Genomic DNA, 52,612 nt, shown 5'->3' on the forward strand with positions numbered 1-52,612 from the left:
ACTTCCCCATGCGCCGGTGACGGCGTGGGGACCGGTCGTGCGGTCAGTGGGGGCGGGGCTCGCCGTACGTCCGGAGGGTCAACAGAGCTTCCAAGGTCACCATGGGACGGGCCTCCAGCCGGACGGTCGGAGACCATGCGGCCCAGCGGACGGGCCGGCCGCCGTCCTCCTGCCGCTCGGCCACCAGGGCGCGCAGGCCGCGTCGCATCTCGCCGTCGGTGAACCAGGCGCGGGCGGGGCTGTCCGGGCGGGGGGGAGTCGTGGGGGTAGTGGTACTCCCCCGGCGCGTAGCCGGGTGCGATGCGGGCGTCTTCGGGGCGGTCCGGGTCGAGCAGCACGAGACGCCGGTCGCGCACGAGTCGTCCCGGCCGGTCGGCCTGGCTCCGGGCCCAGGCGCGGTCGGGCGTTCCCGCGATACAGGCCAGTGCGGCGTGGACCTCGTAGGGGTGGGTCGGCCCGTCAAGCCGCTCGACCGCCGTCCGGGTGCGACACGGACCGCGGTACGGCGTTGGGCGGCCGGCGTACCGTCTGGTGTCGCGCGCTCATCCTTGCGCCTTCTTCCGCTCGCTCTTGCTGATGACAACCACCAGATGGAAGAAGCACGCCCGTTCGTGACATGGGTGCGATGTGACGCCCGCCACCACCGGGAAGCGTTCCGCCGGCCTCGGCAGAGCCAGGGGGAAGGACCCCGCCCGCCGCGTGCGGCCGCGCCGGGGCACGCGGGTGAGGGACCTACTGGTGCAGGTGGACCGTGAGGTGCGCGGACAGGGCGCGGAGGAAGTCGGGCGCGTCGAAGACGGCACCGGCGGAGACGACTCCGACCGTCCGGGTCCGTCCCGTGAGGACGCGGTGCACCGCCTCCACGGCGAGGGGCGCGCTCACGGCGTAGATGTCCCGGCCGCTCGCCACCGCGCGCCGTTCCGCGCCGCGGGAGCGCACGACCACGTCGACGAGGAAGGTCTGCTCGGACCGACCGCGGTCGTCGACCGCGGTGGGCGTCGGGGAGTCGGCCGCCACCACGTCCCTGGCCGCTTCGGTCGTCATGTAGGTGCGCACTTCGGGGACGGAAAGGTGGCTGGGAACGGTGACGACGTCGGCCATGGTGAATTCCCCTATGACCGACCTGGTCCCCATCGGCTCGGGAAAGGTCCACGTCGTGGCCTCCGGGGCGTCGTCGACGTACTCCAGCCGCCCGTTGCTGTAGCGCACCCGCCGGCCGTCCCTGCGCTCGCGGGAGACGGCGCCGGCGGAGCGGGTTCCGGCCGTGGGGTGCCAGTGGTTCAGCCCGTAGGCGACGTGCACCTCGTCGGCCGTTGCCCAGTCGCCCATCGCCGCCGTGACCAGCAGGTCGCCGAGTCCGCCGTAGAACGCCATCGCGGGAACCACCACGGTGCCGGCGGCGCGGGCGCGCTCCGCGAAGTGGGTGAACGTGTCGTCGAGGGCCTCGATCTCGGCCGCCACGTCGACGTACGGGATCCCCGCGCGCATGGCCGCCTCGATCACCGGAGCGGCCGTCGTGGCGAAGGGCCCGGCGCAGTTGATCACGGCGGCGGTGCCGGCCAGCGCGCTGTCGAGGGAGGCCGGGTCGTCGACGGAGGCCGTACGGTACTCCGTCCCCGGACGGGACTCCGCCAGTGCCCTCAGCTTGTCCGTGTCACGTCCGGACAGCAGGGGGACGAACCCGCGGTCCATCAGCTCCGCCACCACGAAGCGTCCGGTGTGCCCGTACGCGCCGAAGACCGCCACCGTCTGACCCGTGCCCATGTGTGTTCCCACCTCTTGTCGAATGATCCACCGCGCACATCCTGGCGAGAAGGGACCGCCGGCCACGAGTGTCCGGAACGACAAGGCACGTACAGTTCCGGACATGAGTACTGTCGCGCTGGCCGTCACCGACGGCATGCTGCACTTCGAGCTGTCCGTGGCGTACGAGGTCTTCGGCTCCGACCTGTCCGGCGTGGCCGCCCCTTGGTACGACCTCGCCGTGTGCGGGCCGGGGTCCGTACGCGTCGGCCGGTTCCGGCTGGAGCCCGACGCCGGACTCGACCGGCTCCCGCACGCCGACACGGTGATCGTCCCCGGGTGGGCTGACGTCGACGAGGCCCCGCCCGCCGACCTGGTCGACGCGGTCCGCGCGGCCCACGAGGCGGGCGCACGGGTGGCCTCGCTGTGCACCGGCGCGTTCGTGCTGGCCGCCGCCGGCCTGCTGGACGGCCGGCGCGCCACCACGCACTGGGCCCACACCCGGGCGCTGGCGACCCGGTACCCCGACGTGGAGGTCGATCCGGACGTCCTCTACGTCGACGACGGCAGCGTGCTCACCTCGGCCGGTAAGGCCGCCGCGATGGATCTGTGCCTGCATCTCGTCCGACTCGACCACGGCTCGGCGGTCGCCAACACGGTCGCCCGCCGCCTGGTGGTGCCACCGCACCGGGCGGGCGGCCAGGCCCAGTTCGTCACCGCCCCGGTACCGGCCAGGGACGACCATCCGCTCGCCGCGCTGTTCCCCTGGGTCGTCGCACGGCTCGACCATCCGCTGACGGTGGAGGACCTGGCCCGCCGGGCGAACATGAGCTCGCGCAACCTGGGCCGCCACTTCAGGTCCGCGACCGGCACCACCCCACTGCAGTGGCTGCTGATCCAGCGGATCCGGCGCGCCCAGGAGTTGCTGGAGACCAGTGGCGACAGCATCGACACGATCGCGGCGGCCACCGGCATGGGCACCGCCGCGACACTGCGCAGGCACTTCAACCGCACCATCGGCGTACCCCCGGACACCTACCGCCGCACGTTCCGCAGCACACGCCCCGCCACGTCCTGACCTGCCGCCGGAGCCCGCTGATCCGCGACACGACGCGCGTGGCGGGGGTGTTCCCGGACGCCTCAGCAGGCCCCGGCCGAGCCCGGGCGAGGCAGGTGGCCGGGTGGCCTTCACGCCATGGAAGCAAATGCGCACGGCGCGGGACTGCTGTCCCCCTCACCGGGGAACAGAGGGGTCCGGGCGGGCGTCCCCGCCCGTACCACCCCGCCGAACACCGCGAAGCACAGGAGGTGCGATGCACGCCAGCGTGGGAGATCGTCTCGTCGTCCATGGCCGGGTCGTCGGTAAGCACGACAGGATCGTGGAGATCGTCGAGGTCCTCGGCCCGGACGGCACACCGCCCTACCGTGTCCGGGCCGAGAACGGACACGAAACGATCATGACTCCGGGGCCCGACTCCGTCGTCGATCACCGCAAAGCGGCAGGTTGACGGAGTCCCGGGGGATGAGATGCCCGACGGCGCCGCCTCTCCGGTGACAGGCCGGGCCGGTACGTGCCCACGTACCGGCCCACCCGGCCGGGAAGCCGCACCTCTGTTCCACCGGGCGCCGTGGGCCACCGTCCTGCGGGCGCGGCTTGCACGGCGGCGGGCGCTGTCCCATAGTCCGAGGTATGGACGCGCGCGAGGCGGCGCTCCGACAGGCATACGGCCATGCCGTGCGCTGGCTGGCCGACCTGTCCGATCGCCCGGTTCCCGCCCGCGCCTCGGTCGACGAGATCGTGCGCGCGCTCGGCGCCGAACTCCCCGACGGCCCGAGCAGGCCGGCAGACGTCGTGGATCTGCTGGCCACGGCCTGCGAGCCGGGGCTCACCGCGTTTCCCGGCGGCCGCTTCTACGGATTCGTGGTCGGCGGCACCGAACCGGCCGCCCTCGCCGCGGACTGGCTGGTCAGCGCCTGGGACCAGAACTGCGTGATGCGCGCCGTCTCACCCGCGTACACGGCGGCGGAGGACATTGCGAGCGCCTGGTTGCTCGATCTGCTCGGCCTGCCGAGCGGCAGCGCGGTCGGCTTCACCACGGGTGCCACCATGGCGAACTTCACCTGCCTCGCCGCGGCACGCGACGCGGTGCTGCGGCGCAGCGGCTGGGACGTCGACCGCGACGGACTCGCGGGGGGTCCGGCTGTGCGCGTCATCGCCGGGGAGGACCGCCACATGTCCATCGATCTGGCGCTGCGGTACCTGGGACTCGGCCGGCCCGGACTGGTGGCGGCGGACGGCCAGGGGCGTATGCGGCCCGAGGCGTTGCGGCACGCCCTGGCAGCCGCCGGCCAGGGCCCTGCCCTCGTGATCCTCCAGGCCGGGGACATCCACTCCGGGGCCTTCGATCCCTTCGTGGAGACGATCCGTGCCGCCCGTGACGCGGACGCATGGGTGCACGTCGACGGCGCCTTCGGTCTGTGGGCGGCCGCCTCCCGCGAGCACGCGCGTCTGACAGCGGGCTGCGGACACGCCGATTCCTGGGCGACGGACGCCCACAAGACGCTGAACGTCCCCTACGACTGCGGTCTCGCCATCGTGCGCGACCCGTTCGCGCTGCGGGCGGCGATGGGGCTGCACGGCGACTACCTCATCCAGCACGAACACGGCGACCCCGTCGACAAGGTGCCCGAACTCTCCCGGCGCGGCAGGGCGTTCCCCGTGTGGGCGGCCCTCAGATCGCTCGGCCGGTCGGGGGTGGCCGACCTCGTCGACCGTCTGTGCCGGCACGCCTCCGCGTTCGCCGCCGGCATCGACGCGATCGACGGCGCGACGGTCCTCAACGACGTGGTGTTCACCCAGGTCTGCGCCGAGTTCGGCAGCGAGGCACGCACGGAACGGGTCCTCGGCAGGCTGCTCGACGACGGCACGACCTGGATCAGCGGCTCCACCTGGCACGGACGCCGGGTGATGCGGATCTCGGTGAGCAACTGGTCGACGACCGACGACGACGTCACGCGCGCGCTCGCGGCGATCCGCCGCGCCTCCCTCGGCGTCTGACGCGGGGCGACGTGTCCGATCGTCGCACCGCCGTGCTACGGCCGGAAGGGTGCTGACCGGTCCGTCGGGCAACTCGAACCGATCGGACGAGTGCCGTCCGCCCCTGAACGTCGTTGTCCGGGTCGGGACAGCTCATCGTCGACCAACTACAAGGAGCCGTAATGCGCCTGCTTCGCATCGGAGTCGCCACCTTCGGGACACTGCTGCTCTCCGCCTCACTCACCACCGGTTCCGCCGTGGCCGCGGAGGGCCACTTCGTCTGGGAAGGACCCGGAGGAAAGCTGTACTCCGTGGAGAACCCGCCGGACGGCAAGTGTCTCGACATGGCGCAGGAGGCCAAGGCCCCCCGCAACAGGACGCAGAGCACGCTCGTGGTGTACTCCGGCAAGAAGTGCAAGGGCACCGCGACGCGCCTGGCGCCGGGCAAGGACGGCGGCCAGAACCAGAAGTTCGCCAGCTTGGTCTTCAACCCCAGCTGACGCGCCCGGCGGTCGCGGCGCGGACCGTCGAACAGGAGCGGGCAGGACCCGAGGCTCACCGGCGAGCGGACGCCGCGACGCGCCGCGGGACAGAGGGTGGCACGGAGTCGTGGCTGGCGTGGGAGCCCTCCGCCGCATCCGGAGCAAGCAGGGGTCCGCGCATCGCCGACGGGACCGGTGGCTCAGTGCGTGCTGTGCCACCGGTCCCGTCCGCACGTCACGCACCGCGATGCCGTCGAGGCAGGGGCGTGGCTCAGCGGTTGACGAAGGTGAGGCTGGTCGTGTCGTAGCGGGTGCCCGCGATCTGCTCGGGCGGCGCGGCGGCCTCGATGGCGGCGAGGTCCTCGGGGGACAGTTCGACGGCGAGGGCCGCGATGTTCTCCTCCAGGTACCGCTGTCGGCGGGTGCCGGGGATCGGCACCACGTCGTCGCCGCGGTGCTGCACCCAGGCCAGGGCGAGCTGACCCGCGGTGACGCCCTTCGCCTCGGCGAGTTCGTTGAGCTTGGTGACGATCGCCAGGTTGTTCTCGAGGTTGCCGTCGGCGAATCGCGGCTGGGTGCGCCGGATGTCGGTCTCCGCCATGCTGTCGACCGAGTGGTACCGGCCGGTCAGGAACCCGCGCCCGAGCGGGGAGAAGGGCACCAGTCCGATGCCAAGTTCACGGCAGAGGGGGGCGATCTCCGCCTCCAGGTCGCGGGTCCACAGCGACCACTCGCTCTGCAGCGCGGCGATGGGGTGCACCGCGTGGGCCCGCCGGACGGTCTGCGCGCCGGCCTCGGACAGCCCGAGGTGGCGGACCTTTCCGGCCCGCACCAGTTCGGCCATGGCACCGACGGTCTCCTCGATCGGCACGTCCGGGTCGACCCGGTGCTGGTAGTACAGGTCGATGTGGTCCACACCGAGCCGGCGCAGCGACGCGTCGCACGCCTGGCGGACGTAGGCCGCGTCACCGCGGATCAGGGTGGGCTCGCCCAGGCGGTTGGCAAGCCCGAACTTCGTGGCCAGTACCACCTCGTCGCGGCGGCCGGCGACGGCCCGTCCGATCAGCTCCTCGTTGTGCCCGGAGCCGTAGAAGTCGGAGGTGTCCAGGAAGGTCACCCCGAGGTCGAGGGCATGGCGCAGGGTCGCGATCGACTGCTCGTCGTCCGTCGTGCCGTAGCCGTGGCTCATGCCCATGCATCCGAGGCCCTGGGCGGAGACCGCCAGTTCGCCGAGGTACCGGGTGGGGACGTTGGTCATGGTGCTGCCTCCTGGGCTGGTAACCGTGTGCCACGACGCTATGTATTGGAGTGCACTCCAAGTCAATCGAGCCCGAAACACATCACCGGTGGTCGGGCAGGAGGACCCGTGGAGGTGGCGGCCGGGCCCCTCGTGGTCAGGGAGTGTCGCCCTCCCAGTCGAACCGCTTGGGATCGCCGTTCCTCGGCCCGTAGAGCGCCCGGCCCCCGGCGCCGTAGCGGCCGAGCTCGGTCAGCAGGGCCGCACCTTCGTGCAGTTGCCGGGCCGTCCAGCCGGTGACGTCCAGAAGCAGGCCGTCGAGCGGGCCACCGACCAGCTCGACGTAGGTGCGCCCGGGCCGCGGTCCGGGGTCGGGGTCGTCGTGGTCGGCGCCGTAGACCCGTCCTCGCATGATCTGTTCGTCCATCCCGCCAGCGTCGCATCCACCACTGACACAGCCGCGGCAGGGGACGGATCGGCCCTGGTCGCCGGCCTCTGTGCCGCAAGGCCCATCCGGGGGCGCGAACGCCGGTCAGGGCGGTGCGGTCGACGCACCGGCCTCGCCGGCGCCCGCGCCCCCGCAGCAGGCGCCGCGCGGCGGGAGTCCGGGAGCACGGCCCTGGCGTCCAGGCCATGGCCGCCAGGGGCACGCCGGGCCGGCGGTGGCGTCGGCGGTCCGGACGGACGGTGGCAACCGTGGGACGCGGCCCCTCCTCGGGCTGCCGCTGCCGGCCGGCCCGGTTTCCTCACGCCACCGGGTACCCGCCGCCCGACGGGGTGGCACCGGGCGCACCCGCTTGCGGAATACGCCCGGGGGTACCCCTGCTGCGCACCGCCCCGGCCGACGAAGATCACGGCAGCGCGACGGTACGGCCCGCGGCAGCCGCCGGGACCGGAGCCGGCCTGGGAGCCCTGACCGGGCTGCTCGGCATCGGCGGAGGCTTCCTCGCCGTCCCCGCCCTGGTCACGGTCCTCGCCTTCTCGTCGGCGTCGGCGTCGGCGTCGGCGTGAAGATGTCGGATCCGGTGCGCGGCACCAGAATGGGCGCTGAGCACTGGTTCCGCCGGATCGGAGACGGCCCATGACTGACCTCAAGATCGAGCAGAAGCGCTCGCTGTCCCGCATCGAGGCCGCCGACCAGCTCATGGCCCTCGCGGTGGCGCTGAGGGAAGGCGGGGACGCCGAACTGGAACTCGGTCCGGGGACTCTCAGCCTGCGTATCCCCGACGACCTGCGCACCGAGGTGGAGATCGAGGTCGACGACGGGGAGATCGAGCTGGAGATCGAGCTGAAGTGGCCGCTGCCGCTCACCCGAACGGCGGCATCGGAACCGGTGAGCGCAACAGAGGCGCCGCGGAAGCGGAAGAGTGCGTCCGCCAAGCCCAAGCGGGCCGGCACCGGCAGAAGCACGGCATCAAAGCGGTCGACCTCCGGGTAGGACGCACCCGGCAGCGCCTGCCGAGCCGGACTCCCGCCCGGCCCGACCGGGCGCGGCACCTCATTGCCGGCCTTCTCCGTCATGGGATCACGTGAGTACGACCTGGAGTTCCGCGACCGGGCATCCCGAGTGCGGGCCTGGGACATCGGCCTCCTGGCCCTGGCGGCGCTCGTGTGGACCTGGTGGGCCTTGCTCCTGCTCACCTCGTACGAGGTCGGCGAGGCACCCGGCGACCGCTCCCCCGAGCACTGCGCCTCGCGGCTGTTCACCGACCGGGGTACCGCCAACGAGGGCGTGTGTCGCGGTGACTGGTGCGCCGACGAGCGGGACTGGCCCGAGGCGCTGGCGGTTGCCGGACTGTCCGTGCCGGTGTCGATCGCCGGGGCGATGCTCTTCACCACCGGCGGTGTGAGCCGCCGTATGAGCGCCCACAGCGAGGCGATGCGATGCGAAGGCCGGACGAACTCGCGGACCGCCAGTGAAAGGCGGTGCGTGAGCATCCTGCTCAGTGCGGCCGCCCAGGTGCAGTCACAACTGCCACAGGACTTGAGTGAGCTGCTCGAGGCACCGCGGTTCGCCGGTCGGCGCGAGGCGGCGGCCGACGACAACGCGGCAGCCGCGCGTCCCGGGGCCCGCGAGCCCGGCGAGCGTCCTGAAGAAACGCCTCAGCTCAGAGCCGCGGCGAGAGCCCGTAGTCTTTCCACGGCGAGCGCCGGTGGGACGACCAGCCGGAACCCTTCCGCGGACTCCTCGACCGCGCCGACGAAGCCGGAGGACAACAGCTTCAGGGACTGGTCGATGGTCTCGTCCGAGGCTTTGAGGTCGCGGAGGTCCCTGCGCAAGTCCCGGATCATCAGCCACCCCTCGGTGTACTCGTCACCGAGTTCCTTCTCCAGTTGTGTCAGGACCGCGCGGAGAACGGCGATGCCGCCCATCCGCTCGCCATGGACCCGGGACAGCGCGTCCTGCCGTTCCGTCGCCGTGAGGAGCGGGTCCACAAGAAGCAGCAGGTCCTGGGCGGAGAAGGGGTACTGCGCGTGCAGGAGGACCGCTTCGGCCAGCGTGTCGGAGTGGAGCACCGCCAGGTGGCGGTCCTTGGCCGCGGCCGAGTGCACCCTGCGGTGGAACTCCGGACCGATCACGACGGTCCCGACGGCCCCCACCTTTTCCCTGTGCTCGCGCAAGCCCTCCGTACTCACCTCGTGGTCGGAGACGGCACCGACGCCCGACGTCTTCGCCTCGACGGCGAAGACGCGGCTCTCGGTGGCGACGGGGATCGTCACGACGCCGTCCGTGCGGCTGGCGCCGCCGATGTGTTCGGCCGCCAGGCCGAGGAAGCGGAAGGCGTCGCGTACGGCGATTTCCATGCGCACGTGGTCACGGCTGTCGCGAGCGGCTTCCCGCAGTTCGTCGGCCAGTGCGGCCGAGTGACTCGTGCCGTCCGGGGACACCGGCGCGGAGGCGGTCGGCTTTTCCCTGTCGCCGGGGGACCCTGATGCCGGAACGGCGACCGGCAGGGAGTCGAGGAGGCCGCGGCCTGTCGCGGTGAGCCGGTACTCCTGCTGGGAGATCTTCTCGACCGTGCCACAGTCGCGCAGCAGGGCCAGACGGACCCGGACGGCGGCCACGGTGAGCGGCTCACGGCCGTAGAGCGCGCTGCGCCTGGCCACTTCGACGGCGGACAGGACCCCGCCTTCGCGCAGCTCCCGCAGGATCTCACCGACGAACCACAGGTGTGCGTGCGCGATCCGCACCAGGTCGAGCGGATCACCGCTGGTCAGCCAGGTGCGGGCGCAGGGCGCGGCCGACCAGGCCGAGGGGCCCGTGCGCCGGATCAGTCCCAGGTGTCTGAGCGAATTGCGGGCCTGCTGGGCGGACTTCTCCGACAGGGCGTAGCGGGTGCGGAGAATTGATTCGAGGGACTCCTCGGATATGGACGGCACTGCCTCGGCGACGAGGTCGTGTGCCACCTCGTCCACACCGATGCCGTCCGGACTGGGCAGGAACAGACTGCGGGCGGGCCGGGAGGCGTGCTGTGCCGCCGCCGCGCGGAGCAGGGCCGCGATCTCCTCGGACGGCGGCAGGATTTCGGCGGTCTCGTCGGTCCCGGTGGGGTCCGGGCAGCCCAGAGGCAGGGACTCCAGCATGATCCGTCCGGGGTTCGTGAGATGCACCCGGCGATCGAACATCTCGAGTGCGCCGGCTCCCCGCAGCCACGTGGTGCGCCTGCGGAGTTGGTCCAGCGACGTCCAGCCCATGTCGTACCGGGCGTTGGCCTGCTCGCGCAAGTCCTCGTGGCCGAGGGGGCCGGACCGCAGGAGGTCCAGCAGCTCGCCGACGAAGCGCACCCTGCGGTGCAGGAGTCGCACCAGTGCCGCCGCGTCCTGGGCCCCCCGCCATTCCAGGGCGTCCGCGGTGGGGACCAGTGCGCCGTTCTCGTTGCGCACGAAGGTGGAGCCCAGCATCTTCGACAGCTCCCGCACGGGAAGCGGCTCGGTGATGTCCGGCAGGTCGACGGTGCCGGCCATCGGCGGGCGGCGGTCCCTGAGCGCGTCGAGGACATGAGGCAGGAGTCGCACCCACCCTTCCACCGGCCCAGGCAGGGAGGGGGCGGTTTGCAGCCGCTCCCGCCAAGGAGGCGGAACAGGTGCCGAACCGGGGGAAGAAGGCGAGTGACTCACGACAGCATTCTAGGGAGGCGGGGGAAGCGCTGAAGCGAGAGCGTGAGTGATGAGGGGCATGACGCGGCCGCTACAGGTGCTGATGGGCGTTGCGTTCCGCCGCGGCATGCCACCACCCCGGGGGAGACGGGCCGATGACTGTGGCGGTGGGCTGGTCCGGATGCAGGCCGAGGCGTCGCAGAGCGTCGGCATGGACTGTGACGTCGAACCAGCCGTGCCAGTGCCCGTCCGGGCCGATGCCGCAGGCGAGTCCCCAGCGGATCTCATCGTGCCGGAACGGCATCCAGTCGATGCCGCGGTCGCGCAGTCAAGCGCGCGTGGCCGCGAGCGGCCGCGGGCGGCCGGGCAGGTTCTCGTAGGCCGTGACAGTGATCCAGTCGGTGCTCGGTGACTTCATGCCGTTCATGATGCCCGGTTGCTGTACCGGGTGGGCGGGGCGGCCTCACGCCGAGCGGGCCGCGACGACCTGGCGTGCGAGGAGCAGGAGGTCCGGGACGGCCGGGTGGCCTGCCCCGTCGCGCCAGGCGAGGACGACGGGAACGGTCGGTGCGTCCGTGAGCGGGCGGTAGACCAGTGAGGGGTGCGTGTGGTTGCTCGGGGTGGCCGATGTGGTGACGCCGACGGCGCGGCCCGCGGCGATGGCGACGAGCCACTCGTCGGTATTGGTCACCTCGACGGTCGTAACAGGGCGGGCCTCGTTCGGCCACAGGTCCAGGGTCGTGGTGCCCGACACGGTGTTGACGGCGAGTGGGTGGGCGGCGAGGTCGCCGAGCGTGATCCCGGTGAGGGCCGCCAGTGGGCTGTCCGCCGGCATGACCACCACGCGCTCCTCCGAGAACAGGAATTCCGTGCGGAGCCCGGGCGTGGTGATGGTCCCGCGCAGCAGCGCCGCGTCGACCTTTCCCCGAGTGAGGCCGGCGGTGGGGTCGTCGACGCGGAGCAGTTCCAGTCGGACGCCGGGGTGTGTCTCGTCCCAGCGGCGCAGCAGAGGGATGGTGCGGTCACCGAGCGCCGCCCAGGTGTGGCCCAGGCGCAGGGTCCGGCTTCTCAGCGCGGTGGGGTCGAGGGCGGTCTCGACCGCCGTGACGGCGACGAGGGCCTTGTCCCGGAAGACATGACCCTCGGCGGTCAGTTCGAGATGGTGCGTCGAGCGGTCGACGAGCCGTGCGCCCAGGTGGTCCTCGAGTTGGCGCAGGGTGCGCGAGAGCGCGGGCTGGCTCAGGTGGAGGCGTGTGGCCGCGCGGGTGACGTTGCCCTCCTCCGCTATGGCGAGGAACGCCCGCAGGTGCCGCAGCTCGATGGTCATGCTTCAGGAGCATAACCGTGGTGGACCAGGCATTTCACACGGAGTGGCCGGATTCCTAACGTGAAGGCATGACATCCACGGTGCACAACTCATCCGCAACGACGGCCGCACCACCGGTCGTTCGTCGTCACGCCGCGGGGCGCGGCGCCCTCGGCGGCGTCGGCCTGGTGCTGGCCGGAACGGTGTCCGTGCAGTTCGGGTCGGCCTTCGCGGCGCTGCTGTTCCCGCGGGCCGGGGCGCTCGGCACGGTCGCGCTCAGGGTGACGTTCGCCGCGTTGCTGCTGCTGGTCGTCACCCGTCCCCGGTTGCGGGGTCACTCACGGGCGGACTGGGCGGTGGCCACCGGGTTCGGCCTGGCTCTCGGCGGCATGAACATCCTCTTCTACCAGGCCATCGACCGGATCCCGCTGGGACCGGCCGTCACCCTGGAGGTACTCGGACCGCTGCTGTTGTCGGTGTTCGCCTCACGCCGCGCCGCCGGCCTCCTGTGGGCCGGTCTGGCGCTGGCGGGGGTCTGTCTGCTGGGCCGCGGCGGCTTCGGCCAGCTCAATGTCGCGGGCGTGGCCTTCGCGCTGGGTGCCGGGGCGATGTGGGCGGCGTACATCGTGCTCAACTCCCGTGCGGGCGCTCGCTTCCCGCGGCTGGACGGTCTGACGATCGCCATGGTCGTCGCCACGCTGGTCAGCCTGCCGCTGGGTCTGGAGTCGGCGGGGAGGACGCTGCTGGAGCCGGGGGTGCTGGGCCTTGGTGCTGCGATCGCGGTGATGAGCTCGGGCGTGCCCTACGCGCTGGAACTCCTCGCCCTGCGCCGGCTGCCCGCGGCGACGTTCGCGGTGCTGATGAGTCTGGCTCCGGCCGTCGCGGCGCTGGCGGGATTTCTCGTCCTGGACCAAGGGCTTTCGCTGCTGCAGTGCGCCGCGATCGCGATGGTGGTCACGGCGAGCGCCGGTGCGGTGCGTACCGGCATGCGGTGAGCGGGAGCTCCCGACCCCGACGGAAGGACGACCCGCCGGCCGGCGGCGGCCACCCCGGCTGCCGATGGCGGCAGGTGGCCGCCGGCCCGCGCCCCGCGCGGCACGGGCCGGTGGCGTCCCCGTCTCAGCCGGTCGGGCTGTGGTCCAGATGCCCCAGTACGCTCCGTACCGCGCGGTCCACGGCCTTGCGGGTCTCTTCCGTGTGGTCGATCGTCTCGAACCCGTGGTGGCCGTCGGGTACGTCGATGACTTCGACCCGAGCCCCGCAGCTCTCCGCGGCGGTGAGGAACTCCGCGACCGTGGCGGCGAGCTCGGGCATCTCCAGCCCGACCCGGGTCAGGACGATCGGCAGCTCCCCGGACGTGCGTACGGCCGCCGTGGGGCGGAACCGGGAGTCCGGGAATCCCCAGTTCGGCAGCGGCGCGAGGACCGGATACGTCGCCGCCAGGCAGCGCAGCCACGGCGGAGGCGTCGCCAGCCAGTCCGCCGAGAGCAGTCCGCCGCCGGAGAAGAACCACAACGCGACGCGATCCGCGTCGACCCTGGGGTCCGCGCGGACGATTTCGATCGCCTCGGCGATGTCCTCGGCGGCACGCCCGTAGTCGGCGAGGTCGTGCAACCGGTGTTCGACGGTCACGCCGACCGCCCCCAGGCTCGCCACGTACCGGGCGTATCCCAGGTAGCCCGGCCAGTCCCGCGGTGTCGGTCGGGCGTCGGCGGGCACCGGGCCACCATGGAGGAGGACCACCGCGGGCCGGGGACCGTCGGCCTCGGGGAGGTGGAGGTCGACGCGCCCGGTCCGTTCGCGGCGCGCCTCGGGCACGTCCAGGAGGAACGGCCGCAGGTGCGGGGGCCGTTCGCCGTCCGTGGCGGTGATGCGGTGGCCTTCGCCCGCGGCGGCCCGGAGCAGGACGTCGGCCAGTTCGTCCGGGCAGGACAGCATCGGCCAGTGACCGGTGTCGAGGTCGAAGAACGACACCTGGGGATCGGTGAGGGCCTGGAGCCGCGGGTCGCCGAGTCCGACGAGGGTCTCGACCATGGCGATGCTCGACCCGTTGGCGGTGCACAGCACGCCGGTCGTGGGGAGCGCGTGGACGGCACCGGACAGCCGGAGCGGCTGGGTGAGCGTGCCTACCGGCTGCGGTGCGGCGAGGCGGGCGAGGCGGGCCAGGACGTCGTCGGGGACGCCTTCGGTGCTGCCCCAGCGCTGCCATGCCTCGGCAGGGGGCGGGGCGATCCGCCAGGCATCCGCCTCCGGGGCCCGCCGGGTCTCCGGAGCCTCCGCGTCCCGCGAGCCCCGCGATCCCTTCGAGTCTTGCGAGTCCCGCGAGTCCGGGTTCCCGACCGCACGGCTCGCCAGCCGCTCACGCAGGGCCTGGTCGGGGACGAGGTTCAGGGGCGGGTCCCCGTCCTGTGGTACCCCCGTGTCCACGTGGACGATCCGCGTGATGCGGTCCGGGCGCCGGTCCGCGGCACCGTGGACCGGGTGGATTCCGTAGTCGTGCCCCACGAGCACGATCTCCGACTCCTCGTCCAGGTGGTCGATCACCTGCACCACGTCCTGGACGTGGGTTTCCAGATCCGTCCCGGGACTCGCGAGGTGCCGGCGCTCGCCCAGGCCGGTGAGTGTCACCGGGTACGCCTCGGCCCCCGCTGCCCGCAGTCGCTCGGCCACCTCCCGCCATGTCCAGCCGCCGGTGAAGGTGCCCGGTACCAGGATGAACGCCGTCATCAACAACTCCTCGTACGCCTCGGTCCGCGGACCCTGCCCCACTGGCCGTCCGCGCTCGCCGGTACGGTAGGAACTCCCCCTGAGGGAGGTTCAAGACGTGTCACCCGTCGACGGGATGTGGAGCATCGGCGAACTCGCCGAGCACGCCGGCGTCACGGTCAAGACCGTGCGCTTCTACTCCGACCGCGGACTGCTCCCGGAGGCGTCGCGGAGTGCGGGCGGCCACCGCCGGTACGGTCCCGAGGCGCTCGACAGGCTTCGCCTGATCCGCTCGCTGCGCGCCCTCGACCTGCCCGTCCCGGAGGTGAGCCGGATCCTGGCCGAGGAGGACGGCGGTTCCGGCGACGGCCTGGGACCCGTCCTGGAGGACGCCATCACGGGGCATCTGGCCGGCCTCGGCGCACAGATGACCGCCCTGCGCTGGCGCGAAGCCGCTCTCCGCCTGGTCCAGGAGTGCGCACCCGAGGAGCGCGCCGACCGGCTGCGCCTGATCGGCACCGTGAGCTCCCCGCCCAGCACGGCCGCGCTCGCGCGCTTCTGGAGGGGCTGGCTTCCGCCGCGGCTGCCGGCCAAGGTGATCTCCGTGTTCCTGGAGTACGCGGTTCCGCAGCCGCCCGCCGACCCCACTCCCGCGCAGGTGCTGGCCTTCGCGCGGCTGCACGGCTTCGTCTCGCGCCCGTGCCCCGGCGGCACGGACAGCATCGCGGTCGCCCGCAGCCGGCCCGCCGTGCACCGGCCCTCCGAGGGCTACCGCCCGGCCGTCCTGTACGAGGGCCTCGCGGAGGCGTACGAACTGGCCTACGCGCAGATGCGGAAGGACCGCGTGCCGCAGGCGGGCGAGGCCCTCGACTGCTTCGTCTCGGCCTACGCCCGGTCGCTCGGCTCCCACGGCACACGTGACACCGTGGACTTCCGTCGCCGATTGCGGGCCCAGCTCGCCGCGGACCCACGCATCGACTACTACTGGCAGCTCGCCGCCGAGCTGATCAGCCCGCCGTCCGGTCCCCCCGCCCCGACTCCCGGCTCCGCGCACGACTGGCTCCTCACGGCCCTGGTCGCCGACATCGAGCGGCGAGCGGCCTGACGGGCCCGTGGCCGCGCCATGACGCCCTCACGGGGCCTGCCGCGACCAGCGCTGTGACGCCTCCCCCGCGCACGTCCGCGTCACCAGTCCGCTGCTCATGCCCAGGTCGAGACAACCGCCGCCGTAGTCGCTGCGGAGGCTGCCGCCCGCACCCGTACGCCAGAGCCGCCCGGCGTCCTGGGCGCAGTCACCCACGAAGACGGCCTGGCCGAGACCGTTGGAGTAGAGGCACTGGCCGGTCTGCTGATTGACGAGCTTGAAGCTGCCGTCCGGCCTGCTCCGCATGGTCCACCGCGCGGTGGGGTCCGAGCAGTTCTGGTGGTCCGCGGCGCCGTAGACCTGGGTGACGCACCTGCCGTTGTCACCGTTGCGGTAGCGGTACGTGCCGGAGGTGGGGGGCGGGGTGGCCGTGGGCGTCCCACCACCGGAGGTCCCGGTCGTCCCGGAGCCGCCCGAACCGCTGGAACCGCCCGAGGCGGTCGAACCACCGCCGCTCACGCCGGTGCTGACGCTTCCGCCGGTGCCGTCTTGGGCGCCGTTCGCCGCGTCGGCTGTGGCGCCGGCCGCGGCGGCGCCCCGGGACCCGCCGGTGGCACCTGTGCCGCCCTGCCCCCTGGCGTCGCCGCCGGTGGCTCCTTGGTCCGCGGCCGGTGAGTGGCCGGTGACGCTGCCGCGCCCGAAGGGCTTCCGCCGGTCGCGGAGGGCGGTGTGGGACCGGCCGGCGCTGGGGTGGAGGCGGAAGGGGTGATCTGCGCCTCGGCCTTGGGCGGGGAACTGTGCGGCAGGTTCTGGATGACGAGTGTCGTGCCGCCCGCCACCACGATGGGGACCACTGCGAGGAGGACACGGGTACGGCGGCGGTCGGCCCGCTCGGCGCGTTGTGGAGGGGAGTTCGCCCCGGCCCTCGGCTCGGGGCCCTCTGCCGTGTCCGGGTCCGGGTCCGGGGCGGGGGCCGGGTCCGGGGCGGGGGCCGGGTCCGGGGCGGGGGCCGGGTCCGGGGCGGGGGCCGGGTCCGGGGCGGGGGCCGGTTTCGCCTCCGGTTCCGGGCCCGCACCGGTGAGCGGGACCGTCGGGACGTCGAGCTCCTGCACGTTCGCGGCGAAGGCGGCGCGCGCGGAGAGGCGTTCGGTGATGGCCGCCGGCCACAGCGGGGCGGTGAACGGCCCTTGTTGCGAGGCGCGCTCGAAGAGTTCGGCGGCGGTCGGGCGCCCTAGGGGGTCCTTGGCGAGACAGGCCGCGACGACCTCGGCCAGGTCCGGCTCCCGTTCCCTCAGCGGCTCCAGGTCGGGCTCTTCATGGACGATGCGGTACAGCACCCCGTGCCCGGATTCGTCGCCGAAAGGCGGTCGGCCGCACGCGGCGTACGCCAGTACGGAGCCCAGGGCGAACACATCGGTGGCGCCGCTCAGCCGCCGTGAGCCGGACGCCTGCTCGGGCGCCATGTAGGCGGGCGTGCCGACGACCATGCCGGTCCTGGTCAGCTGGCTCTGTTCGGCCGCCCGGGCGACGCCGAAGTCGATGAGGGTCAGCCCGTCGAGGGTCAGCATGACGTTGGACGGCTTGAGGTCGCGGTGCACCATGTCCAGCGCGTGCACGGCCGCCAGGGCTTCCGCCGCCTGCCGCAGCAGCAGCCACAGCGCTCGGGCGGGGAGAGGGCCACCGTTGAGGTCGACGGCTTCCCTCAGGGTGAGCCCGGGCACATAGGCGGTGGCGAACCACGGGGGCCGCGCGGTGCGGTCGCCGGCGAGCAGCGGCGTGGTGGCCTCGGCGGGGAGCCGGGAGAGGTTGTCCAGCTCGTGCCCGAAACGGCGCAGGAAGTCCCGGTCCTCGCCGACGACGGACGCCAGCAACTGCTTGACGGCGACGTAACGGCCCTCGTGGACTCCGAGGTACACCCGCCCCATCCCGCCGGCTCCGAGCCGGCCCGCCAGCGGAATCGGCCCGATCCGGCGCGGATCGTCCGCCTCCAGCGGCTCGGCCCCGCTTCCCGTCAGCTCTAACACGTCAGCCCCGTTGGAATTGGAATCAGTTTCTAGAATCCACTGTAGGAGAAGAGAGCGGTTCCGGTGATCCCAAATCGACAACGCGCTTGGCACGATGGAGATTTGACGGCGTCCTGCGCGAGAACGAGGACCGCTGACGCTCCGGCAGGGACGGTTTGCCGAACCGGAGGCGGGTGCGGCGCTGTTCGTGGCGCTGGACGGCGACGAGGGTCACATCGCGCGCTTCGCGTACCTCGTTCCGCGTTCTGATGGGCGCATCCTGCTGGACAACTCGCGCGCCCGTCCGGGCCGGACCGGTGCCGGCATCGGAGGCCGGCTGCTGCGCCACGCTCCCCCATGGGCGGCGGAGCATCCGGGCCGGGCCGTCCGCTCGTCGCCGCGCCGACGGTGGGCCCCCGGGCGCACAGGAGAGAGCCGATGCCGGGGACTCCCCCGATGAGTAACCGCTCCCGCTCAGGACCGGCGAAAGCACGAGGGCTCTCCGGCTCCCCTCCGACCCGGACAGCCCTCGTGCGCTGTATGAGCCCTGCGGCTACGGCTTCTGGAAACCGGCGTCCTGGAGGATCTTCTGGGCCTCGGGGCCGGACAGCCAGGCCACGAACGCGGCCGCGGCCTCGGTGTTCCGGGAGTCCTTGAGCGCGGCGGCCGGGTACTGGGCGATGGCGTTCTGCGCGTCGGGGATGTCGATGGCGTCCACCTTGGCGGGGGCGCTGTTCGCGTCGGTCTTGTACACCAGTCCGGCGTCGGCCTCACCCAGCTCGACCTTGCTGAGGACGGCACGGACGTTCGGCTCATGCGAGACCGGCTTCACGGTGATCTTCTGGGCGTCCAGGATCTTCCTGCTGTACTTTCCGGCCGGCACCTCGGGCGCGGCCAGGACGACCTTCAGCTCCGGGTCGGCGAGGTCCTTCAGTTCGTCGATGTTCTTGGGGTTGCCTTCGACGGTGGCGATGACGAGGCGGTTCCTGGCGATGACGGTCGAGGTGGCGGTCTCGCCCTCGACGCTGTCCATGCTCTTGCTGTCGGCGGTGACCAGCACATCGGCCGGGGCGCCCTGCCTGACCTGGGCGGTCAGCTCCTGGGAGCCCGCGAAGGAGAAGGTGATCCTCGTGCCGGGGTGACTGTTCTCGTAGGCGGCGCCGGCCTTCTTGAAGACATCGGTGAGCGAGGCGGCCGCCAGCACCGTCAGGTCGGCCCTCGGCACCGAGGAGGCCGAGCCGTTTCCGGTCGCGGTGCCGGAGCCCCTGGCTGCGCCGTCGTCGCCGCAGGCCGTCATCGGTACGAGCAGCCCGGTCACCGCGACGGCGGCTGCGGCGCGGCGGCGGGTGAGGGCATGGAACACGAGTCGACTCCTGGGGTCGGGTGCGCGCGGGCGGGCGATGCCGTGGGCCCGTGCGCCGGTGAAGGTCGCGCCGGTGCCACGGGGACGGCGGACGGACGCGGGGTGATCAGGTGCGGTCGATGTGGGGACTGGTCGTTCCCCCTCGGGCGGTGGCCCGCGCGCCGGCTGCCGGGAACCGGCCCCTCGACCGCGGCGGGCCGTGGTGCGGGAGGAGTCGTCGACCTCACCGCGTGCCCTGGGCGGCCTCGATGGAGAACGTGACCAGGGCACGGCCCTCGGTGCGGCGGTGTGCTTCGTCGCGATGGGTCGCGAGCCGGCCGATGTCCGCCCGGCGGGGTGAGGCGCCGGGAGCGGCACCCCGGCAGCCGTGCCGCCAGATCGATTGTGCAGGACTGCATGTGCGTCACGCTAGGCCCGATCACCTCTCATCTGCAATTCTCTGAGCGATTCTCCATGGCATGTGCGGATCGCAATGGAGGAACCTCCAACGATGCTGCAGTAGGGGCCCGCACGTGATCTCCGAGGCCCGGCCACCCGCCCCGTCGAGGATCCGGCCCCGGGTACGCACAGCCGGGGTCAGTGGCGCCATCGCGGGCACCGCCCCGCCGGATCACGGTCAGGGCGGGTCTGCGAGAGTGTGCCGGTGCTTGTGAGTCCTGAGAAAACCCTGTTCGTGCGTGGCACCACCCCCGCGCTCCTGGTGGCCGACGCGCCGGTCCACGATGTTCTGCCGGTGCTGACCGTGACCGACGGGGAGGTGCCCTGGTGCGAGGGCTGGAGCATCCTCCCCCGGCTCACCATGTGCGTCGTGGACGGCCCCGGTGAGGCCGGGATGATCGTGCCCGCCCTCGTCGCGCCCGTGAGCGACACGTCCGGCGGGAGCGACATGCGCGGTGACATGGCCGACTGGTGCGCGGATGCCGAACGGGCCGGTGGCGCGGTTGTCCTGTCCCTCGACGAACTGCCCGAGGCGCTGGACTGGGCCCACCTGCTCCGCTCGGGCACGTCCCGGGGCGGTTTCGTGTCCTGCTCGAGCTGAACCGTGGCGGCGGCGGTCGACAGCCCGGTCCTCGTGCGCGGCGGTGGTGGCAGGGCGCTCGCGCGGGGAGGAGAACGGCTGTCACCGCGACCGCCACGGATGTGGAGCCGTGCACCCGGAAGGGTCCCCACGCGCCCCGGCGACCCGGCGCGTGACAACCACCGGGAATAGCCCGCACCCAAGCCCGACTTGATCCTCACATGACCACAACGTCCTTCGACCCGCGGACACTGCTCCTGGAGAGCCGACTCGGTGTCCTGGCCACCATCAAGTCGGACGGCCGGCCCCAGCTCTCCCCCGTCATGCCCTTCTACGACCGGGAGGCCGACGTCATCCACGTCTCGATGACCGAGGGGCGGGCCAAGACCGTGAACCTGCGGCGCGACCCCCGAGCCACACTGGAGGTCACCAGCCCGGACGGCTTCGCCTGGGCCACCGCCGAAGGCACGGCGACGCTCACCGGGCCGGGAACCGACCCCCACGGCCCCGAGGTCGAGGCGCTCGTCGACTACTACCGTCGAGCAGCCGGCGAGCACCCCGACTGGGAGGAGTACCGATCGGTCATGGTGTCCGACCGCAGGGTCCTGATGACGATGACGGTGGATCACGTCTACGGCGAGAGAATCCGCTGACGGGGACCCCGCCGTTCAGGGGCCGCGACGCCTCAGTGGGCGGCGGTGTCCAGCAGTTCGGGCAGCTTGCGCATGTCGTCGAAGACGACGGTACCGGGCCCCTCCAGCCGCGCGGCGGGGGTGAGGCCGCCGCAGTAGCCGAAGGCCCGCATTCCGGCGGCACGGGCCGCCCGGATCCCGTAGGCGCTGTCCTCGATCACCGCGCACCGCTCGGGGTCCACCCCCATGGAGCGGGCGGCGTGGAGGAAGAGGTCGGGTGCGGGTTTGCCTCGGGCCACGTCGAGGGCGCTGAAGACGCGTCCCTCGAAACGCCGGAACAGCGCGGTGATCTCCAGGCTTCGCCGGATGCCGTGGTGGTCGCCGTTCGATGCCACGCAAAAGGGAGCCGTGATGCCGTCCAGAGCTTCCAGGATGCCGTCGACGGGCGTCAGTTCGGCCGTGAAGGCCTCGTCGTAGAGGTGCTCGTACCGCTGTTGCCACCCCTTCTCCAGCGGTCGCCCGAGACGCTCTTCGACCGCTGCCGTGTAGACCTCGGTGGACGATCCCACGAAGCGCTCGACGATCTCGGCCTCGGTGAAATCGCACCCCAGGTCGGCCATGATCATCGCGTCCACCTTCACGCACAGCCGTTCGCTGTCCACCAGCACGCCGTCACAATCGAAGATCACCAGCGCCACAGGGTTCCGTATCATGATCGGCCCCCTAGACGCCCGACGATCGGGACGGGCGGCATCGGCCGCTTACTTGCGGCCGATGCGCAGTTGACGCATCAGTTCGGCGAGGGCGAGGAGACTGACCACGGGTGCCACGGTGGCGAACAGCATCCGCGCCGTGTTCGCTCCCTCGCTGTCCGCCGCCCACAGACTCCACGCGAGTGCGGCCGCCACGCCCACCATGACCACCCACCACGAGGACGACTCGGGGCGACCGTCGACGATCGCCGCCGTCGTGCTCAGTCCGCCTCCGACGATCAGGCCCATCACCAGGACCGCCGACACCCACTCGGGCACGCCGGAGTCCGGGAAGGGAGGCGCCACGTCGAGCTGCCCGAACGTCGCCCAGATGCTGCCGATGTACACGCCGGTCAACGTGGTCAGACTCAACGCCCGGATCAACCGCCCCAGCACTCCGCGCTGTTCGTCGGCCATCGACTTCCCCCAGGTCCCCCGACGCGGCTGAAACGCCTTTCAGGATGCCCGGCTCGCCTTTGTTCCGGCAGAGGTACGCATAAATTGGGGCAGGTGTGAACCGTGTTGCGCGGCTGTGACGTCCGCGCGACCGCGCGGCGTACAGCACGCCGGTTGTGGTTCTTCCCCATGTGTTCGCGCGTGCACGTGCACGAGGGGAGGGGCTGAGGTCTCACGGTGTCCGTTCTTGGGCGGCTCGTGGGCCCGGCCGGCCGCTGGGAATTCACCTTCAAGGGCCGGGTACGGGAGTTCCGTGCGGTCGAGCTGGCCTTCGCAAATGACGACGGAACCCAGTACGTGATCTATCTGTCCGCGCCCGGCGCGCAGTGGAAGGAGCACCGGCCGGTCTTCGACACCGCGGTCAACGGGATCCACGCGACCGGACAGCAACGCTCCCTCAGGGATGCATCCTGGCGCCCTTGAGTACCTTGTCGACCGCGTTGCGCGGTCCGTACACAGCCAGACCCACCAGGTCCAGCTGGTCCTTCGGCACGGCGCGCACCGCCGCCCGGTTGTCGCGGTCGTTCCCGGTCGTGAACAGGTCGGAGGTGAAAACGGACCGGGGAAGCGAGCGGGACACGGCGCGTCCGTGCGCGGCGGTCAGGGTCTCCTTCGAGCCCTCGAAGACAAGAACGGGCTGGCGGAACATGGGTAGGTACGGAGTGCCGTCGGCGTCTGCGTACGGTTCGCCGATCACCTCGGGAAGCCGCGATCCAAGGCCGCTGACCAGGAACGCGGTCGCGTTCAGCCGCTGCCAGGGCTCCAGGTCGTCGCGCAGCAGAACAGCGATCTTGGTGTCGAACCGTACGGGGGTGTTCTCGGTGGTCATACTCCGAGACTGCCAACCGTTCCGTCGCGGCTTCTTGTACGTTCTTTGCATGGTGGCGCGGCAGGAGGTCTCGGCGTGGCGCCCGAGGGTCCCGGGCGTCGTGGAGGTCTTCCACGCCCACTTCACGGAGCACTCGTACCCGATGCACGTGCACGACGTGTGGACCCTGCTGATCGTCGACGACGGTGCGGTCCGCTACGACCTCGACCGGCGGGAGCACGGCACCCCGCACGACACGGTGTCCCTGCTGCCCCCGCGGGTGCCGCACAACGGCTCCCCCGCCACGTCGCGGGGATTCCGCAAGCGGGTGCTCTACCTGGACCTGACGCAGCTGGACGAGCGGTTCATCGGGCCGGCGGTGGACGGACCCGACATGGCCGACCCGCTGCTGCGCCGTCGCGTCGGGCAACTGCACTCGGCCCTGGCCCACCCGGGCGACGAGTTGGAGGCGGAGAGCCGTCTCAGCCTGATCGGCGAACGGCTGCGGAGCCATCTGCTGCCCCGGCTCGTCGCCGTTGCGCCACCCGCCGGCCGCGGAGTGGCCCACACCCTGCGGGAGTTCCTCGACGAGCGGCTGCTCACCGGGGTGACCCTGGACGAAGCCGCGAAGGTGGTGCATGCCCATCCCGCGCATCTGGTGCGGGCGTTCACGGCCGCTTTCGGCATCGCCCCGCACCAGTACCTGATGTCCCGCCGGGTCGACCGCGCCCGACGGCTGCTCCTCGACGGCCGGCCGGCCGCGGAGGTGGCGTCCGCGGCCGGCTTCTACGACCAGTCGCACTTGACGCGGCACTTCAAACGGTTCGTGGGGACCACCCCCGGGCGCTACGCGGGCAGGGCCCCCGCGTCACACGGCGGAGCGCACCAGGGGTTCCGAGCGCACCGGTCGGACGGAGCGCCGGAAGGTCCATCGGCCCGGGCCCGGGCTCAGGCCCCGATGCCCAGCAAGGCCACCTCGACGGGAAGTGCGGGCCGGGAAGGCAGCGCGGGCGGGTCCTGACGGCGGCCCGTGTGCGTCGCCGGGACGGCCCGCAGAGCCTGGATGCCGTCGGCGGCCCACGGCGCCTCGGTCCGCGGCAGTGAGAGTGTCATACGCCGGCCGTCGGCCAAGGTGGTCTCGAGCGTGGTCGGGTCGTTCGTCTGCATGGCAACTCACTTCCGTGGACACAACGTACGCACCATGAACATCCGGTCTCGCCCGGAAGGACGGTTGCGCGCCGAAAATGGTTCCCGCGGCGGTGAGTTGTCAGAGTGTGAGCACGGGCCTGGTGGAGAACTCCTCGCACATGCCCTCGCCGTCCGGGCCGTGGACGAACTCCGCCATGCCGGGGTTGCGGTTGGCGGTGGCCAGGGGCAGCCATCCCAGCAGGTTGCCGTAGCCGCCGCACACCGATTCGCCGCCGTCTCCACCGTGGACGGCGGTGACGTCGCTCGACAACTCCGCGCGGTAGGTGTCGTAGGCGATCCGCAGCCCGAAGGCGCTCGGCCGATGCTGTGGTCCGGTGCCGCTTCCGTAGGGGATGCCGTCGAGGGGGCAGGTGTCGCCCCAGCGGAACAGGGTGGCGGCGCCGGCTCCACAGGCGTGTTCCCACTCGTCGGGGCTCGGCAGGCGGAGGCCCCGCGCCGCGAGGGCCGCCGGGGTGTCGGCGGGCGTCTCGGTGAGGTCCTCGTCCTCGACGGCCATCAGTACGGTCGCGAGGGTGGCGGTGCGGCGCGGGCTGAGGATCTGCGCGAGGTGGGAGCGCAGATCGGGACCGAGGCCGAAGCCCTCGTCCAGGCTCCGGGCGTAGTCGGCGCTCTGCTCGGGTGTCGGCCGCCAGGTGTCGAGGTCGAACCCGAGGGTCACCTCCCCACCCGGTATCAGCGCGAATTCCTGACCGTTCCGCTCGACGAGGACGCGGTGCAGCGGGGCGTCGAGGTGCTCGACGGTGTCGACTCCCGCGACACGTCCGTCCACGCGGTCCGCCACCTCCTGTGCGAAGCGGTGTGCGGCGGACAGGTCGAGCGACCGCCATCGGCTGAGAGTGAGGTCGGCGAGAGACATGTGCGGCAGTGTGGCACAGGGCTCTGACACCGCCGCCCGGTGCGCGGCGGCGACCCGCGTCACGCCGCGAGCGCCGCGGCTTCGCCGAGGTGCGCGGCCGCGGTGCGCCAAGCGGCGGTCACGGCCGCGTGGGCCTGCCTCGTCCGGACGAGATGGCCGCCGGTCAGCTCGACCGGCGCGCCCACGTGGACGTGCAGGCCGGGACGGCGCAGGGGTGCGGTGGCCAGGCCCGCGATCTGCTTCACGGTGCTGCCCGACACGACGCGGCGCGCGCCTGCCTGGCCCACCGGTACGACGGGCGCGCCGGTGCGCAGGGCGAGCCGGGAGAGGCCGCTGCGGAAGGCCCCGGGGGCCGCTTCGGCCGCGTCCTTCCGGGCCGGCAGGCCTCCCTCGGCGTAGATGAGCACCAGCCGTCCGTGGTGCAGGGCCTCCGCGGCGAGGTCGAGGGCATCGGCGGCTCGCCGGGACGCGCGGAACACCGGTATGTGCCCTCCGCGTGCGAGCGCACGGCCCAGGACGGGGATCCGCCACAGGCCGGCGGCCGCCATCACGACCGGCTCGACCCCGAGGCGGTGCAGTGCGGCCAGCACGATGGCCGGGTCGGCGAGCGAGGTGTGGTTGGCGGCCAGGATGCTGCCCGGCGCGAATGCGGCGCGGTCGTCTGCGGTCACCGAGAGGCGCCCCACGGCGGGCACCAGGGCGTCGGCGGTGCGGCTGAGCATGGTGGTTCTCCCCCGTCTCCACTGTGTTGATCGACATCGTGGACGGCACGGTGGAAGGGGGCGTGAGCCGGCGTACTCAGTTTGCTGTGCGCGCCGTACCCAGTTCGCGGCGGGTCGCCGTGAGTGGTACGGCGCTCAGAACGCCTGGACCATGCGGGCCAGCTCGGCGACGGCGGCCGCGAGGGGGGCGGCGGGCTGGGCGAAGAGCGTCAGGCGTTCCAGGGCGCGTCGTACCACGCCGGGCTCCGGTGCGCCCTCGTCGAGTTCTTCGCGGAGTCTTCGCAGCTCGGCGCGTGGGGCGTCCTGGTCGGGCAGTGCGGCACGGTGCTCCTCCAGGAGTCGCTCGATGAGCAGCAGCAGGGCGTCCACCTGCGCCCGCTGTTCGGCGTTCGGGGCGTGGATGTCGATCCGGCCGGCCACCGCTCGTGCGTGGGGGCCCACCGCCTGGTTGGCGACGTGGCTGTGACCGCCGTACTGCTGCACGCCGAAGTTGAGCACCTGGGACGGCTCGTCGGGGGACGGGTGGGCGTGGTCGGACATGGCTTCTCTCCTATCGCTGGGCTGTGGCGCCACCGGGCCGCGCCGGCGTCCCGGCCGCGGCCGTGGCCGACCCCGCGGTGGCCTGGGCGCCGGTGCCGACGGCCTGGTTCCCCACGACGCTCACCCCGCCCGTCTGCAGGACACCGTGGTTGAGGATGGTCTGGGTCTGGGTGCGGAAGTCGGTCGTGTCCACACCGTGTTCGTCGAGGAAGTCCCGGACGGCCGCCAGCGCGTGCCGGTCGAGGGCGTTCAGCGCACGCTGGGCGTCGGCGGACTGGAAGTGGTGGAAGTACTCCGGGCCTTGGGCCTCCTCACGGACGCTCACCCGCGCACCGCGGTCGAAGGCGGGGTCCTCGACGGCGGCCCGCGCCTCGTGGCGCAGGCGGCGGGGCCTGCGGTACTCGGCGAGGGCGTCGGCCAGGCACGACCACGGAGCTCCCCACAGCGCCGTCCCGGTGCGCCGCAGCGCCTTGAGCAGCAGCAACCGGCGGTGCCCGGGGGCGGCGGCCGGCGGAAGCAGGTCGACCTGGTGCAGCTCGCGCCGGGCCGGTCCGAGGACGAATCTCTCGCACCGCAGGTGCAGGGTCCTGCCCACCACCGCCACGTGCAGGAAGTGGCTGGGGACCACCTCGCCGCCCCACAGCGGTACGTGGGCGGCGAGGCAGTGCCGGGCCACGCCGTCCGGGTGGAGTGCGATCCGCCGCACTTCCGCGGCGGGCAGCCGGGTGGCGGGGGCGCGGAGCGGGTCGCGGAGCAGAGGGCCCCCTGCGGCGATTTCCCGGCCGCTGACGAAGACCCGGTCCTCGACCACCAGCCCGGTGAGACGCGGGGCGTCGTCGGAGTCGGAGCCGGCGCCGCCGGTGGCGTCCTGCTGCGGGACGCGGGGCTGTCCGGGGTCTCGACGCGCGTCGGCGCCGTGGTGGCGGGTGCCGGGATCGGTGACGGGCAGTTCGCCGGCCGCCTCGCGCAGCCGGCGGCGCAGCCGCTCCACGACGTCCCAGGCGTCGAATTCCGTGACGGTGTCCGGCGCGGCCGGTTCGCGGTCCTCACCGACGGCCGGCTCGGCGGGCAGCAGCGGCAGTGACAGGACCCAGTCCGATTCCCGGCGGCCGTAGCCGATGAACGGGGAGAAGCCGCTGTAGCAGGTGACGTTGCCGCGCTGGGCGGCGGCGACCGCCGCGATCCTGGCGGCCGCCCAGGGCTCAACGGCCCCCGGCCTCGGCAGTCCCGCAGGATCGAAGGCGTCACGGCGCAGTGCCCCCCGCAGGCGCGCGTCGACGTCCCTCTCCTCGTCGAGGAGCGTACGCACGGCGAACGCGGCGGCCACGACGACGGCGAGGAGCGGCGGGATGCCGAGAAGGTATCCGCCGAACAGCCACCGCAGCAGGCCCGGAAGCGGCAGCGCCGACAGCAGCCGGCCCACCAGCACGCCCAGGACGAGAAGGACGACGGCCGCGACGGCCGGCCGCCACGTGGCCGCGGACGTGGGCGGCAGTTCCCGTCCGCGCACGGCGCGCGTCCGTGCCCGGGGCACGGACGCGCCGGCCAGGACCCGTAACGCGAACTGGGCGAAGAGCAGCCACAGCGGGCCGAACACGGCGACGAGCCCGTACGCCGCGGCCAGTTTGCGGTCACGGCCGCGGCGGAGCCGGCGGGCCGTGAGGCTGTGCCGGGCCACCGGCACCAGGTCGACGCCGGGCGAGACCGCGATCGCGCCATGGGCGTCCCCCAGCACGTCGTCGACCACGCGGCGGGCAAAGGCGGGGTCGGTGTAGGCGGCGGCGCACAGGTAGCGGGTGATGTCACCGGGTGTGGTGCCGGTCGCGACGGCGGCGGTGGACGCGTCCGGTGAGGAGTCGGCCACGGCGGTACTCCTTGTACGGATACGGGATGCGGTCCGGGACGCGGCCCGGCCAATGGCCGGGGGTGCCGCGGCGGGTCCGGCGTACACGACGGCGACGAGCAGGCCCAGCAGTACACCGAAGACCAGGCCGTCGACGAGGAAGGTGACGAGGATGGCGGAGGCGTCCCGGCCGTAGGCTTCGAGCACTCCCGCTCCGGCGTTGACGATGACGATCCACGAGAGCACGGTGCTGAGGATCGACACGGCCATTCCGGCGCCGAGGGCGGCGGCCCACCGGACGCCGCCGGAGGCTGCCCGGCCCACCAGTCGGGGTACCAGCACGAAGACCCCGGCGAGCAGTCCCACGGTCCCCAGGTTGCCGAGCAGACCCACGTCGCGGGTGACGGGATCGGGTCCTGGGGACAGATCCCACTGCGGAACGAACAGTGCCCGGTGGATGAGCGCGAGCACCCCGTCGTCCGGCCACTGGTCGAGCAGTGCTTCACGCGCCCACGGTCCGCCGAGCACCACCAGAATCACGCACAGGAGGACGACTTTCCCCCTGCCACTCGCTCGTCCCATGGCACCCCCCGCCACATCAGAGACTCCGTACTTTAGGAAGCGGATGCCGGGGTGTCAGCCGAATGGACGAGACGGAGGAGCGCGTTCCGGCCGGGCGTACGGAACGGATCTGCCGTCGAGGGCGCCGAGGCCCTCGGCAGGAGGCGGCGCGGCCCCACCGCCGGCCCGCTCCACCGCCGGCCCGCTTCACCATCGGCGCGGCCCCACCGTCGGCGAGGGACCGTGGCGGCACCGCTCCATCCGGGCCGACTGCCCGACGGGATCGTGTGGCCTGGGCCATGCGTCGGCACGTTCGTGGCGGATGCCACGTCCGAGGTGGGCCCGGATGCCGGACTTGCCCTCTACTCTGGATCGCATGTCCGAGACCCTCTCCCCTCGCGGCCCCGACGAGCCGGGCGCCGACGCCCTGAACCGCGCGATCCGTGAACTGTGGGCGCGTGCGGGCGGACAGCTGTCGGCGGACGAGCAGCGGATCTACCAGGCACTGGTGCTCGCGTGGGCCGCGGCCGAGCAGGCCGAGCCGGACCTCGCGGCGTGAGATCCGGCGGCGAAGGCCGCGTTGTGTGACCGACCCCTCACGTCGAAGCGTGAGGGGTCTCCTGCTGAGAGTCACCGGGGGGTGCCGGCTTTGGACACGGGTGCCGGCTTCGCTTCGCGGAGGACGGGGTGCTCCGCCTCATGGACGCGCCGGCGGAACGCGGCGAGGTCGTCACCCTCTGCTCCGACAGGGACGAGCCGGCTTCCGCCGAGGAGCGGCGATGGACGTTCCACGTTCTGAGGCAGAACCTCATGGCCCGGAAAGTCAGAGTGGGCCAATGTGTCCGCGCCGTCCTGCCCAGCCTGCCCGAAGGGGCCGCCGCCGGTCCGGGCGCCGGCCTCGAGGGAACGGTTACTCGTCCTGGCTTGGCTGGTGGACCGGGGCGCGCGCGCCTTTCTCAGGGCGACGGGGACCGGGCGAGACCCGGCTGGACGTGCCTCGTCGATCTCGGACCGTCGACCCCGATGTTGCGTGCGGACAACCAGCGCGTCGAGAAGTGCTTCCACCGCATGTTGACCCGGCTTCGCGAGGAAGGCATCGTCGTGCCGGTCTGACCTCCGCCCCGTGGGGTGACGAGGGAAGGCGCGGGGCGCCGGGCGGAGGCCCGTCAGATGCGCCAGGCGCGGATGGCGTCGGCCGCCTGGTAGACGCTCGCCTTGCCGGCGTGGATGTCACGCACCAACTCGACCAGCGCCCCGTACGGCGGATCGATGCCTTCGCCGGAAGCATGCATGTACGCGACCGCGACCTGACAGGCGTACAGCGAGTTCCGGAACGGCAGTGGTTGGAGACGCACGAGGGCGTGCAGCAGCGCGGCGGCGCGCCAGGCCGCGTCGGGCTCCGCGGTCGAGGGGCGAGGGATCCGGGTCTTGTGGCGGGCGACGGCGGCGACCAGCGCGGAGTAGTCGGCGACCGAGACGTCCTCGGGAACGGCCTGCTCCTGGACGTCCAGGAGCCAGGAGACATCGATGTGGAGGGCCATCAGGCGGCGTCAGCTCCCCGCCGGCGGCCGGACGGGGGGACCTCGTCGGGAAAGGCCTCGTCGAACTCCCCGCGGTGCGCTTCGCCCCAGGAGACGGCGTAGCGGACGAACTGCAGGCGGTGCTTCTCCCGCAACGGCAGATCGTGAACGTACTGCTTGAGGCTCTTGCCCTCGGCGGCCGCCGCGGCGCGGACCGCCTCGAGCTCCTCTTCGGTGAACGTGATGTTCAAGGACGGCATACCCCAATGGTACCTAGCAGGTACCAGTCCGGCCAGACGTGGGAACGGCTGGAAGCCGGGGTCGGCCCCGTGCCGCCCGGCGCGCGGCGGAGCGGCGCGGGCGGCACGGGGGGCACGGGGGCAGCACCTGCGGGGCAGGGCCGCCGGGGCGGGGTGGGGCGAGCGGGCGGCTGACGGGCCCGATGCCGTTGAGCTCGGCCGTCAGCTCAGGAACGAGCGGGACGGCACGACGACGCCGTAGAGGTCGCCGATCGTCGCCAGCGCGCCGTGGTGGATCTGTTCGGCGGAGAGGCGGTGGCCCACGCTCTCCAGGGGGCGCGTCGCGCAGGCCTCGGCGACGACGGTGGGCCGGTTGCCGCGCAGGAAGGCACCGGCCGCCGTGAACGCCACGCACATGTGGGTCATGAACCCGGCCATGATGACGTCCTTGTTCCCGGCGGCGTCCACGTGCTCGTCCAAATCCGTACCGGCGAACGCGTCGGGTGTGGCCTTGACGACGACGGGCTCGCCCTCGACCGGTGCCACGCGCGGGTGGATACGGCCGATCTCGGTCCGGATGTCGTACGGGGTGCCCCGGCCGCCGTCATTGATGACGTGGATGACCTTCGCACCGGCCTCCCGGGCGTCGGCCAGCAGGGCGGCGGCCGAGTCGAGCGCGGCCCGCCAGCCGGCGAGCTCCATCACACCGCGGGTGTAGGTGTTCTGGTAGTCGATCAGGATCAGCGTCCCACCGGCCAGTGACGCCGGGGTCTGGTCGAGGCCGTTGAGTTCCCGCAGGGTGGTTGTGGGCATGGCTGCACCTTCTCGGTTGTGGTGGAGGGAAGTTGGCACCATCGGGCGCCGGCGACGCGTTCCACGTTATGAAGCGTCCGGGCATGGCGGCAATGTCAGGTAACTTGCAGATACCGACATCCAACGCGTCGCCGCGGCGCCGTGGCCAAACGGACGGAGCCCCGTGTGAGCAACATCCGGCGATTCATCGTTGTGCTCCTCTTCGACGGCGTCGACCTGCTCGACGTCACCGGGCCACCGGAGGTGTTCTCCCTGCTGCGGAGGGAGACGGACGACGCGGCGGAATACCACGTCGTGCTGGCCGCCGAGACCATGGACCCCGTCACCACAGCAGCCGGGGTACGCGTCCTGCCCGACATCACCTTCGAGCAAGCGTCCGGGAGACGGATCGACACGCTCATCGTGCCCGGTGCGGTCGGCGTCGACGAGCAACGCCGTGTGCACGCCCTCGCCGACCCCGCCGTGGTCGACTGGGTGGTCACGCTCGCCGGAAGGTCCCGGCGCATCGCGTCCGTCTGCGTGGGAGCACACATTCTCGCGGCCGCGGGCCTGCTGGACGGCCGGCGCGCGACGACCCACTGGTCGACGGCGCGGCAGCTCGCCACCGACCACCCGTCGGTCGAGGTCGACGCCGACCCGATCTTCATTCGTGACGACGACGTGTGGACCGGCGCGGGCATCACCGCCTGCCTCGACCTGTCACTCGCCCTCGTCGCCGAGGACTTCGGCGAGACGGTCGCGCTGCGCGTCGCCCGTCAGCTCGTGATGTATCTGAAAAGGCCGAGCGGGCAGAGCCAGTTCAGCGTCCCGATCGAACCCGTGTCCACAACGCGGCGTGTGGACGATCTACGGCACCACATCACACAACACATCGCCGAACCTCTCACCGTCTCCGACCTCGCGGAACTGGCCCACGTCAGCGAGCGGCAGCTGACACGCATCTTCAAGACGGAACTGGGCACCACCCCGGCCGCCTACCTCGAATCGGCCCGCGTGGAAGTGGCACGGAACCGACTCGAATCGTCGGACGACACCCTCGAACGTGTCGCTTCCGCCTGCGGTTTCCACACGATCGACACCCTCATCCGCGCCTTCCGCCGGAAGCTCGGTACGACACCCACGGAGTACCGCAACCGCTTCCGCCACTCGGGCCGGCCGCGCTCAGGTCGCCACGAGGACGAGACCGTCTGAGGGCCGGAGCACCACGGCGGCCCGGGCCGGCGGCGAGTACACGGGGGTCCGGGGCGAGGGCGCGTCTCCGAAGGCGGAGTCATCGCCGGAAGGAGGCGTCGTCGCGAACGCCGCGTCATCGCCGGAAGGCGGCGGATCTCCTCCCGTGGGCTTCCCTGACCGGGGAGCGTCACCCACATAATCTCGCTATGAAGATCACCGCTCTGGAGCTCAACCGCGCCACGCTGGCCCGCCAGTTGCTGCTCGGCCGTGAGTCGATGGATGCCGCGGAAGCGGTGCGACGCGTGGTGGCCCTGCAGGCTCAGCATCCCGCCTCCCCGTACATCGCGCTGTGGAACAGGCTGCGCGGCTTCGACCCCGCGTCCCTCGACGCCGCCGTCAGGGGTGGCCGGGCGGTCAAGGCCACGCTGATGCGGATCACGTTGCACATGGTCCACGCCGCGGACTTCGGGGTGTTCCGGCAGGCCATGGAGCCGACACTGCGGGCCTCCAGGCTCGGCGATGCCCGGTTCACGGCGACCGGACTCGGCGATGAGGACGCCGACGTCCTCGTCGCCGGCCTGGTGAGGTACGCCGAGCGGCCGCGGACCGCCGCCGAGGTGGGATCGTGGCTGGAGGAGCGATTGGGAGCTCCGATGGATCCGGCGGCACAGCGGATGCTGCGGCAGTACGCCCCACTGTGGCACGCGCCCACGGGAGGGCCCTGGGCGTTCGAAGCCAGGCCGTCGTACGTGGCGGCGGGTGCACTGCCGGTACCGGTGGACCCGGATGCCGCCGCCGGGAGTCTGCCGATCCTGGTCCGGCGCTATCTGGAGGGCTTCGGACCCGCTTCGGTGGCGGACATGGCGCGGTTCGCGCTGGTCCAGCGGGCTCGGGTCAGGGCGGCGGTGAAGACGCTCGCCGACGAGTTGGAGCGGTGGGAGGGCCCGGACGGCGTGGTGATGTACGACATCCCCGACGGCGCACGGCCGGCCGGGGACACCCCGGCGCCGCCCCGGCTTCTGGCCATGTGGGACAGCGTCCTGCTCGCCTACGACGACCGCAGCCGAGTCGTCCCTCCCGCCTACCGCAAGCACGTGACCCGGGTGAACGGCGATGTGTTGCCGACGTTGCTGGTCGACGGCCATGTCGCCGGCGTCTGGCGCGCCGTGGAGGGAGGGATCGAGGCCACCGCCTTCCATTCCCTGCCGGGCGACGTCTGGGAGGCGCTGGCGGCGGAGGCCGAGTCGCTGAGGGCCTTCCTCGCTGACAGGGACCCCCTGGTCTACCGCCGTTACGACCACTGGTGGGCCAAGCATCTGCCGGCCGCCGAGACGCGGCTGCTCGCCGCGGATTGAGCGGACGACGCGAGGCCACGTCGGCAGGGAGGCGGGGGCGGTCTGCGGCGCCCGGGAGTCGGCCGTCGGGAGCCGCCCGTCGGGAGTCGGCCTTCGGGAGTCGGGAGTCGGCCGTCGGCGCGTGGCGTTCCCCGTGTTGTCAGTGGGGCGTGGGTCGGTTGTCAGTGGGGGGTGAGGGCGAGAGGGTCGAGTCCCAGGACACCTGCCGCGGTGCGGGCGGCGAGAAGTTCGTCGTGGCGTGCCAGTCCGGCGAGCGCGATCACCGTTCCTTCGAGTGCGCCGACGAAGGCGAGCGCCACTGCCCTGGCCGGCGGGCCGGGCGGGATCGTTCCCGCCGTGCGTCCCGCTTTGATCAGGCGCAGGCAGAGGGTGATGAGCGTTTCATAGCCCTCTTCGACGGCGTGCCCCACCGGGTGGTCCTGCCCGGAGAACTCCAGTCGCAGGGCGATCGCGACGCGCGCGATGTCGCGCCGGCAGAAGACGGCGTGGCCGCGTGCCAGCGTGAGCAGGGCCGCGACCGGGTCCGGCTCCCGCTCGACGAGTCGGCCCACTTCGTGGTCCCAGGTCTCCAGGACCCACTCCATCACGGCGAGGGTCAGTTCCTGCTTGTCCTTGAACTGGTGGTAGAGCGCACCGCGGGTGTATCCGGCCTCCTTGGCGACCTGTTCGAGCACGAGGTTTCCGTAGCCGTAGCGGGACAGGCCGCGAGCGGCCGACTCGATCAGGGCGGTGCGGGTGCGCTGCCTGCGATCGGCCTGGGTCATCCTCTCCCGTACCCCGTCGCCCATGTGTCCCTCCACTCAATCAATCGATAGTCCCGGGCAATTCCCGCCCCTCGCATCGTACATTCGTGCACGTATGTAAGTTGACGCGTCGCCGGGTTGCCGCGATCCGATCGAACCGCCGGGCGGACGCAGTGGATGTTGGTTTCGGTACGAACGACAGAGCACACAAGAGCAGCCCTTGAGTGTGAATCGAGCGGACCGAGCAGCGAGTCGCATCACCCGAGGAATGACACCGATACAACATCTCCGGCGTCTCAACCAGCTTGTGAGCAGGGGAAGTTGGATTCTCGGCAGGCAATCGACGCCCCTTGACCCGCTGCTGGACATCGCAGGAAGGCGGTGGCCTTCGCTTGCCCAATACAACACGACGGCCGTAACCTGCCGCCCTGTCCCCTTTCTCACCCCCGTTACGAGCCCCGCAGGAGGACACATGTCGATCCAGGTCAACACAACGAGCAGCATCGAGGCCACCACCACGCTGCTGCAGGAAGAGCTCCCGCAGCTCGAGAAGCAGCAGAAGGCGCTCGAAGAAGAGCTCGCCACCGTCTCCGCGCGTCTGGACTCCGTACGCGGCGCCCTCACCGCGCTGCAGACCCTCTCCACCTCGGCGGCCCCGGCGCTGCGCACGCCGGTGGCGACGGAAACCGAAACGTCGGCCGCGGCTCCCGCCGCTGACGCAACGTCCGAGCCCGCGCCCGAGGCGGCTCCCGAGACCCTCGACGCGTCCCCGGAGGCAGCGGCCCCGGTCGCCGCGGAGGACACCGCCGCCGAGGAGGCCACGAGCCAGCCGCAGGAGATCCCGGCGCAGCGCAAGCCCCGTGCCGCGACGGCCGCCAAGAAGAGCGCCGCGAAGCCGAAGGCGAAGGCCGGCTCGGCCGCGAAGACCGCACCGGCGAAGAAGCGCACCCCGAGCAAGGCCACCAGGAGCGCCAAGGTCACCAAGCCGGCGAAGGCGACGAAGACCGCCGCCAAGGAAGCCCCCGCCGCGGACGGCGCCGGCGGTCTGACCGAGCAGGTCGTGGCCGTGCTGACCCAGCACGCGGGCACGCCCCTGCGCGCGCGGGACGTGGCGCAGGCGCTCGGCCGGGACGACTCCAACAGCGCCGTCAACACGGTGCGCAGCACCCTGGATCGCCTTGTGGCGACCTCCCGCGCGGACCGTGCCGGTCGCGGCCTGTACCAGGCACCCGCCAACTGAACCCGGCTTCCGGCTCCGGGCCCACCGCGAAGGCCCCTCCCCCGCATCAGCGGGGAGGGGCCTTCGCGGTGGGATCGCGTCGGCGCGCGGACCGGTCGGAGGCGCCCGTCGGGGCGAACCCCCGCGCACTGGTGCAGCGGGCGACGCCGTCGGTGGTGGTCCGGGCCGCTACGAGGATGCGCGCCCGGCGGCCTCCTCCTTCTGCCGTGACGCACGGGCGATGACCAACAGCGAGATTCCGCAGGCCGCGACCAGGAACCAGCCCGGGCGGGATGCCTGAGCGAACTCCGCGGGCCCGGCGGTCGCCACCAGTCCGCCGGCGACGGCGATCCCGAGCGCGGCACCCAGCTGGCGCGCGGTGGAGGTGATCGCCCCCGCCACGCCTGCCCGGGCCGGAGGCAGGCCGCTCACCGCGGTGTTGGTGATCGGGGCGTTGGCGAAACCGAATCCGATCCCGATGAGCGCGTGCGCCACCAGGAGCAGTGGCACGCCGGAATGCCGGTCGAGACCGACCAGACAGAGTCCGCCGACCGTGAGGAAACCACCGGCGAGGGTGAGGGGCAGCCGTGGGCCGAGGCGGCCCACCAGACGGCCGGACCAGGGCGCGCAGACGGTCGCTCCGACGGCCATGGGCAGAGTCGCCGCCCCGGCGGCCAGCGGTGTCCAACCGCGGGCCTGTTGCAGGTAGAGGGTGTTGAGCAGCAGTGTCACGTTGAGGGCGACGAAGACGGTGACGGCGCCCAGGACGGCCCCGCTGAACAGCGGGCGCCGGAAGAGCCGCAGGTCCACGAGCGGCTCGCTCCTGCGGGACTCGACGCGCACGAACGCGCCCATCGCCACGGCGACACTCGCGTACATGATCGTCGCCGCGGGCGACGTCCAGCCGATGTGCGGGCCCTCGATGAGTACCCCGACCGCCACCGCGATGACCACGGTCAGCAGGGCCTGACCCGGCAGGTCGAGCCGTCGCGCCCGCCGCGCCCGGGACTCGGGTACGAACACGGCACTGAGCAGCAGGGCGGCCAGGACGACCGGCACATTGATCCAGAACACCGACCGCCAGCCGAGGTCCGCGACGAGGGCGCCGCCCGTGACGGGGCCGGCGGCCATGCTGAGGCCGAACACCGACGCCCAGACACCGATGGCCTGTGCGCGTTCCCTCGGGTCGGGCATCGCGTTCACCACGATCGCGAGGGCCACGGGGCTGAGCATGGAGGCACCGATGCCCTGAGCCGCGCGGGCGGCGATGAGCGCACCCGCCGAAGGGGCGATCGCGCAGGCCAGCGAGGCGACACCGAACACGACGAGCCCGGTCTGGAACACCCGGCGCCGGCCGAACCGGTCCGCCAGCGCTCCGGACGAGATCAACAGGCCGGCCAGGACGAGGGTGTACGCGTCGACGGTCCATTCCAGGCCGCGCGTCCCGATACCCAGACCGTCCCCGATCGCGGGCAGCCCGACGTTGACGATGGTGGTGTCCAGGCCCACCAGGAACATGCTCAGGCAGCAGACGGCCAGCACGGTCCACCGTCTGCGTCTGCTGAGAGTGGGGTGAACAGGGGTGTGGGTCGTCGCGGTCACGGTCCGCCTTCTCATGTCCGGGGAACATCTGCCCGGCAAGCCTCCGACCGGACCCCACCTGTGGCCCAGCATTTTTGCGGAGGCTGCAAAATGGGCCGTGTGGACGCGGAACTGGAACAGATAATCGACGGCATCGGGCCACGGCTGCGCACCCTGCGGCGGGACCGCGGCCTGACCCTGGAGGCGCTCGCCGCGACCACGGGAATCTCGGTGAGCACGCTGTCCCGTCTGGAGGCGGGCAAGCGGCGCCCGATCCTCGAGCTGCTCATCCCGCTCGCGCGGGCGCACCGCGTCGCGCTCGACCAGCTGGTGGCCGCACCGGCCAGCGGTGATCCGCGGGTGCATCTCAAGCCCCTGCGCAAGGGGCAGGGCAGCGTCCTCGTGCCCCTGACGCAGTATCCGGGCCGGGTGCAGGTGTTCAAACAGGTGCTGGCTCCCCGCGAGCCGAAGCTGGTGACGCACGAGGGCTACGAGTGGCTCTATGTCCTCGCGGGTGAGCTGCGCCTGATCCTGGGCGAGAACGAACTCGTCCTGCGCCCCGGTGAAGTGGCCGAGTTCGACACCGGGGAACCGCACTGGTTCGGTCCGGCGAACGCGAGTTCCGTGGAGATCCTGCACCTGTTCGGGCCGCGAGGGGACCAGGCCGTCGTCCGGTCGAAACCGTCCTGACTCCCACGGCGCGGGTATGGTTCCCGGCACAACAACCATGGGGGGTGTCATGAGGCACCGGGACGCATCGGTGATGCGTGGGTGCGCCGCCGGGGTGCTCATCGGCGCGGTGATGGCGGCCGTGACCGGATGCAGCCCCGGGGAGCGTGTGCTCGTGGCCGTGTACGTGGACGAGCAGGGTACCGCGCAGGCACTCTTGCGGCCCTGCGACGACGACGGACGGGTACGGGGTCCCTGGTTCGAAGGCACTCTCCCGGACGCCTCCCGCGACCCCGACGCGTCCGGTGAACCGGGCAAGCCCCCGGCGAGCGCGAAGGCGGGAACGCCCCGGAACGACGGGTCCGCGACCCACGGGGCGAGGAGACCCTGGATCGGCTGGCGCGCCGGCCCCAGGATCAACACCGCCGCGGACTTCCCTCTCCTCACCCCACCCGCACAGTGGCGAGCGGAGACACGCGGCCCGCAGAGCCTGCAGCCGGGCTACCGGTACCAGTTGCGGTTCTCCGATCCGAGTGATTCCTACGCCTACAACGGGACGGTGGAATTCGACACCGACCGGCTCGCTCGGGTGAAGCCGGGCGAGGTCCTGACGCTTCGCGGCCTCATGAGCAGGGAGTCCTTCGAGGACATCGCGCGGGAGGAGTGCTGAAGCAGCCGGACCGGCGGCCGGGGAAAGGGCGTGACTCGGGCGGCCGCTGTGCGCCGTGACGGCCGGTCGAGCCGTGATCGGCGAGTCGCGGCGCTCGCCGCCGAGTGCTGCCGCCGCCGTGTTGACCTGCGGACAACTGGCCAGGATATTCGTGACGTTCGGGCCCCCGGGGCGGTTGGACATCCCCGGCGGGGTGCGGTCGGCGGCGGGCGGGAGGACGCGTGGGCGTGGTCGAACTGATGGTGGCGGTCGCGATCGCCGGCGGGGCCGGTGTGGGCTGGCGGTTGTACCGGCACCCGGGCGGATGGTCGTACGCCTTTTCCGAGGTGCACACCCGCGACCGGCGGGACCTGGACGGCGCCCGGCGGGCGCTGCGCTCGCTGCGGAACGCGGCCCGCAAGGAACTCGCCGACGCGCAGGCCCGGGTGACCCGGGCCGACGAGGCGTACCAGAGCCGGGTCGACGACGCCCGCAGGGCGCTCGACCGGCTGCGCGCGCCGGGCCGCGGCGGCTTCGTCACCGCGCTGGGGAGGCTGTCCCTGTACGACCACCGGGTGCTGGTCTCGGGCGAGGGCGTGTCGCTGGCCGGTCTCCAGGTGCGTTTCGAGCTCGCCGGGAACAGTGACGTCACGTACATCTATCTCACGCGGACCGACGGCCGTGTGCATATGGAGCCGTACGCGGGTGAGGATTTTCCCGAGGACGAGGTGCGCCGTTTCAGTGTGCGGATCGAGAACGCGGTGGCGGCGGAGAACCAGGGACGCAAGCAGCGTGCGGCGGCGATCAGGGGGGCCGAGGCCGCGCTCGAGGACGCGCGCGCCGACACCGCCGCGAAGGAGGCGGCCCGCCACGCGCTGGCGCAGGTCAAGGCCCGGCAGGGCGAGGATGACCGGCTGAGGACGGCGCAGGACGAGCTCGAAGCCGCCCGGGACCGCTGGGAGCGGCTGACCGGTCGCCGGCCCCGCTGAGAGGCCTCGTGCCGGCGGCGGGCGGTTCGAGAAGACGGTGCGGGCACGCGACCGGGCCGACGGACTCGGCGCCTTGGAAATGAAGCTCACCCGCAGCGATCCCCGGGCCCTGCGCGCCGGCCCGGCCACCACCACATCACGGTGGCGGAGGCGGGCCGCACGGCGTACCCGGCGGGACGGTGCCCTCTCTACCGGGACGGCCACGTGGGTCGGCCCGGGCTCCCTGGACGCCGGATCGATGAGGTTGCCGCGAACGCCTGATCGCGTCGGCCCGGGTGGGCGCCGAACCGGACCTCACGGCGGCGCTGCCCGGCCGAGCTGTGCTCAGGACCGTGCGCGCTCGGCCCGGGGAAGCATGTCGATGATCTCGCCGGGTTCCAGCACCAGGGCGAAGCCCTTGCGGAGGACAGCGAGTTCCGGTTCCTGCCGGGACTCGTCGTCGGTGGCCGTGACATCGGCGCCGAACACCACGTGGTAGCCGCGTTCGTAGGCCTGACGGGCGGTGGTGCCGCGGCAGTAGTTGGTGAGCGTTCCTGAGACGATGACCGTGTCGCGGCCGAGGTTGCGCAGGATCGTGTCGAGCGGGGTGTCGTAGAACGCGCCGTAGGAGGGCTTGCGCAGGAGGACCTCGTCGTCGCGGTAGCCCATCCCTTCCCACACGTCGCTGGGGCCGGGCCTGCGCCAGTCGGCGTCGGCGTGCGGGAGATGACGCAGGGCGTGCGGCCGGTCCAGTCCGTGGTGGGTGTCGTCGAAAACGGTCCAGATCACCGGGACACCGACGTCCCGGCAGTGCTCCACCACGCGGCGCAGTCGGGGGGCGATACGGGTGGCCGCGGGCACCCAGTACGGGCTCCAGCCGGGCCGGACGAATTCGTCCTGCATGTCGATGACCAGCAGCGCCGCGCGCTCGGGAGCGACGGCGAACGTGGCCCGTCCCCGCTCGTAGGCGGCCCTTGCCCGCTCCGTCACCCATGCCTCTGTGTACATCGCCGACCCCCTGTCTCGATTCGAGGACCAGTCACGCCGAGCGGGCGTGGCTCCATGAGCTGCTGGACCGACCGGCTGCTCGGTAACCGCGCCCCTTCGCCGCCGGCGATGGCCGCGACCGGCCCGGTGGGGGCCGCGGTCACAACAGCCTCCGGCCGACCGGATGGTCCGATATGCTTCTTTTGAGGCTATTTGCGCTTCGGCAAGCGGGTGGTGATCGAGTGACCCCGGAGAAGGCTCACGAGCCCCATGCCGACGACCGGAAACGACTGTCGGCACCGAAGGCCATGCGCTTCGCCACCGATCAGCTGCGAGAGCTGCTGGGCAGGGCGCCGGAGTCCGTCTCGGCCGTCCGGCGAACCGACGACGGGTGGGAGGCGGACGTGGAAGTGCTGGAGCTCGAGCGGATTCCCGAGACCACCAGCGTGATGGCCAGCTACCGGGTGACGCTCGACCCCCAGGGTGAGCTCATGGCGTACGAACGGACCCGCCGCTACACACGGGGGCAGATCGATCCTCGCGGCTGAGCGCCGGAGGACAAGGAACGAGCCTGGGCGGACCACGCCGGCCGCGGTCCGCGGAAGGAGGCACCGTGACGGTGGTGCCACAGAGCGGCGGGGGCGGCGGTGTCGCCTCGTCGTCGTTGTACGACGTACTGGAACTGATTCTTGACCGGGGCCTGGTCATCGATGTCTTCGCCCGCGTGTCGCTCGTGGGCATCGAGATCCTGAAGGTGGACGTGCGCGTCGTCGTGGCGAGCGTGGACACGTATCTCCGCTTCGCCGAGGCGTGCAACCGTCTCGATCTCGAGGCCGGGCGCAAGGCCCCGACACAGCTTCCCGAGCTGGTCGACGAGATGACCGAGAGCGGTGCCCGGGGAAAGAGCAAGGGGGCGCTCACGGGGGCCGTGGAGGCGTTCTCCGATTCCTTCCGAAAGGGCCGGGACGAGGATCGCGAGGAGGAGCCCGAGCCGGCGCAGGAACGGGAAAGGTCCAGGCCGGCCCGCCGCCCTCCGAAGCGCCGGGAAGAGTGAATCATGGCGGTCTACGTCTACGGGATCACCGCGGCGACCCACCCCCTGCGCCTCGACGGCGTCGCCGGGGTCGGGGAGCCCGCGGAACCGCTCCGCGTCGTGACCGAGGGGCCACTGGCCGCAGTCGTCAGCGAGGCACCGGAGGGGCTGCGCGCGAAACGCCGCGACGTCCTGGCCCACCAGGCGGTTCTGGGACATCTGCTGGAGCAGGCGAGCACCCTGCCGCTGCGCTTCGGCGCGGTGGCGCCGGACGAGGACGCCGTACGGGACGTGCTGAAGGAGCGCGCCGACGCCTACCAGGAACGGCTGACGGCCCTGGAGGGTTGCGTCGAATTCCATCTGAAGGCGTCCGTCGACGAGGACGCTCTGCTCGCCGAGGTGCTGCGGCAGTCGGACGCCGCACGGCAGATGAACGACGAGATCCGAGGCGGCCGCGGCGGCCAGGACCTGAAGGTGGCGCTGGGCGAACTGGTCGCCGAGGAGGTCAGGGTCCGCCACGAGTCGTTCGCCGCCGGAATCGTCGAGGCGCTGCGCCCCCTCGCCCGGGAAACCCACATGTCGGACCCCTCCGGGGACGAGTTCCTGAGCGTCTCCTTCCTGGTCGGGCCGGACGGGCGGGAGGAGTTCCTGGCGCGGGAGGCGGGGGTGGCGGAGCAGCACGGCGAGGAGTTCGACTTCCGGCTTCACGGCCCGCTGCCGCCGTACAGCTTCGTCTGAGGGAGGCGCCCTCATGGGTGTGCTGAGCCAGCTGCTGACCCTCCCCCTCGCACCCGTACGGGGCTTCGGGTGGGTCGTCCGGCAGGTCGCCGATGCGGCGGAGCGCGAGTACTACGACGAGCGGCCGGTACTGCAGGCCCTAGGGGAGCTGGAGCGCGAGCTGCTCGACGGCCGGATCGACCAGGAGACATTCGACGGACGCGAGGACGAGCTGCTGGACCGGCTCGAGGAGATCCGTCGCTACAGGGAAGGCCCATGAGGCGTCAGGAGGACCCCCGACGATGTCGAACGCGATGACGGGTGCGGCACTGATCAGTGGCTACGTGCTCGGGCGGACCAAGAAGGGCAAGGTCGCCATCGCCGTGGCGACGTGGATGCTCAGGAAGAAGATCGACCCCAAGAAGGTGTCGTCTCTGGTCACCGGTTCGCCGGGGCTGGAGCACGTCGGTGATCAGATCCGGGGTGAACTGCTCACCGCCGGGCGCGAGGCCGCGGCGACGGCGGTCGCCGCACGGGCGGACCGTCTGGCCGACGCACTCCACAAGCGCACCCTCGATCTGCGGCAGGAACTGCCCGAGGACGCGAAGGACGCCGTGCCCGGCCAGGGGGAAGAGGAGGGCGAGGGCGAACAGGCCGAGGAGGCGGAGGACGAGCAGACGGAGGACAAGCAGGACAGGCCCGAGCGCCGCAAGGGCGGAGAGCGCTCGCAGACCGGCGCGGAGAAGACCACCAAGGCCCGACGCCCCGCGCAGCGGGAGACGAAGAAGGAGACCGACCGGCCACCGCGGCGCGCGTCCTCCTCGCCCAAGGAGAGCGGGACGCGTGAGAAGAAGAGGAGGTCCGAGGCATGACCGGTAGCGAGCGTACGGGCTTGGCAGGAGAGGCCGGCGACCGGCTCAAGGAGGAACTGCAGCACTATCTGGAGGCCCGGGCGGAACGCGCCGTGGGCAACATGGGTGAACGCCTGGGCGAGGCCACCAAGAAGCTGGGCGACCCGGGTGGCTCGCTCGGTGGCGCACTCGGCGCGCTGTCGAAGGGCGGCAAGGCACTCGGGGAGGGGAAGTCGCCGCGCAGAGCCATGGCCTCGGCCGCGCTCTCGCACGTGGCCGGCGGTGTGAAGGAGAAGGTCTCCGGGCTGATGGGTCGCATCGGCAAGGGCGGCAAGGGTGAGACGAAGGGCAAGAGCGTCGTCGTCATCGAGGACATCGACATCGGGGTGCCCGTGCGCCAGGCATACGACCAGTGGACGCAGTTCCAGCAGTTCGGCCGCTTCGCCAAGGGCGTCGTCAACGTCGAGCAGGAGGACGAGGTCTCGAGCGCCTGGCAGGTGAAGGTCGCCAAGGCCAACCGCAACTGGAAGGCGAAGGTCGTCGAGCAGGTCCCGGACGAGCGGATCGCCTGGTCGTCGGAGGGCCCCAAGGGCACCACCAAGGGTGTGGTCACCTTCCACGAGCTCGACGACAACCTGACCAAGGTGTTGCTGGTCCTGGAGTACTTCCCGAAGGGGCTGGTCGAGAAGACCGGAAACATCTGGCGCGCGCAGGGCCGGCGTGCCCGGCTGGACCTGAAGCTGTTCCGCAAGTTCGTCACACTCCAGGACGAGCCCGCGGAGGGCTGGCGCGGCGAGATCCGCGACGGCGAGGTGGTGCGGTCCTCCGAGGACGAGACAGAGACGGAGGACGAGGAGCAGCAGGAGGAAGGCGCAGGCCCCGAGGACGAGGAGTACGAGGACGAGTACGAGGACGAAGAAGGCGAGGACGAGGACGCCGAGGAGGACGAGGACGAGGAGGGGCGCGGGTACCAGGACCGCGAGCCGGACGACGCGCTCTACGAGGACGAGGAGGAGGAAGAGCAGGAAGAGGAGCCGTACGAGGAGCGCCCGCGGCGCCGTGCCGCGGCCCGGCGCTGACCCACGCCTGACACGAGCCCGAAGCGAGGTCGACCGGCCGTGACCGAATCCCTTTCCAGCAGGATGGGCTCCACGCCGTCCCGTGCCGCGCCCGCGTACGGGCAGGGCTCGTCGGCGAACCTGGCCGACATTCTGGAACGTGTGTTGGACAAAGGCATCGTCATCGCGGGTGACATACAGATCAATCTGCTGGACATCGAACTCCTCACCATCAAGCTGCGGCTGCTCGTCGCGTCCGTGGACAAGGCGAAGGAGATGGGCATCGACTGGTGGGAGCACGACCCGTCGCTGTCCTCCCGCGCGGACGACCGGCCCTCCCTGTCCGAGGAGAACCGGCGGCTGAGGGAGGAGATCGCCGCGCTCCGGGAGACGCGGGCGATCCCCGCGGCCGAGGACGAGGCTGTGCGCGCCCCCGCGCGGCGGCGCGCCGCGGCCGAGGACGAGGCCGTGCGCGCCCCCGCGCGGCGGCGCAGACCGCGCAGTGATCGCTCCGGCGAGGACCGGCCGGGGGACGACGCACGATGAACGACAGCGTCCGCTACGTGTACGGCGTCGCGAGGGCCACGACCGAGCTGAACGAAACCGTGGCCGCCCTCCGCGGTGTCGGCGACGCCCCGGTCCGCGTCGTCGCGGAAGGCGATCTGGCAGCCCTGGTCAGCGACGTACCGGCGGACGACTTCGAGGAGGAGCCGCTCGCGGCGAACCTGGAGGACCTGAGGTGGCTGGAGTCGGTTGCTCGCGCCCATCACGGTGTGATCGAGGCGGTCGCGGCCGGCGCCCCGATCCTCCCCCTGCGTCTGGCCACCGTCTACCGCGACGAGGAGCGCATCCGCGGGATGCTGGTGGCCGACGGGGAGGTGTTCCTGCCGCGCCTGGCCCGGCTGTCCGGCCATGTGGAGTGGGGGGTCAAGGTCTACTTCACGCCGCCGGCGGCTCCTGCGGGGGCCACGGCGGTGGGCCCGGCGGGCGCCGAGCCCGCGCCCGAACTGAGCCCCGGCCGCGCCTACCTGCGCGGTCGGCGCCACGAGCAGCACACGCGGGACAACGCCTACGAGGAAGCCGTACGGGCCGCCGAGCGCGTGCACGTCACGGCCTCCGCCCGTGCCGCCGAACAGACGCGCCACCGGGTGCAGCAGGGCGCGCTGGCACAGGGGCCGTTCGAGAACATCTCCAATGACGCCTATCTGGTGGCCGGGGACGAGTCCGAGGCGTTCCTGGCGGCTGTCCGGCAGGCCGCCGAGGCGACGGACACCATCCGGGTCGAGATCACCGGACCGTGGGCTCCCTACTCCTTCGCCGCGGCACCGCCGGCTGCGGGGGCGGACGCCGGATGAGTGACGAGCCCGTCCCGTATTCCGGTGGCGCGAGTGGCCCTCCGCTTCCCCGGCGGCAGATCGCGCTGATCGACCTCCTGGACCGGCTGCTGACGAGCGGCGTCGTCGTCACCGGGGACATCACGCTGTCGATCGCCGACATCGATCTCGTCCGCATTTCCCTGCGTGCGCTCATCGTGTCCATCAGCGAGCGGAACCCGGCCCCGTGGGGGCCCCGGCCGCCGCTTCCGCCGCCCGATCACCATGTCGCCTGAGCCGCCCGACTCCGCGGGCCGCTATCAGGAGGTGGCCGACGCGGCGGCGCGCGCCTTCCGGCTGCTGCCGGCCGCGCCACGGGACCTCGGCTCCACCCGCCGGGCGCGCCCCTCCGTGCCGGCACACCGCATCAACACCGACCCCGACACGGTCGAACGCGACCTGATGAAGCTGGTGCTCACCCTGGTCGAACTGCTGCGCCAGCTCATGGAGCGCCAGGCGCTGCACCGGGTGGACGCCGGTGATCTGACCGAGGAGGAGGAAGAGCGCCTCGGGACGACGCTCATGATCCTGCACGACCGGATGACCGAACTGTGCGCCCGCTACGGGCTGGCCATGGAGGAGCTCAACCTCGACCTGGGCCCGCTCGGCAGTCTGCTCCCTCCACCCGATGCGACCGATTAATCAGCACATGCACTTTCTGTCGCATGAAGCGGGGCCGACGGGGCAGACGGCACCCAGAGGGTGCACCGCTTCCGCACCGCACGGCGGCCGCGGGCGCCGGCTCAGGAGGTGACAGGCATGGCCACCGGCAAGAAGGCCAAGAACGTGGGCCAGACCGCCAAGGGCAAGGCGAAGGAAGCCGTCGGTCGGGCCACCGGCAACGAAAGCATGGAACTCAAGGGTCGGGCGGAGCAGGTGAAGGGCGACGCGAAGCAGACGAAGGAGAAGGGCAAGGACACGCTCAAGCACTGACGCTCCGGCGGGGGTGAGCCGGTGGACGCCCGTGCGTCCGCCGGCTCACCGTCGCGGTGCGGGGCGTCGTCACGGGAGCACACCGCCCCGGGGGCCGCGGCATCCCCACCCGCGAAGGCGACATCTGACAGCTGTCTCCTCCGCTGCCGGCGCCAGTCGCCCGGGACCCGCGGCCGGTGTGGATCCGGGCTCGTGCCATAGTGCTGATCCGGAATGAAGCCCTCCGGAAGTCGCGCGGGAGTGGCCTGACACCGGCGGCGCGGGCCGCACGATCGAAAGCACGACATCAACATGCTCGGACCACTGTCCACGGGTGACGACCTCGGGTCCCTCCCTCCCGTCGACCGCCCGTCCGGCGCCCGGGCCGGCTCTCCAGCCGGCCTCATGCGCCGCTGCGCGGCCACCGCCGTCGACCTGTCCATCGCCGTCGCCGTGATACTCCTGCCACTCGTCGGGCTCGACCGCGCACTCCCGGTCCTCGACATGGACGACAGCTCCATGCGCACCGTCTGGCGCACCGGCGCGGCGGTCTGGGTGCTCGTGTTCGTCCTCCTCTACTCCCCGCTCAGCGTCTCGCGCTGCGGAGCCACTCCCGGAAAGCGCCTGCTGGGGCTGGAGGTGGTACGCCTCCGTGACGGGGCGCGCCTCGGCTACGGTCCCGCTGTCGTCCGGCATCTCACCAACCTCGTGGTGACCGGCGTACCCGCGCTGTGCGTCGCCAACGTCTCGGCGATCACGCTGAGCGCGAGCGCTCTCGGCATCCACGACAAGGCGGTCGGCAGCGCGGTCGTCCACCGGCGCTGACGGGACGGCGCACCGCACGGACGCCGGAGTCCGCCCGAGCGGGGTGCGTGAGGTGCGGGTGAGGCGGGTCGGCCCGCCGCGGACGCTGCGGCGGCCACTGATGCGCGGAGCGGTTCGGCGACGGCGTGGCCCAGCCGTCCCCACGGCCGAAGCCGGGCGAGCGGCACGCCCACCGACCCGGAGCCGGGTCCGCAGCCGGACCGGCGACAGACGGACGCCGGCGGCGATCGCCCGCAGGGAGATGCCGGGACCGGAACGCACGGCCTCGCACAAGGCGTGCACCACACTCCCATCGGACCCGGCGCGGGCGCGGTCCCGGGGGAAGCGACGGGGTCGTGGTACGCCGCCGCGTCTCATCGCGCTCCACCTCGTCGTCCACGTCGCCGCGGCCCGTGCGCACCGCGGCCGGCCGGCGTTGCGGCGCGGCCGGCGATCGACCTCGGTGACACCGGTTGGGCGGTGTGGATCGCGCCGGCCGCGGTCTCTCGGCCGCGGTCCCCTTCCCGCGCACGGGTCCGGTGAGACGTCAGTGGCCGGAGGGCGGTTCGAAACAGCCGGTCTCCATGTAGGGGCCGTTGGTCCGGACGCCGTAGTTGCTCTTCTGCACGAACGCCGTGACGCAGGCGTCGTCATGGACGCGCAAGCCCACCATGGCACCCTCCGGCGTGACGTAGTGGCCGTTCGCGTAGCGCGAGTACATCTCCCGCACGGTCAGCGTCCCGCCGAGCCGCTCCCCTTTCGGCCCGGTCCGCTCCTCCTCGTACCCGAGGTCAAGCAGCGCCTGGCGCACATGCGCGGGGTCCCATGTCCGCTGTGTCCAGAGCCGCTTGAGCACGGGCTCGATGCGACCCGCTTCCTTCTGCGCCTCCTTCGCACCGGCGGGAGACATCGCACCGGCGCGGCGGTGGGCGTTGTTCTCGCCGTAGTGCGGGGCACCGTCGACCACACCGGGCTCGACGTGGGGCGAGGCGCCGGGGGCGGGGGGCGGGGAACTACGGGGCGGTGAGCTCGGATCACCGGTCGTCGCGTCCGTGCCGCGCTGCTGCCCGCACGCGGTCATCGATATGGCGGCAACCAGGAGGAGGGAGGCCACGGCAGCGCGTCCGCACCGCCCGTGCATCAGGGTCGACATGGGGAAGACTCTGCCATGGCGAAACGGCCGCGCGGGCACCCCCGCGCCCGCGTCTTCCCCCGGCTCCCTCATGTTCCAGGTCTGCCCGGAGCACCACCGCCCGGCCGATGGAGGGATCGCCGGGCCGAGGAATCGGCCACGGGACCGTTGCGGGTCGACGTCACCGAAACAGAACCGTGCGCGGTCGCGGCGCTGGAGCGCGCCCACCCCGGGCTTCGCCGCCCGGGTCTGGCCCTCGCCGTCTGTACCGCCGTGCTGCATGCCTTCGCCGGCGCGGCCGGCACCGCGCCACTGTCCGCTGCCGCGGCAACGCGGCGTATCCCCCAGGCACCTGTACGAGTCGCCGGGCTTCGCCCCCTGACCCCCCTTCGCGCCTACGGCGCCGGGCAGCGTGTCAGTCGGTGAGGGTGACGCAGGGCAGGCCCACGCTCTGATCACCGCGGAAGCCCTCGGCGCACAGCCGGGTGCCGGACGGGAAGTGGCGTTGCGGGTAGGCCTGGTCGCGATAGGTCCGGAAGGCGGCGACGTCCTCCACCTTGGTGTTGGCACGCCAGCCGTTGGTGGTCCACACGCGGGCGCGGATGCGATGCGGCTGGTTGGTGTTGGTGACCGACACTTCGACCCGGCCCAGATAGGTGCCGGTGTCGTAGGTTTCGATGCAGACGGAGTTGTTGCACCACTTGCCCGCGGCCGCGGCGGGCGGAGCTGTGGCGATGACGCAGCTGATCGCTGCCGCCACGGCTCCCACTGCCGCGGCGATCTTCTTCGTGGTGATGTGCATGGTGGCCACCTCGAGCGCTGTTGTGACTCCGCGGCCGGCGCGGGGCCCTACCGATCCCTGTTGCGGGCGGTGGCCCCGTCGCGGGACGCGGCCACCCCCGTACGGGGCAACGCGCGAGGCGATCAGGGGTTACGCCGGGTCCGGGGAGGCGTTCCTCGACGTTACCGCCCTCGGCTCGGGCACCAGTGCGGTGACGGCCTTGCGGACGGTGTCGGCGTCGGGTGGAGCTTTGACGATTGGGCAATCGCCCACTCATAGTGGGCACATGCCCACCTTACCGCCCGACGGGGCGTCCCGTCCTCTGCCCGAGGCCCATCAGCTTCGTTCGGTGGCCGAGTCGTTCGGCTCGGAGGCCGCTCGCTACGACCGGGCGCGGCCCCGCTATCCCGACGACCTGGTCGAGCGGATCGTCGCCGGCCGGCTCGGGGGCGGGGTCCTGGACGTCGGCTGCGGCACCGGGATCGCCGCGCGGCAGTTCCGGGCGGCCGGCTGCGAAGTACTCGGGGTCGAGCCCGACGTGCGGATGGCCGAAGTGGCGCGGCGGCTCGGCGTCGAGGTGGACGTGACCTCGTTCGAAGCCTGGGACCCGGCCGGCCGGCGGTTCGCCGTGGTCGCCGCCGGACAGGCGTGGCACTGGATCGACCCGGTCGCCGGGGCCGCCAAAGCGGCGGAGGTGTTGCCGCCCGGTGGGCTGCTGGCCGCGTTCTGGAACGTCCTCCGGCTGCCGCCCGACGTGGCGGCGGCCTTCGCGGCGGCCGTCCGTCGAGCGCTGCCCGACGCCCCGTTCAGCGCCCACGTCATGTCGCCCCAGGCCCTGGACGGGTACGAAGCCCTGTTCGCCAAGGCCGCGGGCGGCATCCGGGCAGCGGGCGGCTTCGGCGAACCCGAACAGTGGCGATGCGACTGGGAGTGGTCCTACACCCGGGACGCGTGGCTGGAACAGCTGCTCACCCTCGGCCCATTCACCCGCCTCCCGCCGGACAGGCGGACGGAGCTGCTGGAAGGTGTCGGCGCGGCCGTCGACGCGATGGGCGGTGGCTTCACTGCCGCGTACACAACGGTGGCGGTCACCGCGGAGCGAACGGTTCAGCCGGCCGGCTGAGAGGAGCCGTCCAGGCAGCACCGGACGAAGTCCCGCACGACGGGGTCGGTGTCGTTGGCGGGGGCCCATGCGACTCCCACCCGGCTGGGGCTGACACCGGTGACGGGCCGGTACGTGACGCCCGGACGTGCGTAGAAGCGGGCCGCGGACTCGGGGGCGAGGGCGATGCCGTAGCCGTGGGCGATGGAGCTGAGCCAGTCTTCCGGCTGATCGGTGACGGCTCCGATCCGCACCGGACGACCGTCACGTTCGTCGGCGGCCAGCCAGTAGTCACGCCATGGGCCCGTTTCGCGCGGGGCCGCGACGAACGGCTCGTCCCACAGCTCACGGAACGGAATCCGGTCCCGGGCGGCCAAGGAGTGGGACGACGGCAGCGCGACCCAGCGGGGCTCGGTGAACAGCTCCCTGACGCGCAGGGAGTCCTGGCCTGGGAAGGGCAACCGCAGCAGGGCGACGTCCACGTCCCCGTCGGCGAGGCCGGCGCTGGGGTTGGACCACGCGGCTTGCCGCATCTCCACCCTCCAGCCGGGCCGGAGCCGGGTGAACGCGGCGATGATGTGCTGGGTGGCCTCATTGGCGGCGCTCGCCACGGACCCCACCCGCAGCACCAGGGCCGCCCGGCCTGCCGCGGTCTTCGTGTCCCGCAGCATACGGTCCCACTCGGCCAGCAGCCCGGGCACCCGCTCCGCGAGCACCCGGCCCGGCTCCGTGAGTGCCATCCCGGCCCTGGACCGCGTGAACAGCGGGACTCCGAGCCGGGCCTCGAGTTGCTTCATCTGCTTGGTCAGGGCCGGCTGAGTGACGAACAGTCGCTGCGCGGCACGGGTCAGGCTGCCTTCCTCCGCCACAGCGGCGAAGCAGCGCAGCAGCCGGGTGTCGACATCCATGCCAAGAGGTTATAGATGCCGTCATTGGACGGCGTTGCGGGGCCTCGACGAGGCTGGAGCCCTCCCACTCCCTCCCGACAAGGGCACCCATGTTCCCCACTTATACGGTCATCACCGTCATCACGATCGTCCTCAACGGGGCGGAAGCCGTCGCGAATTTCACTCGGGCCGGATTCGTCGTGGCCAACGCCACGAAAGTGGGCGTCCCTCAGTCCTGGCTCCCCGCGCTCGGCGCCCTCAAAGGCGCCGGGGCGGCCGGCCTGCTGCTCGGCCTGCTGGGTGTGCAGCTCGTCGGCACAGCCGCCGCGGTCGGGCTCGTTCTCTTCTTCGTCGCCGCGATCGCGGCCCACATCCGTGCCCGAGTCCTTCACAACATCGCCGCACCGGGGCTCTTCCTGGCACTGGCCGTCGCTTGTCTCGTCCTCACCGTGAGGCGGTAGGGGCACCGTCGGGGGTCTTCCCGTCCCCGTCCCCGTCTCGTGCGCGAGTCATCCGGCCCGTTCCCTCGTCCGCGTGGCGCGATAGCGGGAGGGGGAGACTCCGTAGCGGCTGGTGAACGCCTGGCGCAGGGATTCGGGGCTGCCGAATCCGCAGCGGGTCGCCACACTCGTCATGGGAAGCGTGGTGGAGACGAGAAGGTGTGCGGCCGCCTCGATGCGGGCCTGGCGGACGAAGCGGCCGGGCGACTGGCCGAGGTGTTCCGTGAAGAGCCGGGTGAGGTGGCGCGGGGTCACTCCCGCGCGGGCGGCCAGCCCGGCGGTCCCGAGGTCCTGGTCGGGGTGTGCCGTGATGTGTTCGACGAGTTCGCGGACCAGGTCGTTCCGCGGCGGTGGGGCGGTGGTGAACAGGCTCATCTGGGACTGGTTGCCGGGCCGTTGCAGGTAGGTGACGAGGTCCCGGGACACCTGGCGGGCCAGTTCGGGGCCGTGGTCCTCCTCGATGAAGGCGAGCGTCAGGTCCAGTGCGCTGGTGACACCGGCCGCGGTGTAGACGTTCCCGTCACGGATGTAGATGGGTGCGGGGTCCACGGTGACGCCGGGATGGCGTTCGGCCAGCCAGGGTGCGAACCGCCAGTGGGTGGTGGCTCGGCGTCCCTCCAGCAGCCCGGCGGCGGCCAGCACACCCGCTCCGGTACAGACGGAGGCCACCCTTCGGCTCTCTCGCGCCAGCCGGCGGACGTGCCCCACCAGCCGGACGTCCGCGGCGGCCCGCTGGAAGCCGATGCCGCCGGAGACGATCAGCGTGTCGATCGGGCCGACGAGCCGTTCCAAGGACTGCTCGGTCCCCAGGGTCAGTCCTGTTCCGCAGACGATCGGACCGCCGCCGGGGCCGACCACGCTCACCCGGTACGGCACAGCGGGATCACCGATCCCGTTGGCCATCGCGAGGCTCGTGGTCACGCACGCGATGTCCAGCAACTCGGCCGATTCATAACCGACCACCACCATCAGCCGCTCCCCCATACGGCGACCCTATGCCGGAAGGACCGGTACCCCAAGGCCGAGGACATCGGCACGACTGGTGAGACCGCCGGAGGGGCGCGGTGCGGGACGGTGGAGCCAGAACCGC

At 72.1% G+C, this 52,612-nt stretch carries 62 protein-coding genes; 34 read left to right on the forward strand and 28 right to left on the reverse strand.

The features are described from left to right. Window positions 1-43: 43 nt before the first annotated feature. Together ACY34K_RS15500 and ACY34K_RS15505 are read right to left on the reverse strand one after the other, a co-directional pair. Window positions 44-208: a hypothetical protein gene (locus ACY34K_RS15500; protein WP_462747224.1), complete on the reverse strand. Its 165-nt coding sequence runs from the start codon at window positions 206-208 to the stop codon at window positions 44-46. A 524-nt stretch (window positions 209-732) separates the two neighbouring features. Next, entirely contained in the window at window positions 733-1,764 is a 1,032-nt protein-coding gene (locus ACY34K_RS15505; protein WP_462747226.1) for a saccharopine dehydrogenase family protein, read from the reverse strand. 103 nt (window positions 1,765-1,867) lie between these two features. Between ACY34K_RS15505 and ACY34K_RS15510 the strand changes: the two genes are divergently transcribed. The 4 genes from ACY34K_RS15510 (at window position 1,868) to ACY34K_RS15525 (ending at window position 5,280) form a co-directional block, all read left to right on the forward strand. Beyond that, window positions 1,868-2,821: a helix-turn-helix domain-containing protein gene (locus ACY34K_RS15510; protein ID WP_462747229.1), complete on the forward strand. Its 954-nt coding sequence runs from the start codon at window positions 1,868-1,870 to the stop codon at window positions 2,819-2,821. Between the two features lie 235 nt (window positions 2,822-3,056). Beyond that, complete coding sequence (locus tag ACY34K_RS15515; RefSeq protein WP_462747231.1) at window positions 3,057-3,251, forward strand: DUF1918 domain-containing protein; 195 nt, start codon at window positions 3,057-3,059, stop codon at window positions 3,249-3,251. A gap of 182 nt (window positions 3,252-3,433) precedes the next feature. Further along, window positions 3,434-4,801, forward strand: a complete 1,368-nt coding sequence (locus ACY34K_RS15520; RefSeq protein WP_462747233.1) for a pyridoxal phosphate-dependent decarboxylase family protein — start codon at window positions 3,434-3,436, stop codon at window positions 4,799-4,801. 161 nt (window positions 4,802-4,962) lie between these two features. Then, window positions 4,963-5,280 carry a hypothetical protein gene (locus tag ACY34K_RS15525; RefSeq protein WP_462747235.1) on the forward strand — a complete coding sequence of 106 codons (318 nt, stop codon included), beginning with the start codon at window positions 4,963-4,965 and terminating at the stop codon, window positions 5,278-5,280. Between the two features lie 253 nt (window positions 5,281-5,533). Here the strand turns inward: ACY34K_RS15525 and ACY34K_RS15530 are convergent, their stop codons facing one another. Both ACY34K_RS15530 and ACY34K_RS15535 read right to left on the reverse strand, forming a co-directional pair. Further along, window positions 5,534-6,520 (reverse strand): aldo/keto reductase, encoded by a 987-nt coding sequence (locus ACY34K_RS15530; protein ID WP_462747237.1) that lies wholly within the window; start codon window positions 6,518-6,520, stop codon window positions 5,534-5,536. 136 nt (window positions 6,521-6,656) lie between these two features. After that, a complete protein-coding gene (locus ACY34K_RS15535; RefSeq protein ID WP_462747238.1) occupies window positions 6,657-6,926 on the reverse strand; it encodes a hypothetical protein in 270 nt (89 codons plus the stop codon). Between the two features lie 269 nt (window positions 6,927-7,195). Between ACY34K_RS15535 and ACY34K_RS15540 the strand changes: the two genes are divergently transcribed. Both ACY34K_RS15540 and ACY34K_RS15545 read left to right on the forward strand, forming a co-directional pair. Further along, on the forward strand, window positions 7,196-7,510 hold the full coding sequence (locus tag ACY34K_RS15540; protein ID WP_462747240.1) for a hypothetical protein: 315 nt from the start codon (window positions 7,196-7,198) through the stop codon (window positions 7,508-7,510). Between the two features lie 70 nt (window positions 7,511-7,580). After that, the gene (locus ACY34K_RS15545; RefSeq protein ID WP_462747242.1) at window positions 7,581-7,937 is read left to right on the forward strand and encodes an amphi-Trp domain-containing protein; all 357 of its coding nucleotides are present in this window, start codon (window positions 7,581-7,583) and stop codon (window positions 7,935-7,937) included. A gap of 665 nt (window positions 7,938-8,602) precedes the next feature. Here the strand turns inward: ACY34K_RS15545 and ACY34K_RS15550 are convergent. The 3 genes from ACY34K_RS15550 to ACY34K_RS15560 form a co-directional block, all read right to left on the reverse strand. Further along, window positions 8,603-10,516, reverse strand: coding sequence for a hypothetical protein (locus ACY34K_RS15550; protein ID WP_462747244.1), 1,914 nt, complete (start codon window positions 10,514-10,516; stop codon window positions 8,603-8,605). A gap of 172 nt (window positions 10,517-10,688) precedes the next feature. After that, on the reverse strand, window positions 10,689-10,901 hold the full coding sequence (locus ACY34K_RS15555; protein WP_462747246.1) for a hypothetical protein: 213 nt from the start codon (window positions 10,899-10,901) through the stop codon (window positions 10,689-10,691). A 159-nt stretch (window positions 10,902-11,060) separates the two neighbouring features. After that, window positions 11,061-11,924 carry a LysR family transcriptional regulator gene (locus tag ACY34K_RS15560; RefSeq protein WP_462747248.1) on the reverse strand — a complete coding sequence of 288 codons (864 nt, stop codon included), beginning with the start codon at window positions 11,922-11,924 and terminating at the stop codon, window positions 11,061-11,063. Between the two features lie 68 nt (window positions 11,925-11,992). Between ACY34K_RS15560 and ACY34K_RS15565 the strand changes: the two genes are divergently transcribed. Continuing rightward, on the forward strand, window positions 11,993-12,898 hold the full coding sequence (locus tag ACY34K_RS15565; RefSeq protein WP_462747250.1) for an EamA family transporter: 906 nt from the start codon (window positions 11,993-11,995) through the stop codon (window positions 12,896-12,898). A 124-nt stretch (window positions 12,899-13,022) separates the two neighbouring features. Here ACY34K_RS15565 and ACY34K_RS15570 read toward each other — a convergent pair whose 3' ends face one another. Beyond that, on the reverse strand, window positions 13,023-14,630 hold the full coding sequence (locus tag ACY34K_RS15570; protein WP_462747251.1) for an alpha/beta fold hydrolase: 1,608 nt from the start codon (window positions 14,628-14,630) through the stop codon (window positions 13,023-13,025). 115 nt (window positions 14,631-14,745) lie between these two features. Here ACY34K_RS15570 and ACY34K_RS15575 point away from each other — a divergent pair, with 115 nt between their 5' ends. After that, window positions 14,746-15,714, forward strand: coding sequence for a helix-turn-helix domain-containing protein (locus tag ACY34K_RS15575; RefSeq protein WP_462747564.1), 969 nt, complete (start codon window positions 14,746-14,748; stop codon window positions 15,712-15,714). A gap of 27 nt (window positions 15,715-15,741) precedes the next feature. Here ACY34K_RS15575 and ACY34K_RS15580 read toward each other — a convergent pair whose 3' ends face one another. From ACY34K_RS15580 to modA, 3 genes are all read right to left on the reverse strand, one after another. Continuing rightward, window positions 15,742-16,212: an RICIN domain-containing protein gene (locus tag ACY34K_RS15580; protein WP_462747252.1), complete on the reverse strand. Its 471-nt coding sequence runs from the start codon at window positions 16,210-16,212 to the stop codon at window positions 15,742-15,744. Beyond that, entirely contained in the window at window positions 16,209-17,717 is a 1,509-nt protein-coding gene (locus tag ACY34K_RS15585; RefSeq protein WP_462747254.1) for a serine/threonine-protein kinase, read from the reverse strand. The genes ACY34K_RS15580 and ACY34K_RS15585 overlap by 4 nt, the downstream gene beginning before the upstream one ends. Before the next feature lie 532 nt (window positions 17,718-18,249). After that, window positions 18,250-18,993 (reverse strand): molybdate ABC transporter substrate-binding protein, encoded by a 744-nt coding sequence (modA, locus tag ACY34K_RS15590; RefSeq protein WP_462747566.1) that lies wholly within the window; start codon window positions 18,991-18,993, stop codon window positions 18,250-18,252. Between the two features lie 739 nt (window positions 18,994-19,732). Here modA and ACY34K_RS15595 point away from each other — a divergent pair. Together ACY34K_RS15595 and ACY34K_RS15600 are read left to right on the forward strand one after the other, a co-directional pair. Further along, on the forward strand, window positions 19,733-20,098 hold the full coding sequence (locus ACY34K_RS15595) for a hypothetical protein (protein WP_462747256.1): 366 nt from the start codon (window positions 19,733-19,735) through the stop codon (window positions 20,096-20,098). A 200-nt stretch (window positions 20,099-20,298) separates the two neighbouring features. Then, on the forward strand, window positions 20,299-20,730 hold the full coding sequence (locus ACY34K_RS15600; protein ID WP_462747258.1) for a PPOX class F420-dependent oxidoreductase: 432 nt from the start codon (window positions 20,299-20,301) through the stop codon (window positions 20,728-20,730). Between the two features lie 32 nt (window positions 20,731-20,762). On the opposite strand, the gene ACY34K_RS15605 is transcribed toward ACY34K_RS15600, so the two are convergent. After that, entirely contained in the window at window positions 20,763-21,422 is a 660-nt protein-coding gene (locus tag ACY34K_RS15605) for an HAD family hydrolase (RefSeq protein ID WP_462747260.1), read from the reverse strand. A 48-nt stretch (window positions 21,423-21,470) separates the two neighbouring features. After that, entirely contained in the window at window positions 21,471-21,878 is a 408-nt protein-coding gene (locus tag ACY34K_RS15610) for a hypothetical protein (protein ID WP_462747262.1), read from the reverse strand. Between the two features lie 216 nt (window positions 21,879-22,094). On the opposite strand from ACY34K_RS15610, the gene ACY34K_RS15615 reads away from it, so the two are divergent. Further along, complete coding sequence (locus tag ACY34K_RS15615; RefSeq protein WP_462747265.1) at window positions 22,095-22,340, forward strand: hypothetical protein; 246 nt, start codon at window positions 22,095-22,097, stop codon at window positions 22,338-22,340. On the opposite strand, the gene ACY34K_RS15620 is transcribed toward ACY34K_RS15615, so the two are convergent. Then, complete coding sequence (locus ACY34K_RS15620; protein WP_462747268.1) at window positions 22,315-22,746, reverse strand: DUF2000 family protein; 432 nt, start codon at window positions 22,744-22,746, stop codon at window positions 22,315-22,317. The two genes, ACY34K_RS15615 and ACY34K_RS15620, sit on opposite strands and share 26 nt — an antisense overlap. 49 nt (window positions 22,747-22,795) lie before the next feature. Between ACY34K_RS15620 and ACY34K_RS15625 the strand changes: the two genes are divergently transcribed. Continuing rightward, a complete protein-coding gene (locus ACY34K_RS15625) occupies window positions 22,796-23,746 on the forward strand; it encodes a helix-turn-helix domain-containing protein (RefSeq protein WP_462747270.1) in 951 nt (316 codons plus the stop codon). A gap of 246 nt (window positions 23,747-23,992) precedes the next feature. On the opposite strand, the gene ACY34K_RS15630 is transcribed toward ACY34K_RS15625, so the two are convergent. From ACY34K_RS15630 to ACY34K_RS15645, 4 genes are all read right to left on the reverse strand, one after another. Further along, window positions 23,993-24,790 carry a hypothetical protein gene (locus ACY34K_RS15630; RefSeq protein ID WP_462747272.1) on the reverse strand — a complete coding sequence of 266 codons (798 nt, stop codon included), beginning with the start codon at window positions 24,788-24,790 and terminating at the stop codon, window positions 23,993-23,995. Window positions 24,791-24,849: 59 nt separating this feature from the next. Further along, entirely contained in the window at window positions 24,850-25,512 is a 663-nt protein-coding gene (locus ACY34K_RS15635) for a lysophospholipid acyltransferase family protein (protein WP_462747273.1), read from the reverse strand. A 135-nt stretch (window positions 25,513-25,647) separates the two neighbouring features. Further along, entirely contained in the window at window positions 25,648-26,052 is a 405-nt protein-coding gene (locus tag ACY34K_RS15640) for a hypothetical protein (protein WP_462747275.1), read from the reverse strand. Window positions 26,053-26,062: 10 nt separating this feature from the next. Then, window positions 26,063-28,477 (reverse strand): hypothetical protein, encoded by a 2,415-nt coding sequence (locus tag ACY34K_RS15645; protein ID WP_462747276.1) that lies wholly within the window; start codon window positions 28,475-28,477, stop codon window positions 26,063-26,065. A 355-nt stretch (window positions 28,478-28,832) separates the two neighbouring features. Between ACY34K_RS15645 and ACY34K_RS15650 the strand changes: the two genes are divergently transcribed. After that, window positions 28,833-29,015, forward strand: coding sequence for a hypothetical protein (locus ACY34K_RS15650; RefSeq protein WP_462747278.1), 183 nt, complete (start codon window positions 28,833-28,835; stop codon window positions 29,013-29,015). Between the two features lie 140 nt (window positions 29,016-29,155). After that, on the forward strand, window positions 29,156-29,569 hold the full coding sequence (locus ACY34K_RS15655) for a hypothetical protein (protein WP_462747280.1): 414 nt from the start codon (window positions 29,156-29,158) through the stop codon (window positions 29,567-29,569). 53 nt (window positions 29,570-29,622) lie between these two features. On the opposite strand, the gene ACY34K_RS15660 is transcribed toward ACY34K_RS15655, so the two are convergent. From ACY34K_RS15660 to ACY34K_RS15670, 3 genes are all read right to left on the reverse strand, one after another. Continuing rightward, a complete protein-coding gene (locus tag ACY34K_RS15660; RefSeq protein ID WP_462747281.1) occupies window positions 29,623-29,997 on the reverse strand; it encodes a toxin Doc in 375 nt (124 codons plus the stop codon). After that, on the reverse strand, window positions 29,997-30,236 hold the full coding sequence (locus ACY34K_RS15665; protein WP_462747283.1) for a hypothetical protein: 240 nt from the start codon (window positions 30,234-30,236) through the stop codon (window positions 29,997-29,999). Before ACY34K_RS15665 ends, ACY34K_RS15660 begins: the two co-directional genes overlap by 1 nt. A gap of 201 nt (window positions 30,237-30,437) precedes the next feature. Continuing rightward, complete coding sequence (locus ACY34K_RS15670) at window positions 30,438-31,028, reverse strand: cysteine hydrolase family protein (RefSeq protein ID WP_462747284.1); 591 nt, start codon at window positions 31,026-31,028, stop codon at window positions 30,438-30,440. A gap of 165 nt (window positions 31,029-31,193) precedes the next feature. On the opposite strand from ACY34K_RS15670, the gene ACY34K_RS15675 reads away from it, so the two are divergent. Then, window positions 31,194-32,219 carry a GlxA family transcriptional regulator gene (locus ACY34K_RS15675; RefSeq protein ID WP_462747285.1) on the forward strand — a complete coding sequence of 342 codons (1,026 nt, stop codon included), beginning with the start codon at window positions 31,194-31,196 and terminating at the stop codon, window positions 32,217-32,219. A 188-nt stretch (window positions 32,220-32,407) separates the two neighbouring features. After that, a complete protein-coding gene (locus ACY34K_RS15680; protein ID WP_462747286.1) occupies window positions 32,408-33,556 on the forward strand; it encodes a winged helix DNA-binding domain-containing protein in 1,149 nt (382 codons plus the stop codon). Between the two features lie 161 nt (window positions 33,557-33,717). Here the strand turns inward: ACY34K_RS15680 and ACY34K_RS15685 are convergent, their stop codons facing one another. Next, on the reverse strand, window positions 33,718-34,320 hold the full coding sequence (locus tag ACY34K_RS15685) for a TetR/AcrR family transcriptional regulator (protein ID WP_462747287.1): 603 nt from the start codon (window positions 34,318-34,320) through the stop codon (window positions 33,718-33,720). Window positions 34,321-34,771: 451 nt separating this feature from the next. Here ACY34K_RS15685 and ACY34K_RS15690 point away from each other — a divergent pair, with 451 nt between their 5' ends. Further along, window positions 34,772-35,539, forward strand: coding sequence for a hypothetical protein (locus tag ACY34K_RS15690; protein WP_462747288.1), 768 nt, complete (start codon window positions 34,772-34,774; stop codon window positions 35,537-35,539). Between the two features lie 168 nt (window positions 35,540-35,707). Here the strand turns inward: ACY34K_RS15690 and ACY34K_RS15695 are convergent, their stop codons facing one another. After that, a complete protein-coding gene (locus ACY34K_RS15695; RefSeq protein WP_462747290.1) occupies window positions 35,708-37,120 on the reverse strand; it encodes an MFS transporter in 1,413 nt (470 codons plus the stop codon). A 90-nt stretch (window positions 37,121-37,210) separates the two neighbouring features. Here ACY34K_RS15695 and ACY34K_RS15700 point away from each other — a divergent pair, with 90 nt between their 5' ends. The 3 genes from ACY34K_RS15700 to ACY34K_RS15710 all read left to right on the forward strand — a co-directional run bounded on the left by ACY34K_RS15700 (window position 37,211) and on the right by ACY34K_RS15710 (window position 39,406). Beyond that, the gene (locus ACY34K_RS15700; RefSeq protein ID WP_462747292.1) at window positions 37,211-37,789 is read left to right on the forward strand and encodes a helix-turn-helix domain-containing protein; all 579 of its coding nucleotides are present in this window, start codon (window positions 37,211-37,213) and stop codon (window positions 37,787-37,789) included. A gap of 49 nt (window positions 37,790-37,838) precedes the next feature. Beyond that, on the forward strand, window positions 37,839-38,438 hold the full coding sequence (locus ACY34K_RS15705; RefSeq protein ID WP_462747294.1) for a hypothetical protein: 600 nt from the start codon (window positions 37,839-37,841) through the stop codon (window positions 38,436-38,438). Window positions 38,439-38,659: 221 nt separating this feature from the next. Beyond that, window positions 38,660-39,406 (forward strand): hypothetical protein, encoded by a 747-nt coding sequence (locus tag ACY34K_RS15710; protein ID WP_462747296.1) that lies wholly within the window; start codon window positions 38,660-38,662, stop codon window positions 39,404-39,406. Between the two features lie 324 nt (window positions 39,407-39,730). Here ACY34K_RS15710 and ACY34K_RS15715 read toward each other — a convergent pair whose 3' ends face one another. Beyond that, on the reverse strand, window positions 39,731-40,393 hold the full coding sequence (locus ACY34K_RS15715; protein WP_462747298.1) for a cysteine hydrolase family protein: 663 nt from the start codon (window positions 40,391-40,393) through the stop codon (window positions 39,731-39,733). Window positions 40,394-40,566: 173 nt separating this feature from the next. On the opposite strand from ACY34K_RS15715, the gene ACY34K_RS15720 reads away from it, so the two are divergent. From ACY34K_RS15720 to ACY34K_RS15775, 12 genes are all read left to right on the forward strand, one after another. Next, entirely contained in the window at window positions 40,567-40,920 is a 354-nt protein-coding gene (locus ACY34K_RS15720) for a gas vesicle protein GvpO (protein ID WP_462747300.1), read from the forward strand. Between the two features lie 65 nt (window positions 40,921-40,985). After that, a complete protein-coding gene (gene gvpJ / locus ACY34K_RS15725; protein WP_462747302.1) occupies window positions 40,986-41,426 on the forward strand; it encodes a gas vesicle protein GvpJ in 441 nt (146 codons plus the stop codon). A gap of 3 nt (window positions 41,427-41,429) precedes the next feature. Continuing rightward, window positions 41,430-42,143, forward strand: a complete 714-nt coding sequence (locus ACY34K_RS15730) for a GvpL/GvpF family gas vesicle protein (RefSeq protein ID WP_462747304.1) — start codon at window positions 41,430-41,432, stop codon at window positions 42,141-42,143. A gap of 13 nt (window positions 42,144-42,156) precedes the next feature. After that, on the forward strand, window positions 42,157-42,402 hold the full coding sequence (locus ACY34K_RS15735) for a gas vesicle protein GvpG (RefSeq protein ID WP_462747305.1): 246 nt from the start codon (window positions 42,157-42,159) through the stop codon (window positions 42,400-42,402). Between the two features lie 22 nt (window positions 42,403-42,424). Then, window positions 42,425-42,994 carry a hypothetical protein gene (locus ACY34K_RS15740; RefSeq protein ID WP_462747306.1) on the forward strand — a complete coding sequence of 190 codons (570 nt, stop codon included), beginning with the start codon at window positions 42,425-42,427 and terminating at the stop codon, window positions 42,992-42,994. After that, complete coding sequence (locus tag ACY34K_RS15745; protein WP_462747308.1) at window positions 42,991-44,052, forward strand: SRPBCC family protein; 1,062 nt, start codon at window positions 42,991-42,993, stop codon at window positions 44,050-44,052. Before ACY34K_RS15740 ends, ACY34K_RS15745 begins: the two co-directional genes overlap by 4 nt. 39 nt (window positions 44,053-44,091) lie before the next feature. Beyond that, entirely contained in the window at window positions 44,092-44,577 is a 486-nt protein-coding gene (locus ACY34K_RS15750; protein WP_462747310.1) for a gas vesicle protein, read from the forward strand. Beyond that, window positions 44,574-45,386 (forward strand): GvpL/GvpF family gas vesicle protein, encoded by an 813-nt coding sequence (locus tag ACY34K_RS15755; RefSeq protein WP_462747312.1) that lies wholly within the window; start codon window positions 44,574-44,576, stop codon window positions 45,384-45,386. The genes ACY34K_RS15750 and ACY34K_RS15755 overlap by 4 nt, the downstream gene beginning before the upstream one ends. Next, window positions 45,383-45,640, forward strand: coding sequence for a gas vesicle protein (locus ACY34K_RS15760; protein WP_462747314.1), 258 nt, complete (start codon window positions 45,383-45,385; stop codon window positions 45,638-45,640). The genes ACY34K_RS15755 and ACY34K_RS15760 overlap by 4 nt, the downstream gene beginning before the upstream one ends. Beyond that, window positions 45,630-46,046 carry a gas vesicle protein K gene (locus ACY34K_RS15765; protein ID WP_462747316.1) on the forward strand — a complete coding sequence of 139 codons (417 nt, stop codon included), beginning with the start codon at window positions 45,630-45,632 and terminating at the stop codon, window positions 46,044-46,046. The genes ACY34K_RS15760 and ACY34K_RS15765 overlap by 11 nt, the downstream gene beginning before the upstream one ends. A gap of 117 nt (window positions 46,047-46,163) precedes the next feature. Beyond that, window positions 46,164-46,337, forward strand: a complete 174-nt coding sequence (locus ACY34K_RS15770) for a CsbD family protein (protein ID WP_462747318.1) — start codon at window positions 46,164-46,166, stop codon at window positions 46,335-46,337. Window positions 46,338-46,628: 291 nt separating this feature from the next. Further along, window positions 46,629-47,141: an RDD family protein gene (locus ACY34K_RS15775; RefSeq protein ID WP_462747320.1), complete on the forward strand. Its 513-nt coding sequence runs from the start codon at window positions 46,629-46,631 to the stop codon at window positions 47,139-47,141. Window positions 47,142-47,667: 526 nt separating this feature from the next. On the opposite strand, the gene ACY34K_RS15780 is transcribed toward ACY34K_RS15775, so the two are convergent. After that, window positions 47,668-48,273 (reverse strand): hypothetical protein, encoded by a 606-nt coding sequence (locus ACY34K_RS15780; RefSeq protein WP_462747322.1) that lies wholly within the window; start codon window positions 48,271-48,273, stop codon window positions 47,668-47,670. A gap of 394 nt (window positions 48,274-48,667) precedes the next feature. Continuing rightward, window positions 48,668-49,054, reverse strand: coding sequence for a hypothetical protein (locus tag ACY34K_RS15785; protein WP_462747324.1), 387 nt, complete (start codon window positions 49,052-49,054; stop codon window positions 48,668-48,670). 265 nt (window positions 49,055-49,319) lie between these two features. Here ACY34K_RS15785 and ACY34K_RS15790 point away from each other — a divergent pair, with 265 nt between their 5' ends. Next, window positions 49,320-50,156, forward strand: coding sequence for a class I SAM-dependent methyltransferase (locus ACY34K_RS15790; protein ID WP_462747327.1), 837 nt, complete (start codon window positions 49,320-49,322; stop codon window positions 50,154-50,156). Here ACY34K_RS15790 and ACY34K_RS15795 read toward each other — a convergent pair. Continuing rightward, window positions 50,141-51,043, reverse strand: a complete 903-nt coding sequence (locus ACY34K_RS15795; RefSeq protein ID WP_462747329.1) for a LysR family transcriptional regulator — start codon at window positions 51,041-51,043, stop codon at window positions 50,141-50,143. The genes ACY34K_RS15790 and ACY34K_RS15795 overlap by 16 nt on opposite strands. Window positions 51,044-51,132: 89 nt before the next feature. Here ACY34K_RS15795 and ACY34K_RS15800 point away from each other — a divergent pair, with 89 nt between their 5' ends. After that, on the forward strand, window positions 51,133-51,483 hold the full coding sequence (locus tag ACY34K_RS15800) for a DoxX family protein (RefSeq protein WP_462747330.1): 351 nt from the start codon (window positions 51,133-51,135) through the stop codon (window positions 51,481-51,483). 48 nt (window positions 51,484-51,531) lie between these two features. Here ACY34K_RS15800 and ACY34K_RS15805 read toward each other — a convergent pair whose 3' ends face one another. After that, on the reverse strand, window positions 51,532-52,506 hold the full coding sequence (locus tag ACY34K_RS15805; RefSeq protein WP_462747331.1) for a GlxA family transcriptional regulator: 975 nt from the start codon (window positions 52,504-52,506) through the stop codon (window positions 51,532-51,534). Between the last annotated feature and the right edge of the window lie 106 nt (window positions 52,507-52,612).

The sequence above is a fragment of the Streptomyces sp. STAM6 genome, from assembly GCF_054963715.1.

What these genes read in the sequence shown, in the direction of transcription:
- ACY34K_RS15500 (WP_462747224.1), bottom strand. Translation starts at nt 208, where the DNA reads ATGCGACGCGGCCTGCGCGCCCTGGTGGCCGAGCGGCAGGAGGACGGC.
- ACY34K_RS15505 (WP_462747226.1), bottom strand. Translation starts at nt 1,764, where the DNA reads ATGGGCACGGGTCAGACGGTGGCGGTCTTCGGCGCGTACGGGCACACC.
- ACY34K_RS15510 (WP_462747229.1), top strand. Translation starts at nt 1,868, where the DNA reads ATGAGTACTGTCGCGCTGGCCGTCACCGACGGCATGCTGCACTTCGAG.
- ACY34K_RS15515 (WP_462747231.1), top strand. Translation starts at nt 3,057, where the DNA reads ATGCACGCCAGCGTGGGAGATCGTCTCGTCGTCCATGGCCGGGTCGTC.
- ACY34K_RS15520 (WP_462747233.1), top strand. Translation starts at nt 3,434, where the DNA reads ATGGACGCGCGCGAGGCGGCGCTCCGACAGGCATACGGCCATGCCGTG.
- ACY34K_RS15525 (WP_462747235.1), top strand. Translation starts at nt 4,963, where the DNA reads ATGCGCCTGCTTCGCATCGGAGTCGCCACCTTCGGGACACTGCTGCTC.
- ACY34K_RS15530 (WP_462747237.1), bottom strand. Translation starts at nt 6,520, where the DNA reads ATGACCAACGTCCCCACCCGGTACCTCGGCGAACTGGCGGTCTCCGCC.
- ACY34K_RS15535 (WP_462747238.1), bottom strand. Translation starts at nt 6,926, where the DNA reads ATGGACGAACAGATCATGCGAGGACGGGTCTACGGCGCCGACCACGAC.
- ACY34K_RS15545 (WP_462747242.1), top strand. Translation starts at nt 7,581, where the DNA reads ATGACTGACCTCAAGATCGAGCAGAAGCGCTCGCTGTCCCGCATCGAG.
- ACY34K_RS15555 (WP_462747246.1), bottom strand. Translation starts at nt 10,901, where the DNA reads ATGCCGTTCCGGCACGATGAGATCCGCTGGGGACTCGCCTGCGGCATC.
- ACY34K_RS15560 (WP_462747248.1), bottom strand. Translation starts at nt 11,924, where the DNA reads ATGACCATCGAGCTGCGGCACCTGCGGGCGTTCCTCGCCATAGCGGAG.
- ACY34K_RS15565 (WP_462747250.1), top strand. Translation starts at nt 11,993, where the DNA reads ATGACATCCACGGTGCACAACTCATCCGCAACGACGGCCGCACCACCG.
- ACY34K_RS15570 (WP_462747251.1), bottom strand. Translation starts at nt 14,630, where the DNA reads ATGACGGCGTTCATCCTGGTACCGGGCACCTTCACCGGCGGCTGGACA.
- ACY34K_RS15575 (WP_462747564.1), top strand. Translation starts at nt 14,746, where the DNA reads ATGTGGAGCATCGGCGAACTCGCCGAGCACGCCGGCGTCACGGTCAAG.
- modA (WP_462747566.1), bottom strand. Translation starts at nt 18,993, where the DNA reads ATGACGGCCTGCGGCGACGACGGCGCAGCCAGGGGCTCCGGCACCGCG.
- ACY34K_RS15600 (WP_462747258.1), top strand. Translation starts at nt 20,299, where the DNA reads ATGACCACAACGTCCTTCGACCCGCGGACACTGCTCCTGGAGAGCCGA.
- ACY34K_RS15605 (WP_462747260.1), bottom strand. Translation starts at nt 21,422, where the DNA reads ATGATACGGAACCCTGTGGCGCTGGTGATCTTCGATTGTGACGGCGTG.
- ACY34K_RS15610 (WP_462747262.1), bottom strand. Translation starts at nt 21,878, where the DNA reads ATGGCCGACGAACAGCGCGGAGTGCTGGGGCGGTTGATCCGGGCGTTG.
- ACY34K_RS15620 (WP_462747268.1), bottom strand. Translation starts at nt 22,746, where the DNA reads ATGACCACCGAGAACACCCCCGTACGGTTCGACACCAAGATCGCTGTT.
- ACY34K_RS15625 (WP_462747270.1), top strand. Translation starts at nt 22,796, where the DNA reads ATGGTGGCGCGGCAGGAGGTCTCGGCGTGGCGCCCGAGGGTCCCGGGC.
- ACY34K_RS15630 (WP_462747272.1), bottom strand. Translation starts at nt 24,790, where the DNA reads ATGTCTCTCGCCGACCTCACTCTCAGCCGATGGCGGTCGCTCGACCTG.
- ACY34K_RS15635 (WP_462747273.1), bottom strand. Translation starts at nt 25,512, where the DNA reads ATGCTCAGCCGCACCGCCGACGCCCTGGTGCCCGCCGTGGGGCGCCTC.
- ACY34K_RS15640 (WP_462747275.1), bottom strand. Translation starts at nt 26,052, where the DNA reads ATGTCCGACCACGCCCACCCGTCCCCCGACGAGCCGTCCCAGGTGCTC.
- ACY34K_RS15645 (WP_462747276.1), bottom strand. Translation starts at nt 28,477, where the DNA reads ATGGGACGAGCGAGTGGCAGGGGGAAAGTCGTCCTCCTGTGCGTGATT.
- ACY34K_RS15650 (WP_462747278.1), top strand. Translation starts at nt 28,833, where the DNA reads ATGTCCGAGACCCTCTCCCCTCGCGGCCCCGACGAGCCGGGCGCCGAC.
- ACY34K_RS15655 (WP_462747280.1), top strand. Translation starts at nt 29,156, where the DNA reads ATGGACGCGCCGGCGGAACGCGGCGAGGTCGTCACCCTCTGCTCCGAC.
- ACY34K_RS15660 (WP_462747281.1), bottom strand. Translation starts at nt 29,997, where the DNA reads ATGGCCCTCCACATCGATGTCTCCTGGCTCCTGGACGTCCAGGAGCAG.
- ACY34K_RS15665 (WP_462747283.1), bottom strand. Translation starts at nt 30,236, where the DNA reads ATGCCGTCCTTGAACATCACGTTCACCGAAGAGGAGCTCGAGGCGGTC.
- ACY34K_RS15670 (WP_462747284.1), bottom strand. Translation starts at nt 31,028, where the DNA reads ATGCCCACAACCACCCTGCGGGAACTCAACGGCCTCGACCAGACCCCG.
- ACY34K_RS15680 (WP_462747286.1), top strand. Translation starts at nt 32,408, where the DNA reads ATGAAGATCACCGCTCTGGAGCTCAACCGCGCCACGCTGGCCCGCCAG.
- ACY34K_RS15685 (WP_462747287.1), bottom strand. Translation starts at nt 34,320, where the DNA reads ATGACCCAGGCCGATCGCAGGCAGCGCACCCGCACCGCCCTGATCGAG.
- ACY34K_RS15690 (WP_462747288.1), top strand. Translation starts at nt 34,772, where the DNA reads ATGTCGATCCAGGTCAACACAACGAGCAGCATCGAGGCCACCACCACG.
- ACY34K_RS15700 (WP_462747292.1), top strand. Translation starts at nt 37,211, where the DNA reads ATGGGCCGTGTGGACGCGGAACTGGAACAGATAATCGACGGCATCGGG.
- ACY34K_RS15705 (WP_462747294.1), top strand. Translation starts at nt 37,839, where the DNA reads ATGAGGCACCGGGACGCATCGGTGATGCGTGGGTGCGCCGCCGGGGTG.
- ACY34K_RS15715 (WP_462747298.1), bottom strand. Translation starts at nt 40,393, where the DNA reads ATGTACACAGAGGCATGGGTGACGGAGCGGGCAAGGGCCGCCTACGAG.
- ACY34K_RS15720 (WP_462747300.1), top strand. Translation starts at nt 40,567, where the DNA reads ATGCTTCTTTTGAGGCTATTTGCGCTTCGGCAAGCGGGTGGTGATCGA.
- ACY34K_RS15730 (WP_462747304.1), top strand. Translation starts at nt 41,430, where the DNA reads ATGGCGGTCTACGTCTACGGGATCACCGCGGCGACCCACCCCCTGCGC.
- ACY34K_RS15735 (WP_462747305.1), top strand. Translation starts at nt 42,157, where the DNA reads ATGGGTGTGCTGAGCCAGCTGCTGACCCTCCCCCTCGCACCCGTACGG.
- ACY34K_RS15740 (WP_462747306.1), top strand. Translation starts at nt 42,425, where the DNA reads ATGTCGAACGCGATGACGGGTGCGGCACTGATCAGTGGCTACGTGCTC.
- ACY34K_RS15745 (WP_462747308.1), top strand. Translation starts at nt 42,991, where the DNA reads ATGACCGGTAGCGAGCGTACGGGCTTGGCAGGAGAGGCCGGCGACCGG.
- ACY34K_RS15755 (WP_462747312.1), top strand. Translation starts at nt 44,574, where the DNA reads ATGAACGACAGCGTCCGCTACGTGTACGGCGTCGCGAGGGCCACGACC.
- ACY34K_RS15760 (WP_462747314.1), top strand. Translation starts at nt 45,383, where the DNA reads ATGAGTGACGAGCCCGTCCCGTATTCCGGTGGCGCGAGTGGCCCTCCG.
- ACY34K_RS15765 (WP_462747316.1), top strand. Translation starts at nt 45,630, where the DNA reads ATGTCGCCTGAGCCGCCCGACTCCGCGGGCCGCTATCAGGAGGTGGCC.
- ACY34K_RS15770 (WP_462747318.1), top strand. Translation starts at nt 46,164, where the DNA reads ATGGCCACCGGCAAGAAGGCCAAGAACGTGGGCCAGACCGCCAAGGGC.
- ACY34K_RS15775 (WP_462747320.1), top strand. Translation starts at nt 46,629, where the DNA reads ATGCTCGGACCACTGTCCACGGGTGACGACCTCGGGTCCCTCCCTCCC.
- ACY34K_RS15780 (WP_462747322.1), bottom strand. Translation starts at nt 48,273, where the DNA reads ATGTCGACCCTGATGCACGGGCGGTGCGGACGCGCTGCCGTGGCCTCC.
- ACY34K_RS15785 (WP_462747324.1), bottom strand. Translation starts at nt 49,054, where the DNA reads ATGCACATCACCACGAAGAAGATCGCCGCGGCAGTGGGAGCCGTGGCG.
- ACY34K_RS15790 (WP_462747327.1), top strand. Translation starts at nt 49,320, where the DNA reads ATGCCCACCTTACCGCCCGACGGGGCGTCCCGTCCTCTGCCCGAGGCC.
- ACY34K_RS15795 (WP_462747329.1), bottom strand. Translation starts at nt 51,043, where the DNA reads ATGGATGTCGACACCCGGCTGCTGCGCTGCTTCGCCGCTGTGGCGGAG.
- ACY34K_RS15800 (WP_462747330.1), top strand. Translation starts at nt 51,133, where the DNA reads ATGTTCCCCACTTATACGGTCATCACCGTCATCACGATCGTCCTCAAC.
- ACY34K_RS15805 (WP_462747331.1), bottom strand. Translation starts at nt 52,506, where the DNA reads ATGGGGGAGCGGCTGATGGTGGTGGTCGGTTATGAATCGGCCGAGTTG.